We start from the raw sequence: 55,275 nt of genomic DNA on the forward strand, positions 1-55,275 counted from the left end.
GGATATCCATGGCAACCGGCAGGCTTTTGACGTGTGCCTGAAGGCGGCGCGCGAGCGCGGTGCGGAGCGCTTCATCCTGCTTGGCGATTTCGTCGGCTATGGCGCCGATCCGGAATGGGTTGTCGATACCGCGATGGAACTGGTGGCTCACGGCGCCGTCGCTGTCCGCGGCAATCACGACCAGGCGGTCCAATCGTCGGCCGAGACCATGAACGCCGAGGCGCAGATCGCGATCGAATGGACTCGCGGCCGGCTCGATGCCGCGCAGCGGCGCTTCCTCGCGGAGCTGCCGATGTTCGTCGAGGATGACGACCGCCTCTATGTGCATTCGGAAGCCTCGCACCCGACGCGATGGCACTATGTCCGCTCGACGACGGACGCCGCAAAAAGCCTGATCGCGACGCCGTGCCACGTCACTTTCTGCGGCCACGTCCATCGCCCGGCGCTTTATTCGATGTCGGTGACCGCGAAGATGACGAGCTTCGTACCCAAGACCGACGTTCCCGTGCAGCTCTTGCGCGGCCGGCAATGGCTCGCGGTGATGGGCTCGGTCGGCCAGCCGCGCGACGCCGATCCCTCCGCCTGCTTTACGCTGTTCGACACCGAGAGCTGTCAGATCACCTATTGCCGGGCACCCTATGACATCGAGGTGGCGGCGAGCCGGATCCGAGAGAACGGCCTGCCGCATTGGCTGGCCGACCGGTTGTCGCAGGGACGCTGAGCGATGCCAAAATCCCTGGTCAAGGTCGGAGCTGAGATCGACGGCTTCACCGTCGGTGAATGCGTGCATGCCGGCGGCATGGCGACGCTGTGGGCGGTCACCCATCCCGGCATCGACGCGCCGCTTCTGATGAAAGTTCCGCGGGTGTCCGAGGGCGAGGACCCGGCCGCCATCGTCTCCTTCGAGATGGAGCAGATGATCCTGCCGCGGCTCTCCGGCCCGCACGTGCCACACTGCTTCGGCACCGGCGATTTCGCGCGCCAGGCCTATGTCGTGATCGAGCAGCTTCCCGGCACCACGCTCTATCCGCGGCTGCCCGACCTGCCGTTGCCGTATGAGGAGGCGCGCGTGCTGGTCGCAAAGATCGCGACCGCGCTGGCCGATCTGCACCGGCAGAACGTGATCCACCACGACATCAAGCCGAGCAGCATCATGTTCCGGGCAAGCGGCGAGGCGGTGCTGATCGACTTTGGGCTGTCGCATCACGACCATCTGCCGGACTTGTTGCAGGAGGAGTTCCGGCTGCCCTACGGCACCGCGCCGTATATGGCACCGGAGCGGCTGTTGGGCCTGCGCGACGATCCGCGCAGCGATCTGTTTTCGCTGGGCGTGCTGCTCTATTTCTTCACTACGGGCGAGCGTCCCTTCGGCGAGGGCGAGACACTGCGCGCAATGCGACGCCGGCTGTGGCGCGATCCGCATCCGCCGCGCAACTTGCGTCCCGATTATCCGCCCTGGCTTCAGGAAATCGTGCTTCGATGCCTGGAGATCGAGCCGGTCCGGCGCTATCCGACCGCCTCGCAGCTCGCCTTCGATCTCACCCATCCCGACAAGGTCAGGCTTACCGCGCGCTCGGAGCGACTGAAGCGCGATCCGCTCTCGGTCGCCTGGCGGCGGCGCTTCAATCAGGAGGTGACGCAGCCGCGGCCGAAATCGGATGTGGCGGCGCAGATTGCCTCGAGCCCGATCCTTGCAATCGCGCTCGACACCGCCGAGGGCGCGCCCGAATTGAACGAGGCGCTGCTCGTCACGACCGAACGGATCCTGGCTACGCTACCCTCGGCGCGGCTCGCCTGCGTCAACGTGCTGAAGCTGAACCGTCTCGTGATCGACCGGACGCTCGACGAAGACGGATCCAACAAGCATATCGACCGGATGGTCGCGCTCAGGCATTGGGCAACGCCGCTCAAGCTCGACGAGAGCCGGCTCACGGTTCATGTGCTGGAGGCGATCGATCCGGCCGCCGCGATCCTGGAATTCGCCGAGATCAACCAGGTCGACCACGTCATCATCGGCGCGCGGCAGAGCTCGTTCAGGCGCACGCTGCTCGGCAGCGTTTCATCGAAGGTCGCCTCCGAAGCAACCTGCACCGTCACCGTGGTGCGGCCGCCGAGGATGGCCGCGGATTCAGAAGAGGTGAGGGCGGACGAAGCCGCGGGCTAGCTGCGCATGATCCGGAAAAGTGTGTAGCGGTTTTCCGGCGCGACAAACGCGGAATGCGTTTACGCGGAGATCATGCGCAGACAAAAAGGTAGTGCGCAGTTCAGAGGGCGTGGGCAGCGTGACCATCGCGCTTGCGGCGGACGGGCAGCCAGAAGTCCGGGCCGGCGTTGCTGCGGTCGGGACCGACGCCGAAGAACTGGATGATCTCGCGGCAGGGTTCACAATTGAACAGATTGCCGGAGGAGGCTGCCTTCGACATCTCGTTCAGGCAGTTGGGGCAAAGCGGTTTCATCAGGCAATTCCAAAAAAAAATCAGTGCTGACGCGGTGACCCGAACTGGTCCAGGTCCACGATCTCGGACCCGGTGTCATCGTTGGCTTCGCACGCTGTACGCTCGTAGCGACCGAAGAAATAATCGAGGTCCGGATGCGGGCGCCGCGGGATGCGGCACCTGCGCTTCGGTTGACGTTTCGCGATCGCGACCTTCACGGGCGTTCAGCCCCGGTGGCGATTGAGGTGGATGATGCGGGCGGAACGAGATGCGACCTTCACCGGGGGCGCTACATGGACGCGGCGCGCCGCAGTCACGGCATTCAAGCCGAGCCACAACGCCACGCCAATCCAGACCAGGGTCGCCGTCATGAGGTACTCCCGTCGAAAAGGGGAGCGCTCTTGTGCATTGATTTGTACGAATCAGGGAAGCTGGGATGACTACGGGGTTTAAGGCAATCTTAAGTTTGTCGCGGTGCAACACCCGTAGAAACCCGCGAGGTATTTCGTCCGCGCGGGTTCAGATCGCTTCACCGCGCGCGTTTGCGGCCGCATCGCGGATCGCGGCGATGTTGGTCTTATAGGCCTCTTGCGTGCCGCCGCGGAACACCGCAGTGCCGGCGACGAATGCGTTCGCACCGGCCGCAGCAAGGGCACCCGCGACGTCGGGCCCGACGCCGCCATCGACCTCGATGTCGATCGGCCTGCCTGCGGTCATCGCGCGGATGTCGCGGATCTTGCCGAGCGCGGAGGGAATGAAGGCCTGGCCGCCGAAGCCGGGATTGACCGACATCACCAGCACGAGATCGATCAGGTCGACGACGTATTCAATCGCGCTGATCGGCGTGCCCGGGTTGAGTGAGACCCCGGCCTTCTTGCCGAGCGCGCGGATCGCCTGGAGCGAGCGGTGCAGGTGAGGACCTGCCTCCGCATGCACAGTGATGTGGTCGCAGCCGGCCTTGGCGAAGGCCTCCAGGTAGGGATCGCAGGGCGCGATCATCAGATGCGCATCGAAGATCTTCTTGGTGTGCGGACGCATCGCCATGATGACGTCGGGGCCATACGAGATGTTCGGAACAAAATGCCCGTCCATGACGTCGAGATGCATCCAGTCGGCGCCGGCGGCATCGACCGCGCGCACCTCTTCGCCGAGCCTGGAAAAATCCGACGCCAGGATCGACGGCGCGATCACCAGGGGGCGGAGTGCGAGGGCTTGGGTCATGGGCACAGTTTCCCGAAAAGTGTTGGGCCGTGTGACGATGGGCCTCGCCTAACATGGGCGATGCGGGGGGGGCAATGCAGGGGGAGGCGCTTCCTGTGGGCGGAAAATTCTGCCGTAACCGGCACGAATTGCCGGTGTTCCCTGGCGGCCCAAGGCGCGGCAAAGCCGGATTTGATTGAGGTTTTTGCGCTGGCACGACGCTTGCTGACTGGACTGGAGCATTGGCCGCGGCTTGCCGCATCGTCCGGAGTTGTCGAATGTTGTTCGCCCTTGGTGCCGTGTCGGGTGCGCTCGACGCGTTGCAGTCGTTGACGTCCTCGAAGACGTCCTCGACGCAGCAGACAGGCTCCACGCAAGGGGCGACCAACCCGTTCTCGATCGACAGCGGCAGCAGCACGACGAGTGGCGCGAGCTCGTCGGTCAACTCCGGCAACTGTCCGCAGATCTCGCCTGAGACGATGAGCGCGCTGATTGCGGCGCAAAGCCAGTCGTCGGTGAGCACGAGCAGCTCCTCCAGCTCGACCTCGTCGAGCTCCTCAACGAGCTCATCGTCGACGTCGATGAGTCCGCAGGACGCGCTGAAGGATCTGTTCTCGCAGATCGATGCTGATGGCGACGGCAGTATCACCAAATCGGAATTCGAAAACGCGCTGGGCGCGGGCGGCACCAATGTGGCGCAGGCCGACGACGTCTTCTCCAAGCTCGACACCAATGGCGACGGCAGCGTCAGCCTCGACGAGATGTCGAAGGCGCTGCAGGGTGGGCATCACGGTCACCACCATGCCGAAAGCGCCGGCAGCTCCAGCGGCTCCGGAGACGCCAGCTCCAGCGGCTCGGACGGCGGCTCCGATCCGTTGACCGGGGCGACCTCGACGTCCGTGACCAATAGCGACGGCTCGACCACGACCACCGTCACCTATGCCGACGGCTCGAAGGTCTCGATGACGACGCCGGCTGCATCGAGCTCATCGAGCTCCGGCTCCAACTCCAGCGGCTCGAACGCGGCGACCTCGTCCTACAACTGGATCGAGCAGATGATCCAGCGCGAGGCGCAGCAATTGTCGGCCACCGCGGCCTCGTCGCTGTCGGTGAGCGTCTGACGAGAGAGCGGACTGCTCCGGCCGAATTTCGGGTGTCGTGCCCCGGCTTGACCGGGGCACCCAGTACGCCGCGGCCTCTCCGTGTGCGTCATTGTCTCTGGAATACTGGACCGCCCGGTCGAGCCCGGGCGGTGACGAGTGTTGGACTAACCGAACCGATCCCTCCACGAAGGTAGCGCAGCGGCGAACGGCAACGCCGTGGCGCTGTACACGCCACGCGCAATCGCGCGCGCCACGACGTTGGCTGCGACCATGCCGACCTCGGTGAGGTCGACGATCGGATCGATCGCCTTCTCGCAGGTCGCTGCGGCAAACAGCACGTCGCCGTCGGTGGGTGCATGCACCGGATAGATCGCACGGGCAAAGCCGGTCTGCCCGATCATGGCGAGGCGCTTGGCTTGCGCCTTGGTCAGCGTTGCGTCGGTGACCACGAGACCGATCGTCGTGTTCTCGCGCGCACTGGCGGCCGGCCCGCCCTTGATGCGCATCTTGAGCATGTCATCCGTGAAGCTATCCGGCAGGCCGCGTCCGCCGAACTCGCCGCCCACCTCGAACGGCGCGGCCCAGAACCAGGGGCCGTCGCCCACGGTGACGCTGCCGACTGCGTTGACGGCGGCGATTGCCGCGACCTTGATGCCGTTGCTGGTCACGGCGGACGCCGAGCCGAGCCCGCCCTTGAAATTCGCCGTGGTGGCGCCGAGGCCCGCGCCGACGTTGCCGAGCGCGAAGTCCACGCCGGCCGAGGCTGCCGCGGCGTAGCCGAGGTCGCGGTAGGGCGGGAAGCGTCCCCAGGCCTTGTCGCCGCCATTGAGAAGATCGAACAGGATCGCGCCCGGTACGATCGGGATCAGCGCCTCGCGGACCCGGAATCCGCGGCCCTGCTCGGCGAGCCAGGCCTGTACGCCGCCGCCAGTCTCGAGCCCGAAGGCGGAGCCGCCCGACAGCGCGATCGCATCGACGCGCTCGACCGTGTTGGCAAGATCGAGCAGAGCGTCCTCGCGCGTGCCGGGCCCGCCGCCGCGCACGTCGATCGCCGCCACCGCCGGCTGGTCGAAGACGATTGCGGTCGCGCCCGAGGCGAGCTTTTCGTCATGGGCGTGCCCGACGCGGACACCGGCGATGTCGGTGAGGAGGTTTTTCAAGGCGGCACTCCCGGCGCTGCAAGCGGCAGTGCCTTCAGCGATAGCGTAGGCGGAGGCTGCGCTCAACTGGCGAGCGCGATGCGGAGCATTCTGGCGAGCTCGGACTTGCGGTAGGGTTTTGCGAGCAGCAGCACGCCGGTATCGAGCCGGCCGTGATGGACGATGGCGTTTTCGGTATAGCCTGACGTGAACAGTGTCTTCAGCGCCGGGCGACGCCTCGCCGCTTCGTCGGCGAGCTGGCGGCCGTTCATGGCGCCGGGCATGATCACGTCGGTGAAGAGCAGGTCGATGTCGGCATTGCCGTCGATGAGCGTCAGCGCTTCCGCCGCATTCGCCGCTTCCAGCGCGTTGTAGCCGAGGCTCCTGATCTGGGTCACGACATATTGGCGTACCAGCGCGTCGTCCTCGACGATCAGGATCTTTTCGTCGCCGCCCTCGATCGGAACGTTCCGCATCGCCTCGAGCGGGGTCTCCTGCACGCCGGTCGAGCGCGGCAAATAGATCTTCACGCTCGTGCCGTGACCTTCCTCGCTGTAGATCTTGACGTGCCCGCCGGACTGCTTGACGAAGCCGAACACCATGCTCAGCCCAAGTCCGGTGCCCTTGCCGACCTCTTTCGTCGTGAAGAAGGGGTCGAACACCCGCTCGATCAGCTCAGCCGGAATGCCGGTGCCGGTGTCGCTCACCGCGATCATCACGTAGTTGCCGGCGATGATGTCGACGTTCATGCTCGCATAGCCCTCGTCGAGGAAGACGTTGCGGGTCTCCAGGACCAGCGTGCCGCCGTCGGGCATGGCGTCGCGCGCGTTCAAGGCGAGGTTCAGGATCGCGGTGGTGAGCTGGCTCGGATCGACCAGTGCCGGCCAGGCGTCCTCGGTCAGTTGCGGCGAGATGGTGACCTGCTCGCCGAGCGTCGGATGCAGCAGCTTGGCGGCTTCCACGACCAGCGCGTTGGGATCGACCTCGCGCGGCTGCAGCGGCTGCTTGCGGGCAAAGGCGAGGAGGTGCCTGGTCAATTGCGCGCCGCGTTCAGCCGCATCATCGATCAGCCTGGTGATCGCCGCCAGATCGGGCCGGTCGCCGACGGCGTCTGACAGGATCCCGATCGTGCCCGTGATGACCGTGAGCACATTGTTGAAATCATGGGCGACGCCGCCGGTGAGCTGGCCGATGGCGTCCATCTTCTGCGCCTGCCTGAACTGGGCCTCGGCCGCTTTCTTTTCGGTGAGGTCGCGTCCGATGAAGAAATGGCGCTTCACCGGGTCGGACCAGGTGCCCATCCAGTTCAACGTGACGTCATGCCCGTCCCTGTGGGGGTAGCGCGCCTCGAAGCTGCGCTTGGTCAGGCCGCGCCGCGCGGCGCGCATTTCCTCGCGCGTTCCCTCGAGATCATCGGGATGGATGAACTCCGTCGCGTTGTGTCCGATCATGTCCTCCGGGCTGAAACCGAGGATATCCTTCACGCTCGGGCTGACCTGAACGAAATTGCCGTAACCGTCGGTGACCAGGATCAGGTCCTGCGACGTCTCGAAGATGCGCTGGCGCTCCTCGACCTCGCGATTGAGCGCGGCCTGCGTTCGCTTCCGCTCGGTGATGTCGCGGGCGATCTTGGAGGCGCCGATGATCTTGCCGTCCGACGACCACAGCGGGAACTGGCTGAGCACGACGTCGAGCGGCTGCCCGCTCTTGTGCACGCGCACGGTTTCGTGCTGCTCGATGACCTCGCCATTTCGGGTGCGGGCGAGGATGTCCTCCAACTCCTCCCGGCGGCCCTCCGGCATGATGATGTCGATCGGTTTGCCGACGGCTTCCGTCGCGGAGAAGCCGAACAAGCGCTCGGCGGCGCGATTCCAAGCGGTGATGGTGCCATCGAGCGTCTTGGTGATGATGGCATCGTTGGAGGATTCCACAACCGAGCTGAACAGCCGCTCGCGCTCGCCGTGATGGTCGCGCTCCGAGGCCGATTGCCGTCGCAGCATGCCGAGCAAATCGATGGTCTGCGCCTGCAGGCGGACATTCTCGATCAACAGCACCGCGAGCACGAAGCTCGCGGCTAGTAGACCATAGATCCGCCCCGCGTAAAAACCGAGATCGAAGCGAGCGCCATTGAGGATTCCCGACAGGGCGATATCGAATAGCCAGGCGCACATGACAACCATGAGCCAGACGTCGATCACCGAATGCGGCCGCCGAAACCACAGCGTGACCAGGGCGGCGGCGCTCAAGGACCATACGAACGAGATCACACCGATCTGCGTTGGCGTAAAGTGGCCGTCGCGCAAAAGGTCCGGCAGCAGGTCGTGCTTGGCCGTGACGATCCAGACAAAGGCGATGACCGCCGCGGCCGGTCCCAGTATGCTGCAGAGGATCGCAGGGCGCACCGCCCCCCTTATTTTGACGCCACCGCCGGCGTCCTTCAGCCAGGCATAGGCGAGCACGAACAGCGGAAAGCCGCCGTGCCAGATCATATAGAGCCAGGCGGTGGTCTGTGGACCCGCGCCCAAAAGTCCTGTTGGCGCGAACAACTCGGGGAAGGTCAGGGCGTGGGCAATTGCTGCCGCCGCGGTGAAAAGGTAGCCGGTCGAGAGCATCAACAGCGCGCGGGTCCGCAGGACCGCAAATTGCGACAACAGGAGCACCGCAGTGACGATGTCGATGATCGCAAGCGCGGACTGGTAACTCGCGACGAAGGCCGGAACGCGCGCAAGCGGCACTCGGGCGAACGGAACAGCCAAAGCGAACAGAATCGACGAGACGCCAACGATCGCCAATGCTGCAGTGCGATCGCTCCGAGCGGCCGGCAAGGTCGATAGAAAGGTGCTTCGGTCGTTCGGTGCCAGCACGTTCACCTCTCTTACGGACCGCCATTGACGCTTCCAGACACTCCTTGGAGCATATCCTAGCCCGCTACCGCTCTGCGCGGTAGCGGGGTCTGGGCACGCGCTCTGATGGGAAGATACGCGACTCAACCGAAGGTTAGAGCTTACTTAATTTTTCCCAGAACGAGCAGCCGAGACCGGGTAAGCTGGTCTTTACCGACTGGGGAAATAATACCTCTACCGCTGTGGCGGGATCCCGTTCCGGGAGGCAGATTTCTTGACCGACACCATTTCGTGACGACGGGAGTTGTTCCATGCCCCGGATCCTCGTGATCGACGACCAGAAGGAGGTCCGGGCGATGGTATCCATCGTGCTCCGGGTCAATCGTTTCGAGGTCGTGGAGGCGGAGAGCGGCGCGGCCGGCCTCAAGGCATTTGGCGAAGTGGCGTTCGATGCGGCGATCGTGGACATTTTCCTGGCCGACGCCAGCGGCCTCGAGGTCATGACGGCGATCCGCGAGAGCTCCCCAAACTTCCCGATCGTCGCCGTCTCCGGCATGACGGCCCTCGACTTCATGGAGGAGGCACCGGGCCTTGCCAACGTCGTCTGCCTGCAGAAGCCGTTCCGGCCCAATGATCTCCTCCAGGCGCTCAAGACGGCGCAGTCGGGCAAGCTCCAGGCCGCGGTCTGACTGCCGGATGCGAAAACGCCCCGGCGAGCCGGGGCGTTTGGAAGGATGGCCTCAACGCCGAGGCGTTGCGAACTCTCGTTACGAGCCCTTGGCGCCGAGTTCGGCGTAGTTGCCCTTGGCGTCCCACTTGTAGACGACGTAGTCGATCTGCTTGAGGTCGCCCTTGGCGTCAATTTCGATCGGGCCGAGCACCGTATCCCACTTGCCGGCCTTGATGGTCTCCATGACCTTCTTCGGATCGGTTGTGCCGGCCTTCTTCACCGCCTGCGACCAGACCTGCAGCGCGGCGTAGGTGTAGAGGGTGTAGCCTTCCGGATCGATGCCCTTCGCCTTGAAAGCTTCGACGATCTTCTTCGCGCTCGGCTTGTTGCGCGGATCGGGTCCGAAGGTGAACAGCGTGCCTTCACCCGCCGGGCCGGTGATGGAGGCGTACTCCTTGTCGGCCAGCGCGTCGCCCGACATCAGCACCGTCTTCAGGCCCTGGTCGCGCATCTGACGCAGGATCAGACCGGCTTCCTGATGGTAGCCGCCGATATAGACGAGGTCGATGTTGTCCTTCTTCAGGCGCGAAACAATCGCGTTGAAGTCCTTGTCGCCCTTGTTATAGGATTCGTAGAGCTTCTCGGTGATGCCGGCCTTGTTGAGGGCCTTCTTCGTCTCGTCCGCAAGACCCTTGCCGTAGGTGGTCTTGTCGTTGAGGATCGCGATGTTCTTGCCCTTGAAGTTCTTGCCGATGTACTGCGCGGCGATCAGGCCCTGCTGGTCGTCGCGGCCGCAGGTGCGCGCCACGTTCCACAGCTTGCGCTCGGTGAAGAGCGGGTTGGTGGAGGCAGGCGTGATCTGGAGCACGTTGCCGTCGGCATAGGCTTCCGAAGCCGGGATCGAGGACGACGAGCAGAAATGCCCGGCGACGAACGGGATCTTGGCGCCGGCGATCTTTTCCGCCACCGAGCGGGCCTGCTTGGGATCGCAGGCGTCGTCTTCGGCGTCGAGCGCGAGCTTCTTGCCGTTGACGCCGCCGGCGGCGTTGATGTCGGCCACCGCCAGGTCGGCGCCGTTCTTCATCTGCCGGCCGAAGGCGGACTCGGTACCGGTCAACGGGCCCGCGACTGCGATGGTGATATCCTGCGCGAACGCTGCCGTCGACAGCGCTACGGACGCGCCAAATGCCAGACCGATGAGCTTCAGTGATTTCATGAGATACCTCGCGGGTGGTCGTTTGTTGGGAGTTGCCGGGTTGGTCCGGTTCAAACCGGCGCCATTCTTGAATGAATTTACGGAGAAGTCACCGGCAAAATACGGGCATTAGCAAAGATATCTAGCCGCTTTCTCGCGCAGGGCGGGCCTGGTCAGGCGTGCCGGCCACCTTCCAGATAGGCGGCGCGGATTTCGGGGCGCTGCAGCAATTCGGCGCCGCTGCCCGCGAGCGTGATCAGGCCGTTGACCATGACGTAGCCGCGATGCGCGAGCTTCAGGGCATGATTGGCGTTCTGCTCGACGATCAGCACGGTCAGGCCATCCTGCCGGTTCAGGGTGCGGATCGCGTCGAAAATCTGTCGCGCAATGAGCGGTGCGAGCCCCAGCGAGGGTTCGTCGAGCATAAGCAGGCGAGGGCGGCTCATCAAGGCGCGGCCGATCGCCAGCATCTGTTGCTCGCCGCCGGACAGGGTTCCACCGCGTTGGGCAAATCGTTCCTTCAGGCGGGGAAACAGCGCGAACACGCGCTCGAGCGTGCTCTCCCGTTCCGCCGGCGTGCTGTCGGTGACATCAGCCCCCATCTGGAGGTTCTCGGCGACACTCATCCGCGGGAAGATGCGGCGGCCTTCCGGCGACTGCGCGATGCGCAAATGCGCGATCTCGTGGGTCGGGACGGCGGTGATGTCCTTGCCCTCGTACAGGATCTGCCCGGCGCGGGCGCGCGGCTTGCCGAAGATCGTCATCATCAGCGTCGACTTGCCGGCGCCGTTGGCGCCGATCAGCGCGACGATCTCGCCGGAATTGATCTCGACGTCGACGCCCTTCAGCGCCTCGATCTTGCCGTAGGCCGCGCGCAGGCCCCGGATCGCGAGCAGGGGGGATGCCGCCGTCACGACCCGCTCTCCATGACCGCCATCGCCTCTTCCTCGTCGGCGCCGAGATAGGCGGCGATCACCTTGGGATCGTCGCGCACCTCGCGCGGCGTGCCTTGCGCGATCTTCACGCCGTGGTCCATCACCACGATGTGGTCGGAGATCTCCATCACCACCGACATGTCGTGCTCGATCAGGAGGATCGACGTTCCGAGGTCGTTGCGGATCGAAAGCAAGAGCTCGCTCAAGGCGGCGCTCTCGCGCGCGTTGAGGCCGGCAGCCGGCTCGTCGAGGCACAGGAGTGCAGGCTCGGTGCACATCGCGCGCGCGATCTCGAGGCGGCGCTGGTCGCCATAGGCGAGGTTGCCGGCCGCATCGTCGGCGCGATCCAGGAGGCTAACTCGCTTCAGCCAGTCGGTGGCGAGAGCGATCGCCTGCGCCTCCGCACTGCGGTAGTTCGGCGCACCGATCAGGCCGAGGAAGGTGAAACCGGAGGCGCGCATCAACATGTTGTGCTGCGCCACCATCAGGTTTTCCAGCACGGTCATCCCGGGAAACAGGCGGATGTTCTGGAAGGTGCGCGCGACCTTGGCCTGCTTGGCGATGCGGAAGTCGTTGAGTTGCTCGAGCGCGATTTCCTTGCCGTCATCGTGGGTGAGGCGGATGGTGCCGCCGGTCGGCTTATAGAAGCCGGTGATGCAGTTGAACACCGTCGTCTTGCCGGCGCCGTTCGGTCCGATCAGCGCCGTGATCTTGCGCCGGTCCGCCGCGAACGACAGGTCTTGCACGGCGACGATGCCGCCGAAGCGCATGGTGAGCTGATCGACGCTGAGGATACGCTCGCCGCTCATCCGTGGCCTTCCTTGACGAGGTCGGAGGAGATGGCCTGCGCCTTCTTCAGATACACGGTCGGCGCGCGATGGCCGATCAGGCCGCGCGGTCGCCAGATCATGATCAGCACCATCGCCCAGCCGAAAACCAGCATGCGGTAGATCTCAAGCCCGCGGAACAGCTCGAAGCCGCCGATCATGGCGAGAGCGGCGAGCGCCACGCCAAGCTGCGAGCCCATTCCGCCGAGCACCACGATGGCAAGCACCAGCGCGGATTCCTGGAAGGTGAAGGATTCCGGGCTGATGAAACCCTGGCGCGTTGCGAAGAAGGCGCCGGCGAAGCCGCCGAACAGCGCACCCGTCGCGAATGCCGTCAGTTTCGTGGTAGTGGTGTTGATGCCGAGCGCACGGCAGGCGACCTCGTCCTCGCGCAACGCTTCCCAGGCGCGGCCGATCGGCAGGCGCCGCAACCGGATCGTCACCCAGTTGGTGAGCAGCGCCAACGCCAGGATCAGGTAGAACAGGAAGACGATGCGGTGGGTCGGCGAATATTCGATGCCGAGCTTTGCGGCGAGCCCATCGTCGCTGTTGTCGAGCGGGATGCCGAACAGGGTGGGGCGCGGAATGCCGGTGACGCCGTTCGGGCCGCCGGTCAGGCTCTGCCAATTGATGATGACGAGCCGGATGATCTCGCCGAAAGCGAGCGTGACGATCGCGAGATAGTCGCCGCGCAGTCGTAACACCGGGAAGCCGAGCATAACGCCCCACATGGCTGCGAGGATTCCGGCGAGCGGTAGGCAGATCCAGAACGACAGGCCGAAATTGGTGGCGAGCAGCGCATAGGAATAGGCCCCCACCGCATAGAAAGCGACGTAGCCGAGATCGAGCAGGCCGGCGAGCCCGACCACCACGTTGAGGCCCCAGCCCAGCATCACATAGGTGAGCACAAGGATCGCGAGGTCGAGGATGTAGCGTTGGTTGTAAAAGATCGCCGGCACGAGGAGGGTGAAGATCAGAAGCGCCGGCGCCAGGTACCGGCCAAGGATCGACATGCCGCGATGCACGGCGGGCGGCACCAGCTTCTCGGCGCCGACAGGGCCGATCCATTGCCGCAGCAACTCGATGAGGATCGATCCTCCGAATACGATGCCGACGATGGAGGCGAGTTCGCCGAACCTCGTCCAGTAGGTCAGTTGCCCATCGGGACCGGCCTCGGTGCGGATGCCGATCATCAGCGAAAACAGCACCAGCGCGACGAGGGCGCTCAGGAAAGCCTTTTTCAGGATGAAGGGGATACCCGCTGCGGTGCGGGTTGCGGATACCGTTTCTTGCGAAAGAGCTGTCACGCGGGCGACCCGTCAGACTTTTTCGACTTCGGGACGGCCGAGAAGGCCGGTCGGCATGAAGATTAGCACGATGATCAGGATCGAGAACGCGGCGACGTCCTTGTACTCGACCGAAAAATAGGCCGACCAGAAGGTCTCGATCAGGCCGATCGCAAGCCCGCCCAGCACCGCGCCCGGCAGCGAGCCGATGCCGCCGAGCACGGCCGCCGTGAACGCCTTGATGCCGGCGACGAAGCCCATGTTGAAATCGACCTGGCCATAGTAGAGCAGGTACATCAGGCCCGCCACTGCCGCGAGCGCCGCGCCGATCACGAAGGTCATGGAGATGGTGCGGTCGACATTGACGCCGAGCAGCGCCGCCATGGTCTGGTCCTGCTCGCAGGCGCGCATGTCGCGCCCAAGCCGCGTGCGCAATACGAGCCGGTTGAAGATCAACAGCAGCACGATCGTGGTGACGACCACCACGATCTGGATGTTGGAGAGCTGGATCACGAAACCGTCCGCGCTCTCGTGCAACGTGTAGCCGCCGGTGATCAACGGCGGGATCGGCTTGACCCGGGCGCCCTGCGCCACCTGCGAGTAGTTCGTCAGAACGAAGGACATGCCGATCGCCGACAGCATCGGGGCGAGGCGGAAGGAGTGGCGCAGCGGCCGGTAGGCGATGCGCTCGACGGTCCAGCCATAGAGCGCGGTGATTGCCATCGAGACCAGGAGCACGACGAGCAGGATGATCGGGACCGCGGTCAGGCCGAACGAAACCAGGATCAGGAAGGTGATCAGGGCGATGAAGCCGCCGATCATGAAGATGTCGCCATGGGCGAAATTGATCATGCCGACGATGCCGTAGACCATCGTGTAGCCGATGGCGATCAGGCCATAGATCGAACCGAGGACGAGACCGTTGATGAGCTGCTGGGTGAAATAGTCCATGGGCTGCCGTTATCTGAACTTGGTGCGGCTCAAAGGGAGCTCTTGAGAGAGAGTTCTTGGGGCCCCGGCAGCCCTTGAGCATCCCTTTTGTTGTAACAGGAGGGAACTGGCCGCCGCAACTGGGCTTGGCCTTGGCATAAAGGCTTGTACAGAGTTCATTTCGCGTCCCGGGTTCCACCTCCGGAGAGGGAACCCGGTTCCCCGGCAACCAAAATAGACACCGGCCGTTATGCTCTTCTGGCGTCCAACAAGGGAGTTTCCCGCGATGACGAAGCAGCAAAATCAGAATCCGGGCCAGCAGAATCAGAAGCCCGGCCAGCGCCCCGATCAGCAGCAGCAGGGTGGTGGCCAGAAACCCGGACAGCAGCAACAGGATCCGATGCGCCAGGGCGACAAGCCGGGCCAGCATGGTCAGGACCAGCGTTGATCCCGAAGCACCTTGGAGTTGTGCAAGCGCCTTGGAGTTGCAAGCACTTTGGAGTTGTAAGAGTCCCGCCGAAAGGCGGGACTTTTTCCATTTGCCCGGCTGAGGCTTGTCCACGGCAGTTAAGGTAAACAAAGGGTTTAAATTGCCGCCTCAAGTCGAGGGGAGTTAGCTGCCGCAAAAGGCCCCGACCGGCTCGGGCCCAACGGAAATCATGCGGGAAGCGGCAATGCTGAAGAACTGGCGGATCAGCTCAATCAATGGCGTGGTGTTGGCCGCCTATTTCATCCCGGCCTGGACGTTGATTGCCTTTAATATCATGGTCGCCCCCGTGCACGGCCTCTACGAGCGGCCGAGCGTCGCGGTGGCGCTGTTCATCAGCGACCAGCTTCAGATGTCGGGCATGAGCACGGTCCGCGCGGCGTGGCTGCTGGCGCTCGGCCGCCTCACCGTGGTGGCCTTCTTTGCCATTTTCCTGGCGCTGCTCTCGCTCCCCAGGGTCCGCAAGGCCGGCGGCTCCGACGAGGCGCTCGCCATTGCACTTGTCATCGGCAGCCTGATGTCGTTTGCGAGCATGGTGATGGCCTCGAAGGTCGGCGAGATGGCTGCCCTCAGGCTGCACGCGACCGAGCTCTTGCTGCTGCTCGGCGCGACAATCGTGCTGGTGATCGAGCGGCCGGCCCAGCCGCGCGTCGAATCGACAGCGTCGCTAGGGCTTGAGCAGGCCGAGCTCCTGCACAATCGCTGAGGCTTCCTTGACCGCGTGGTTGGCCGCCGGCACGCCGCAATAGATCGCCTGCTGCAGAAGGATTTCCTTGATATCGTCGGGGGTGAAGCCGCCCTCGGCGAGCGCTGCGCGCACGTGCAGGCGAAATTCGTCCCATTGCCCGAGCGCGACCATGGTGCCGATGACGAGCACGCGACGGGTCCGCTCGTCGAAATGCGGCCGCGTCCAGATCTCGCCCCAGGCGTAGCGGGTGATCAGGTCCTGGAAATCGGTGTTGAACGCATTGCGGTTGGCGATCGACTTGTCGACCCAGGCGTTGCCGAGCACCTTGCGGCGCACCTTCATGCCGGCATCGCGGCGCTTCTCGTCGTCCATGGACTTCTCCTCTTGGGCGGTTCTTCACCTCGCCCCATCGGGGAGAGGTCGATTTGCGCAGCAAATCGGGTGAGGGCGCTCAGGTGCTCATGAGGGACCATAACCCCTCACCCGGCGCTTTGCGCCGACCTCTCCCGATGGGAGAGGTGTTCGAACGTGCGGCACTATCGTTGCGTCAAGAAGCCGACCACCGCGTCAGTGAAGGCGTGCGGCTGCTCGACATTTGAGATGTGGGCGGCATCGATGATGGTCATGCTGGCGCCGGGAATTTGGCTGCGGATCAATTCGCCCGCCGAAATTGGGGTTGCCATGTCGTGGCGGCCGGCGATCACCAGCGTCGGGCTCTTGATCTTCGGCAGCAGCGCGCGCTGGTCGAGCGTCGACAGCGCCTCGCAGCAAGCGAGATAGCCCTCGACCGGGGAGGCCACCAGCATCGCCTTCATCTTCGCGGTAATCTGCGGCTCGCGCTCGCGGAAGTCGGCCGTCAGCCAGCCGGCGATCACGGTATCGGCGACAGCGGCGATGCCGCCTTCCTTGACCGCCTTGATCCGGTTCAGCCAGTTGGTCGGATCGGGGTAGTAGCAGCTCGTGTTGGCGAGGATGATCTTGCCAAACCGCTCCGGCGCGTGGGCGCCCAGCCATTGCCCGACCATGCCGCCCATCGACAGGCCGCACCAATGCACCTTCTCGATGTTGAGGTCGTCAAGGATCGCCAGCACGTCGCGGCCGAAGCGCTCCATCGAATAGGGACCGGGGGCCACGGTGGACTTGCCATGGCCGCGGCGGTCGTAGCGGATGACGCGGAACACCTGCGTCAGCGCCTTCATCTGCGGCTCCCACATCTGCAGCGTGCAGCCGAGCGAGTTGGAGAGCATCAGGGTTGGCCCGCCGTCGCGGCCCTCGACGGAGACGTTGAGCAGGCACCCGTCGGCATCGATCATGGGCATATGGCGGGGTCTCCGTTTTGGAGCATGATCCGGAAAAGTGCGCAGCGGTTTTCCGAAAGGATCATGCTCAAACCATTAATCTTGGTCGAGGCTGTCGAGCAGCCGGTCGATCAGGGCCTGGGAAGCGCCTTGATAGGCCATCGGCTCGAACAATGCCGCAATTTTCTCCGGCGCAAGATGCGCGGTGACGTTCGAATCAGCCGTGAGCACGTCGCGCAAATGCTTCTTCTCGGCGACCGCCTTCTTGCTGGCGGACTCGATCAGGTGATGCGCCTCGCTCTTGCCGATTGTTTCGGCGAGCGCGAAGGTGACGGCTTCCGCCATGATCAGGCCATGCGTCACGTCGAGATTGGCGCGCATGCGCGCGACGTCGACGTCGAGTCCTTCGGCGATATCGACGATGGCAGCAAGCGCGCCGGAAGCGACCAGCATCAACTGCGGCAGCGTCGGCCATTCCGCGTGCCACGGGCCGGCGCTGCGCTCGTGATCCTGGACCTGGGCCGCGAAGATCGTCGCGGCCAATTGCGGCGCCATCGTAGCAGCCCCAAGCGCGCTTGCCGCTGCGACCGGATTGCGCTTGTGCGGCATGGTCGAGGAGCCGCCGCGGCCTTCGCCGGCGGGCTCAAAAGCTTCGGCGACGTCGGTCTGCATCATCAGCGAGACGTCGCGGGCGATCTTGCCGCAACTGCCGGCAAGAATCGCAAGGCTTGATGCCGCCTCGGCGATTCGGTCGCGATGGGTATGCCAGGGCGCTTCGGGCAATTGCAGGTTCAACTCCTGCGCAAGCCGCTCGGCGACGACAAGCCCCTTGTCGCCAAGCGCTGCGAGCGTGCCGGCGGCGCCGCCGAATTGCAGCGCGAGGCCTTCGCGGCGGAGCCGCCGCAGCCGGCAGCGTGCGCGGGCAAGGCTTGCGGCATATTCGGCAGCCTTCAATCCGAACGGCTTCGGCAGCGCGTGCTGGAGCCAGGTGCGCGCGACCATGGCGGTGTTGCGGTAGGTGCGCGCCAGTGCAGCGAGCCCTTTGATGGCGCGGCTGAGGTCGGCGTCCAGCGCGTCGATCCCGGCGCGAAGCATCAGCATGGTCGCAGTGTCGATGACGTCCTGGCTGGTCGCGCCCCAGTGCACGTAGCGCGCCGCCTCTGCATCGGCCCTGGCGACGCCGGCGGTCAGCGCCTTGACGAGGGGGATCGCCAGATTGCCCGACCTGGTCGCGGCTTCGGCGAGCGCGGCAAGGTCGTACGCGGCCGCCTTGCAGGCGGCTTCGATCGGGCCGACCGCGCTTGCGGGAATCACGCCGGTGGCAGCTTCAGCCCGGGCCAGCGCTGCCTCAAATTCGAGCATGTTTTGCAGATAAGCCCGATCATCGCAGATCGCGCGCATGGCGGCGCTCGACAGCATCGGCGCAAGCAGGGGGGAGAGGGATGTGCTCATGTTGCGCGGGACCTAACCACCATGGGCCGCGTCTGCCAATCCCCAACCGTTCACGCAAGCTTTTTGCAGTTGCGAATATGCATTGCATGTGATCGTCGGTCGCCCTTTCCTTTGCGGCTGCCCTGCGTTACTTGAGCAGCGTTACGTCAGTGATCACGGGAGGCAGCCTATGGCCATGACAATGAACGGCGAAGTTCAGCTTGCGGCGTCGCGCGAATCCGTATGGACCAAGCTCAACGATCCCGAGGTGCTGAAGGCCTGCATCCCCGGCTGCGAGGAACTGGAGAAGACCGAAGACGGCGGTTTTCGCGCGGTCGCCAAGATGAAGGTCGGCCCGGTGTCGGCGCGCTTCAAGGGCAAGGTCATGCTCAGCGATCTCGACCCGCCGAACGGCTACAAGATAACAGGCGAAGGCGAGGGCGGTGTGGCCGGCTTTGCCAAGGGCGGCGCGGCGGTGAAGCTGTCTGAGAAGGATGGCGGCACGCTGCTCTCCTATGATGTCGAGGCGCAGATCGGCGGCAAGTTGGCGCAGCTCGGCCAGCGCCTGATCAACGGCGCTGCCAAAAAGCTGGCCGACGAATTTTTTGCGAATTTCGCCAAGGCGGTACAGGGTTAGCTCTGCGCCTAAAGGCATAACTGCCTGCATTTCGGGCGATGTTGCCCGAAGGTGCAATGGCCCATATGATGGGTTGGAATAACTATAAGAACCGCTTCGCCTGACAGGGCGGGGTGCTGACCAGAGAGTCCTGATGGCCAAAATCTCCCTTATCGTGAATGGCAATCCCGTCAATGCCAATATCGACCCCCGCACCCTGCTGGTGCAGTTCCTGCGCGAGCATCTGCGGTTGACCGGGACCCATGTCGGCTGCGACACCTCGCAGTGCGGCGCCTGCGTCGTGCATCTCGACGGCAAGGCCGTGAAATCCTGCACCACGCTCGCGGTGATGGCCGACGGCCACGAGGTCAAGACCATCGAGGGGCTGGCCGCCGACGGCGCGCCGCTGCATCCGATGCAGGAGGCCTTCCGCGAGCATCACGGCTTGCAGTGCGGCTTCTGCACGCCCGGCATGATCATGACCGCGATCGACATCGTGCATCGCAAGGGGCACGAGCTCGACGACCACACGATTCGCGAAGAGCTCGAAGGCAATCTCTGCCGCTGCACCGGCTACCAGAACATCGTCGCCTCGATCGCCGCCGGCGCGAAGGCGATGGCGAAATCCGATCTCGCGTAAACCGACATTCGCGCGCATCTCGCGATCAGGAAGTCCATTATGTACGAATTCAAGTATCATCGCCCTGGGACCGTGCGGCAGGCGGCCAATCTCCTGGTGAAGAACGAGGACGCCAAGGTGATCGCCGGCGGCCATACGCTGATCCCCGTGATGAAGCAGCGCCTCGCAAGCCCGCCGCATCTCGTCGATCTCTCGCATATCGAAGGTCTCGACACGATCGAGATGAAGGGCCGTTCGCTGGTGATCGGCGCCACGGCGAAGCACGCCGATGTCGCGACGTCGGCCATCGTGGGTGAAGCGATCCCGGCGCTCGCGAGCCTTGCCGGCGGAATCGGCGATCCGGCGGTCCGTCACAAGGGCACGATCGGCGGCTCGCTCGCCAACAACGACCCGACCGCGGACTATCCGGCGGCGGTGCTGGCGCTCGGCGCCACCATCGTCACCAACAAGCGCCGTCTGAAGGCGGAAGAGTATTTCCAGGGCCTGTTCACGACCGCGCTCGAGGCGGATGAGATCATCACGAAGGTGATGTTCCCGCTGCCGAAGAAGGCGGCCTACGTCAAATTCCGCAACCAGGCCTCGCGCTATGCGCTGGTTGGCGTGTTCGTGGCGCGGCGTCCGTCGGATGTGCGCGTCGCCATCACCGGCGCCGGCTCGGACGGCGTGTTCCGCGTCACTGCGTTCGAGGAAGCCTTGAAGAAGCGCTTCTCCTCGAAGGTGTTCGACGGCATCGACGTGCCGGCCGAAGGCCTCAACAGCGATATCCACGGCAGCGCGGAGTATCGTGCGCACCTGATCGGGGTGCTGACGCGGCGCGCCGTCGACGCTGCCAACGCCAAAGAGTAGCGCACGATCCGGAAAAGTGTGCAGCGGTTTTCCGACAAGATCATGCGCAAATAAAAGTTGCCCGGACCGGGCGTAGCGAGACTGGCTCTTTCATGACTGCAGCGGCACTGCCGGCATCGGTCGATGCGATGCTCGAACTCCTCACTTCGCGCGGCTATCTTGCGGAGCGGTCGCTGGCGACGGTGACGTATCTGTCGCTGCGCATGGGGCGCCCGCTGTTTCTGGAAGGCGAGGCTGGCGTCGGCAAGACCGAGATCGCAAAAGTGCTGTCGACCGCGCTGGGACGGAAGCTGATCCGCCTGCAATGCTATGAGGGCCTCGACGTCTCTTCCGCGGTCTATGAGTGGAACAGCGCCGCACAGATGATCGCGATCCGGATGGCGGAGGCCGCCGGCGACACCGATCGCGAGCAGCTCTCGTCCGACATCTTCGCCGATCGTTATCTGATCAAGCGGCCGCTGCTCCAGGCGCTGGAGCCGGACGTTGCCGGCCCGCCGGTGCTGCTGATCGACGAGCTCGATCGCGCCGATGAGGCGTTCGAGGCGTATCTGCTCGAAATCCTCAGTGACTTCCAGGTGACCATCCCCGAATTCGGCACCGTGAAGGCGCCGCATCCGCCGATCGTCATCATTACCTCCAACCGCACCCGTGAGATCCACGACGCGCTGAAGCGGCGCTGTCTCTATCACTGGGTTGACTATCCCTCCGCCGAGCGCGAGCTCGCGATCATCAAGACGCGCGTGCCTGGCATCTCGGCAAAGCTGTCGCAGCAGGTGGTGCGTTTCGTGCAGGCGCTGCGCAACCAGGATTTCTACAAGTCCCCGGGCGTCGCCGAGACCATCGATTGGGCGACGGCACTCTCCGAACTCGACGCCCGCTCGCTGACGGCGCAGGTCGTCGGCGACACGCTGGGCGCGCTGCTCAAGTATCAGGACGACATCGTCCGCATGCAGGGCGATGCCTTGCAAAAGGTGCTGAAGGACGCGACGAGCGAGTCGTAAGGTTTCGTCATTCGGGGCGCGGCAAAGCGCGAAACCGGAATCTCGCGCTGCAACCTCTGGATTTCGGGTTCACGCTTCGCGTGCCCCGGAATGACGGAGGAGGGGATAGACCATGGCCATCAATCACCTTGCGCCTGACAAGACCGAGCAGTTCGCCGACAACATCGTCGGTTTCGCCCGCGCGCTTCGTGCTGCCGGTCTTCCCGTCGGCCCCGGCGCGGTGATCGATGCCGTCAACGCGCTCCAGGTGATCGACATCGGCAGCCGCGCCGACGTCTTCACCACGCTAGAGGCGATCTTCGTCAAGCGCCACGAGCATGCGCTGATCTTCAGGCAGGCCTTCAATCTGTTCTTCAGGCCTTCCGAAGAGTGGAAGCACATGCTGGATTCGGTGCCGCTGCCTGATCATGCCAAGAAGAAGCCGCCGCCGGCCTCCCGCCGCGTCCAGGAGGCGCTGTCGCAGCCGCAGATGACGGAGACGCCGCAGCACCAGGAGCAGGATCTGCGCCTGTCGGTCTCCGACAAGGAAATCCTTCAGAAGAAAGACTTCGCGCAGATGAGCGCGGCGGAGATCAGCGAAGCGCTGCGCGCAATCGAGAAGATGAAGCTGCCGCAGGCCGAGCTCCTGACGCGCCGGCATCGGCCCGATCGGCGCGGGTTGCGCCTCGACCTGCGCCGAACCTTACGGGCCTCGCTGCACACCGGCGGCGACATCATCGACATCCACCGCCTCGGGCGGATCGAGAAGCCGGCGCCGATCGTGGCGCTCTTGGATATCTCGGGCTCGATGAGCGAATACACCCGCCTGTTCCTGCATTTCCTCCATGCCATCACCGACGCGCGCAAGCGCGTCTCCGTCTTCCTGTTCGGCACCCGCCTCACCAACGTCACCCGTGCGCTCCGCCAGCGCGATCCGGACGAGGCGCTGGCAAGCTGCTCGGCGGCGGTGGAGGACTGGGCCGGCGGCACGCGGATTGCGACCTCGCTGCACAACTTCAACAAATTGTGGGCGCGGCGCGTGCTGAGCCAGGGCGCCATCGTGCTCCTGATCTCCGACGGGCTGGAGCGCGAGGCGGACTCCAAGCTCGCCTTCGAGATGGACCGGCTGCACCGCTCCTGCCGCCGGCTGATCTGGCTGAACCCGCTGCTCAGGTTTGGCGGCTTCGAGGCCAAGGCCCAGGGCATCAAAATGATGCTGCCCCACGTTGACGAATTCCGCCCGGTGCATAATTTGAGTTCGATCCAGGAGCTGATCAAGACGCTCTCCCAGCCGCTGCCGCCGCATCACCGCAGCCTGATCCGTTCCGCAGCTTGAGAGGTAGGCCATGCTCGATCGCGACGAGGATATCCTGAAGGCGGCGGAGGACTGGCAGAAGGCCGGCCATGGCGTAGCGCTTGCAACGGTGGTCGAGACCTGGGGCTCGGCACCGCGGCCGGCGGGCTCGAGCCTCGTGATCAACGACGACGGCACGTTTTTGGGCTCGGTGTCCGGCGGCTGCGTCGAAGGCGCCGTGGTCACCGAGGCCATGGACGTGATCGAGACGGGCAAGCCGAAAATGCTGGAGTTCGGCGTGGCCGACGAGACCGCCTGGAACGTCGGGTTGTCCTGCGGCGGTACCATCCGTGTCTTCGTCGAGAAGGTTGGCTAGCCGTGAAGCTCGAAACCCTGCACGAACTCAATGCCGAGCGCGCCGCGCGGCGGCCGGTCATCCTTGTCACCGACACCGAGAGCGGCGAGCAGCGGCTGGTGAAGGCCAAGGACTTTGCCAAGGATCCCCTGCGTGTCGAGCTGGAGAAGCAGCTCCGCACGGGTAAGAGCGGCAATGTCGAGGCCGGCGACAAGAAGCTGTTTCTCAACGTCTATGCGCCGACCGCGAAGATGGTGATCGTCGGGGCCGTCCATATCAGCCAGGCGCTGGCGCCGATGGCGCGCTCGCTCGGCTATGACGTCACGGTCGTCGATCCCCGCACGGCCTTTGCGAGCGCCGAGCGATTCCCGGACGTGCCGCTGATCGCGGAATGGCCCGACGTCGCGCTGCCGCCGCTCAACATCGACCACTACACCGCCTTCGTGGCGCTGACCCACGATCCCAAGATCGACGATCCCGCGCTGCTGCATGCCTTCGAGCGCGACTGCTTCTATATCGGCGCGCTCGGCTCGCGGAAGACGCATGCCAAGCGCGGCGACCGGTTGCGGGCGCAGGGTGCGAAGGATAGCGACATCGCGCGCATCCATGCGCCGATCGGCCTTGCGATCGGTGCGGTCTCGCCGTCCGAGATCGCTGTGTCGATCATGGCCGAGATCACGGCGCAACTCCGCCTGCCTCCGAAAGAAAAAGAAGTAGCGGCATGAAATTCGGCCCGGCGAGTCCGAAGGATGCGATTGGAGGGGTGACGGTCCACACCCTGCGCCAGGGTCCGCTGGTGCTGAAGAAGGGCACGACGATCGGCCCTGGCGAGGTCGAGGCGCTGACACGCGCCGGCATCAAGGACATCGTCGTGGTACGCATGGAGCAGGGCGACGTCTCCGAGGACGTCGCGGCCGCCAGCATTGCCGATGCTGTTGGCGGCGAGGGCATCCATGTCGAGCGCGCTTTCACCGGCCGCGCCAATCTGTTCGCGGCGCGCCCCGGCGTGCTGGTGATCGACCGCGCGGCGGTCGATCGTATCAACAATGTCGATGAAGCCATTACCTTTGCGACGCTCTCCGCCTTCAAGCCGGTGGTCGAGGGCGAGATGGTCGGCACCGTGAAGATCATCCCGTTCGGCGTCGAGGGCGGTTTGCGTGATGCCGCGGTGAAGGCCGCTGGCCGCGACGTGCTGCGCGTTGCGCCTTACGTGATCAAGCGTGTCGGCGTGGTCTCGACGCTGCTGCCGGGCCTGTCCTCCAAGGTCGTCGACAAGACGCTGCGCGTCACTGCCGAGCGGCTGGCGCCTGCGGGGGCTAACATCATCGCCGAGCGGCGGGTGCCGCATGAGGAGACGGCGCTATCGGCGGCGATCAAGGAGCTGCTCGGACTTGGCGCCGAGCTCGTCATCGTGTTCGGCGCCTCCGCGATCGCCGATCGCCGCGACGTGATCCCGGCGGCTATCACCGAGATCGGCGGCGCGATCGAGCATTTCGGCATGCCGGTCGATCCCGGCAATCTGCTGCTGATCGGCCGCGCCGGCCAGGTGCCCGTGCTGGGCGCGCCGGGCTGTGCGCGCTCGCCGGTGGAAAACGGCTTTGACTGGGTGCTAATGCGGCTCCTCGCCGGCATCAAGGTGACGCGCGCCGAGCTGATGGGTATGGGTGTCGGCGGCCTGTTGATGGAGATCGTCACGCGGCCGCAGCCGCGCGCAAAACCCGAGACCGAAGGCAACAGCCACGTCGCTGCGATCGTGCTCGCCGCCGGGCGGTCGACCCGGATGGGCGGGCCAAACAAGCTGCTCGCCGAGCTCGAGGGCAAGAAGCTGGTGCGGATCGCGACCGAGCAGGTGCTGGCCTCAAAGGCGTCCGAGGTGATCGTCGTCACCGGCCATCAGGCCGAGCTGGTCGAGCAGGCGCTTAGGGGCTTGAAGGTGAAGTTCGTTCGCAATCCGGATTTTGCCGGCGGCATCGCAAGTTCGGTCAAGGCCGGCATCGCGGCCGTGCCGGAGACCTGCGATGGCGCGCTGGTCTGCCTTGGCGATATGCCGCTGATCGATGCCGGGCTGGTCGACCGCCTGATCGACAGTTTTGCACCCGACCGCGGCAATCTGATTGCCGTGCCCGTCAGCGAGGGCCGCCGCGGCAATCCTGTGCTGTGGTCGCGCCGCTTCTTCAGCGAATTGATGACGCTCGACGGCGACATCGGCGCGCGCCATCTGATCGCCAAGCATGCGGAAGTCGTGGCCGAAGTCCCCGTCGATGGCGAGAGCGCCTTCCTCGACATCGATACGCCGCAAGCGCTGGAAGCCGCGAGACGCGGATAGAGATGCCGTAGGGTGGGCAAAGCGAAGCGTGCCCACCACTTCTCCCGCCAATCGACGAAAGATGGTGGGCACGGCGCAAGAGCGCCTTTGCCTACCCTACAAATCGGGTCTGCTTGCCGCCTCCCAATCTCCCGATTTCAACCACTCGTTCACCATCTGGAAACGACCGGCCGATAAGGTCTCCTCCGCCTGCCTCGGGGGAGGGGAATTTCCATGGCTTCGAACGTCGTCGCGCGCCGTTGCGCGATGTTTTTCTTTGGGCTGAGCGTTGCTGTGGCAGGGGCCCGCTACGTCACGGATGCACACGCCGCCGGCGCCTTCGCGGTCGGCAAGTGCGGCGCCTATGGTCATGCCTATGACTTCCCCGGCGAAGCTGCGGCGCGCGCCGCCGCACAAAAGCAGTGCAAGGGCGAGTGCACGACCGTGACCATGAAGCGCGCCTGCGCCGCGATGTCAGTCGATCTCGCCAATCCCTGCGGCGCTTATGGCTACGCCGTGAAGCCGAAGATCTCGACGACGCTCAACGCCGCCACGCGCGAATGCTACAAATATGGCGGCAAGGAATGCGTCATCCGTGCCTGGGCCTGCGACGCGAAGGGTTGAAGCCCCGCACGCGGTCGTTGGTGATGGCTCGGCCGATCAGGCCTCTGTCTCGATCGACCAGGGGACCTTCGCTTTTACGAAATCCGACCACGCCTTCCTGAGACGCGGTTCGGTACCGACCATCGCGTGTGCCTGCCAGCCGGCGATCGCGGCTGCCGCAGTGCTGCCGTTTGCGGACTCCGTGCCGATATCCGCGAGCAGCGAAGCCGTTGTCGCCATGTCGTTATAGATGCCGAGCTCGTGCTGCAAATCGGCCAGTCTGTCCGAGAAGCGTTTTGCAGACTTGCGCTGCCCATAGAGCGGCAACAGGAAATCAGCGACATAGCGCAGCTTCTTCACGGCGAGCCTCACGCAGTGCAGCTCATCAGGGGTGAGCGACTTGAAGCGGCGGCCGCGCTTGAGCACCTTCGCATGCTGGGCCGACAGAATACGCCGTGCGAAATTCATGGCGAGCTCGGCCAGTTGGCCCAAACGTTCCGCAGCGACTTCGCTGCGCCAGCCGCGCGTTTCGATCCAGCCGCCAAGCCCGATCACGAACGACGCAGCCCGGCGGTCGCCCAGCACCAGGCGCGCCTTGTCGTAGGAGGACGTCCGGCGTTGTTCTACGGCTTGATCCAGTGCGTCGAAGCCGGCGATCGAGGGGCAGCCTTGCGCGACGGTGCGCAGAGTGTCGTTCTGGAAGACGTCCCACTCGCGCGCGGCGGAGAGATTTTGTCCCAGCCACCTGGCCTCTGCGCGCAGCAGGTCGAGCTTGCTCTCCGATAGGACCGATTGCATCAGGTGCATGGCGGATCGCAGGCGGCGCAGGGCGACGCGAAGCTGATGAATCCCTTCGGGATCGCGGCCGTCCTCGGCGGCGGGAAGCGACTGGAGAAGATGAAGGAGACAGGCGCGCAGGATCGCGGCAAAGGTCTCATCGAGGGAGGCCGATGGATCGAGGCGCAGCTTGCGCGGCCTTCTTGCCGCCGGCGGGGTGTCGGCGGCAAGGTCAAATCCGCGCGCCGATTTGCTGCGGATGGATGGTTTCACCGGTCCATGCTCGGCGAGCCGCAGCGCAAGCTCGTAGACTGCGGACACGCTACCGGACTTGAGCTCGAGCTCGATCTCGCTGACCGGCATCGATCGATCGCCGGATTTCAGGAAGCCCTGGTCGAAAGCGACCTCGACGGTGCCGGATGGCAGGTCAACGATGCGCTGATGCCGGTGGATGTCGGTGGTGAAGACCGCCTCGAGCGGACGACGATCGAGATCCGTGCGCAGCTTCTCCGGGATGAACGGCAGCGCCAGCGCGACATCGGCAGCAGCGGAGGGTACGCTTGCCTCCCATTCGCCACGCCTGAGCGGATCGTTCTCGGAGTCGGCCTTCACGGTCTGTGTGAACCGAGCGCCGCTCTGGCGCACCCTGAAGCTCAATCCATGACGACGAAGCGCACGCTTGGGCGTGTCGTAGTAGATGGCCTTGAGGTGCTTTCGTGTGCCCTTGTTGCGCGCGTTCGCCGTGATGATCGGTGCATTGTTGAAATCCGCCAGGCGATCAGCGTCCACAAGCAGCTTGAGTTCGAGTTCGGCGGCGCGTGGAGCAACGTCACCGGACGGGGAGACATCCTGTGCAGGCGTCTCACCACCAGACGGCCTGGCGTCAGCGCCAAGGCCTTCGGCGTCCGAGACGTCGCCGTGCGCGAGCGCATCGTCAATGCGAGGCTCTTGTTCCGTGCGGGACGCGACAGAGTTCTTGGTTTTCTTCCTGTCTTCTGTGCTTCTCGTCCTGTCCTCCGGGACGTGATGGCCGTTGGACCGAGGTACATTACGCACGGTTTCGAAGGCCGGCTTCATGGCGCCAGATTCGGACATAGGATTTGTGTGACAGTTTGATGACAGTGCCGTGATGTATAGCCGACTCGACTCGCGTGGGGAAGCGGTCCCCGGTTGCATCGAGTTTGAAATTTTCCCGCTGTGAACAAATAGGTCAACCTGAGTTACATTCATCCTCAGATAGCACTCACTCGAGGAATTTTATTTCTCGATGCGTGGCAAGCGTGGGGAAAATCATGCAATTCGACACCAAGATCGCCGTCGTGATCCGCACCGATCTCCAAGCGTGGCAGAAGCTCAACGTGGCCTCGTTCCTCACCAGTGGAATCGCCGCCAACTTTCCCGAATGCATAGGCGAGCCTTACGAGGACGCGTCCGGGACCAAGTATCTTTCCTTGATCGGTCAACCGATCCTGATCTACGGCGCCGATGGTCCTGCACTGTCCCGCGCGCTCGATCGCGCGCTGACGCGCAATGTCACGCCCGCGGTCTATACGGAGGACATGTTCTCGACCACGCATGATGCTGCCAATCGCGAGGCGGTGAGGGCGGTCAGCCGCGCCGATCTCAATCTCGTTGGCATCGCGATGCGCGCCGAGCGCAAGGTGATCGATAAAATTTGCGATGGTTTGAAGTTCCATCACTGACATGTTCGCTCGCGCGTAAACCACTGTCACCGGATGTGTCTTCGCATCGTGTGCGCAAACATTGTGCTGTTTGACGTCAATCAAGGGCGCGCCGCTCGCGGCCATTAGTCTGCTTCCCGCAAATGCAATGGACTTTGCACAAATGCAAAGGACTTTGCACGAATGCAAAGGAGCAGACCGATGCCGACCATGAAAGCTGCCGTCGTCACCAGTTTTGGCAAGCCGCTCGAGATCAAGGATGTACCACTGCCGCAGCCTGGTCCTGGCGAGGTCCTGGTCAAGGTGAAGGCTTGCGGGGTCTGCCACACTGATTTGCACGCAGCGTCCGGCGATTGGCCGGTTAAACCGGTTCCGCCCTTCATTCCGGGGCACGAGGTCGCCGGCTCCGTCGCTGCGTTGGGACCCGGCGTCACCGACCTCAGGGTGGGCGACGCTGTCGGCGTCGCGTGGCTGCACGATTCGTGCATGGCTTGCGAATATTGCGAGACCGGCTGGGAGACGCTGTGCGAGCATCAGCACAACACCGGCTACAGCGTGAATGGTGGCTTTGCCGAATACGTCATCGCCGCTGCCGCGTTCGCGGCGAAGCTGCCGGCCAATATCGATTTCGCCGGCGTCGCACCGATCCTCTGCGCCGGCGTGACGACCTACAAGGGATTGAAGGAGACCGAGGCACGGCCCGGCGAATGGGTAGTGATCTCGGGCGTCGGCGGTCTCGGCCATGTCGCGATCCAATATGCCAAGGCGATGGGGCTCAAGGTCGCCGCCATCGACATCGCCGAAGACAAGCTGGCGCTGGCGCGCACGACGGGCGCCGATCTCGCAGTCAACGCGCTGAATGCAGATGCCGTCGACAAGGTGCTGGCCGCGACCGGGGGAGGGGCGCATGGCGTGCTGGTGACCGCCGTCTCAACGGCTGCCTTCGCGCAGGCGCTGAAGATGGCGCGCCGGAAGGGCACCGTCAGTCTCGTCGGTCTGCCGCCCGGCGAATTCCCGACCCCGATCTTCGATGTCGTGCTGAAGCGCATCACCGTGCGCGGCTCAATCGTCGGCACGCGCAGGGATCTCGATGAGGCCATCGCTTTTGCGGCCGACGGGAAGGTGCATGCTGAGGTCACCAAGGTCCCGCTCGCCGAGATCAACACGGTGTTCGAAAAGATGAAGGCCGGCAAGATCGACGGCCGCATGGTGCTCGATTTTGCCTAGATTAATTTAGCGCCGGCGTCTCACGCCGGCGGCATGGTGTCGAACTTGGGCAGGCTCGGATCGAGGCGATCCCAGTCATGACCGCGCGCTGCATAAGTTATCACCTGCGGCTTGTAGCGGGCCGGCTCGTCGAGGCTCGCGGCGCGGACGGTGAAGATGTCGGGCTGTGCTGCGAAGGTCATGTAGACCGGCAAACCGCACACGGAGCAGAAGGCGCGCGTCTTCACGTTGCCGCTGTCGCCGACCATGTCCCATTGCTTGGCCTCGCCCGTCACCGTGACGCCAGGGCGCGCGAAGGTAAGGTACGAGCCGTGGCCGGTGCCGCTTTCACGTTGACAGTCCCGGCACTGGCAGTGGTTGGCGAAGAGGGGCTCACTGGCAATCGAATAGCGGATCGCGCCGCAGGCGCAGCCGCCGGTATAGGGCTTGTTCATCGCGGGATCTCCCACTCACTGTTCGCCGCTGATCTCGTCGAGCTGCCGGACGACCTTCTTCCAGCCTCCGCTCATGACCGCGTAGGCGGAGTCGTTTCTGGGCATGACGAAGCCCGCATGAACCAGACGGATCCGCGTTCCGGCGTCGACTGGGGTGAGGGACCAGGTCACGATCGTGTCGAGCGGCGCGCCGTAGCCGGTGTTGCGCTCGTCGCCGCCCTTCCAGGCATAGACGAGACGCTGGTTCGGGATGACCTCCAGAACCCGGCAATGAATCACTCCATCCCAGGCGCCTCCCGGCGTGGTTTGGAAGGTGAAGGTGTTGCCTTCGATCGCCTCGAAGCCGGTCGGCGGCATCAGCCAGCGCGCGATCAACTGCGCGCTGGTCAGCGCCTTCCAGACTGTCGCGGGTGTGTGAGGGAAGACCTCTTCAATGGCGATGTCCCGGATATTCGCTTGGGTCTCGGCTTTCAACTCGGCTGCACTCACGGATCGATCTCCTTCAAGAGGTCACGCAGGTTCTGGAAGCGCTCGCGCCAGAAGACGCCATAATGATCCATCCACTCGACCAGAGGCTCGAGTCCCTGCGGCGCGGCGCGGTAGTAGACGTTGCGCCCCTCGGCGCGTTCGGCGACGAGGCCCGCCTGTTTCAGCGACTTCAGGTGTTGCGAGATCGCGCCCTGGGTCACGCCGCTGCCGCGCGTCAGCTCCGCGACGCAGATCTCCTTGCTCTGGAAAACACGCTCGAACACGGCGCGGCGGGTTGGATCGGCGAGAGCGCGCATGACGGTGGTGACGGAGTTTGGAGCGGCTTCGAGCATGCCATTAAATTAGCGTACGCTAATGAATTAGTCAAGGCTAATTTGTCCGAGGTGGATGTTTTCAGGCGAATCCAATTGACGATGACTGACCAGTCAGTCATAAATTACAGATGTCAAAGAAGCCGACCAAACCCGTCATGTCATCCGCAGTCCGCGCCAAGAGCGATGCGCACGAAGCCGGCGAAGCTGCCGCTCCCGGATCAAACCGCGCCACGCGCGCGGCGGAGCGGCGTGCGGCGATCGTGGAGGCGGCTCTGGAAGAGTTCATCGCGCGCGGCTTTGCGGCGACGCGGCTCGACGACATCGCCAAGCGCGCGGGCGTGGCGAAGGGCACGATCTACCTGCACTTCAAGGACAAGGAATCCATGTTCGAGGAGCTGGTGCGCATCGTCATCGTGCCAGTGGTCGAGCGGCTCACCACGCTGCCGCCGCCGACCGGCTCGGTGCGCGATCTCGTCGAGGCCTTTGCGACCAATTTCCTGAAGGAGGTTGCGAACACCAGGCGCGGCGATCTCGTGCGCCTGATCGTGGCGGAGGGGCCGCGCTTTCCGGCCGTGGCCGACTTTTACTATCGCGAGGTGGTGTCGCGCGGGATGGCCGGCATGCGCGCGCTGATCGAACTCGGGATCGCCCGCGGTGAGATTCAGCAAAAGAACCTCGCGCGCTTTCCCCAGATCCTGGTCGCGCCGGCGCTGATCGCGGTGATCTGGCAGAGCCTGTTTGCGCGGCATTTCCCCCTCGACGCGCAGGAGATGCTGCGCGTCCATCTCGATTTGATTTTTGGCGAACGGAGGACGACATGAGGTCGTCGCAAACCATTTCTCACCTCATCCTGAGGAGCGCGGAACGCGCGTCTCGAAGGATGAAGGCCCGGTTGTTGCCCCTCGCCCTTCGAGACGCCGCTTCGCGGCTCCTCAGGGTGAGGGTTCGACAGAGGCATCTGCCGCCCCAGGCGATTCAGTTTTCGGTGCCTCTCGCGCGACTCTGTGCGATCGCGGCCCTGGTGCTTGCAACCGGGCTTGCCGCCTGCAAGGAGAGCCGCGATCCCGGCTTCCAGGGCTGGGTCGAGGCCGACATGATCTTCGTCAGCCCCGATGAGGCCGGCCGCGTCACCAAGCTCAACGTCCGCGAAGGCGACGAGGTGAAGGTCGGCGACGCCCTTTACTCGGTCGACGACGATCTCCAGCTTGCCGATCTCAATCAGACCAAGGCGACGCTGGCGAACGCGCAGCAGACCCATGATCGTGCGGAGTCGCTTAGAAAGACCGGCTCCGGTACGCAGGTGACGCTCGATTCTGCCGTCTCGGACCTGCGGGTCGCTGAGGCGCGCGTGGTGACCTCGGAGACGCGGCTGGCGCGGCGCAAGGGTTTTGCGCCGGTTGCCGGCACCATCCAGCAGATCTATTTCCGCGAGGGCGAGATGGTGGCGGCGCAGCGGCCAGTGCTGTCGATCATGCCGCCGGGCAACATGAAGCTGCGCTTCTTCGTGCCGGAGACCGAGCTGCCCAAGCTTGCGATCGGCGATCAGGTGCGGGTCGCCTGCGACAATTGTGCGGCCGATCTCACCGCGAAGATCTATTTCATCGCGACCACGGCCGAATACACCCCGCCGGTGATCTACAGCCTCGATGAGCGCAACAAGCTCGTGTACTTGATCCAGGCGCGGCCGTCGCGGCCCGATGCGCTGCGCGTGGGCCAGCCGATCAGCGTGTATCTCAATCCCAAAACTCCGGTAGCGGACAAGCGATGAGCGGGACAGCCGGCAACGGTATCGCGATCGACGTCAAAGGACTGACAAAGTCCTTTGGCGGCCGCGAGGTCGTGCACGATCTGTCGATGCAGGTGAAGCGCGGCTCGATCTACGGCTTTCTCGGTCCCAACGGAAGTGGCAAGACCACGACCATTCGCATGCTCTGCGGGCTTCTGACGCCCGACAGCGGCGAGGGCACCTGTCTCGGCTACGACATCAGGCGCGATGCCGATCGCATCAAGCGCCAGGTCGGCTACATGACCCAGCGCTTCAGCCTGTATCAGGACCTCTCGGTGCGCGAGAACCTGGAGTTCGTTGCGCGGCTCTACGGCATGCGCGATGCGCGCGGCGCGGCAGGCGAGATGATCAAGCGGCTCGGTCTGTCGGGCCGCGAGGAGCAGCTTGCGGGCGAGCTCTCCGGCGGCTGGAAGCAACGGCTGGCGCTGGGCGCTTGCACGCTGCCCAATCCGCAACTCCTGCTGCTGGACGAGCCGACCGCCGGCGTCGATCCCAAGGCGCGGCGCGACTTCTGGAACGAGATCCATGCGCTCGCCGCCGAAGGCCTCACCGTGCTGGTGTCAACTCATTACATGGACGAGGCCGAGCGCTGCCACGAGATCGCTTACATCGCCTACGGCCATCTCCTCACCCATGGCACGGTCGACGAGGTGATCGCGAAATCCGCGCTCACCACCTACACCGTCACTGGCGATGATTTGAACGGGCTCGCCGCCGAGCTCACCGGCAAGCCCGGCGTCGACATGGTGGCGCCGTTCGGCACCTCGCTGCACGTCTCGGGCCGCGACGTCGCGGCGCTGGAAGCCAGTATCGCGCCCTTGCGCGACCGGGATGGCATGCACTGGCAGAAATCGCATCCCTCGCTCGAAGACGTCTTCATCGAACTCATGAACCGCTCCAGGGACAATTTCCAATAAGGACAATTTCCAATGAGCGTTACAGACATATCGGATCACGGTCACGACATCCGCGAGCGCTTCGGCTTCTGGCGGCGCTCCTATGCGATGGTGGTGAAGGAGTTCATCCAGCTCCGCCGCGACCGCGTCTCCTTCGCCATGATCGTGATCATCCCGGTGATGCAGCTTCTGCTGTTCGGCTATGCCATCAACACCACGCCGCACAATCTGCCGAGCGCCGTCCTGCTCCAGGAGGATAGCGATCTCGCGCGCTCCGTGCTGAAGGCGCTGGAGAACACCGCCTATTTCCGTTTCACCCGCGAGGTGCACGACGTCGACGAGTTCGACAACCTGCTGAAGTCCGGTAAGGTGCTGTTCGGCGTCGAGATCCCGCGCGGCTTCGAGCGCGCGGTGCGGCGCGGCGACAAGCCGGCGCTGCTGGTCGCCGCCGATGCGACCGATCCGGTCGCGGCAAGCGCAGCGCTCGGCTCGCTCGGCATGATCGTGCAGACCGCGCTCCAGCACGATCTCTACATCGGCGATCCCCCGGAGATGCCGTTCGAGATCCGTGCGCACGCCCGCTACAATCCGGCCGCGTCCTCGCGGCTGAACATCGTGCCGGGCCTCGTCGGCACCATCCTGACCATGACCATGCTGATCTTCACCGCGCTGTCCGTCACGCGCGAGGTCGAGCGCGGCACCATGGAAAGCCTGCTCTCGATGCCGATACGGCCGGTCGAGGTGATGTTCGGGAAGATCATCCCTTACGTGCTGGTCGGCTTCATTCAGGCCTTCCTGATCCTCTCGATCGGCGTGTTGCTGTTCGGCGTGCCCGTGCTCGGCAGCCTCACCTTGCTGGCGCTGCTTTCGACGCTGTTCATCACCACCAATCTCGCAATCGGCTACACGTTCTCGACCATCGTGCAGAACCAGCTCCAGGCCATGCAGATGTCGATGATGTTCTTCCTGCCGAGCATCTTGCTGTCCGGCTTCATGTTCCCGTTCGCTGGCATGCCGGTCTGGGCACAATATCTCGGCGAGGGCCTGCCGCTGACGCATTATGTGCGTATCGTCCGCGCCATCATGCTCAAAGGCGCAACCGTCCAGAACCTGCAATATGACACTTTGGCGCTGGCAGCCCTCATGCTGGTCGCCATGGTCATCGCCGTGACGCGCTTCCGCCGCACGCTCGATTGAGGCAAAATGCCCCGCAACGACGAGGGGCGAGATGGTCAGTTTTGCGAGCAGGACCGGCGGGCAGAAGGCCGCGATATCGGCGGATTTCGAGCACGAGCTGGCGCGCGAGGTACTGCGGACCGAGCTGTTGCGCGTGAAGGCGCTGATCGTGACGGGATGCGTCATGATCCTGTTCATCACTGCGATGTACCTGATCGCCCCGAGCGTCGTGGACCGGGTCTGGCACGGGACGTCCGGGCTGATCCAGGTCTATAGCCTGCTGATCGGATTTGTCCTGTTCGAGGTCTGGGTTCAGTCCCAGATCAGGCGAAATCTCAGGCTCGATCGGGACGTGCCGGTGGTCAGGCGGTACATCGGGACGCTGATCGAGACCTCGCTGCCGACGGTCATCCTGGTCCTGGAGATCCGCAGTATGGGGGCAATCCCTGCACTCGGTTTTGCCGTGCCCCTGGTCTATTTCATCTTCATCATTCTCTCGACGCTGCGCCTCGATTTCTGGTTGTCGGCCTTCACCGGATTCGTGGCGGCTGCCCAGCTCCTCGCCGTCGCACTCTATTTCGATCCCGTCAGCGGCGCCGGCGAGCCTCAGGCCTATTTCCATGCGGTGCGCAGCTGCATCATCCTGGTCTGCGGCGTGCTCGCAGGCGCCGTCGGCGCGCAGCTTCGCCGCCAGTTCGCGGCAAGCATCACGGCAGCTACCGCGCGCGACCGCGTCACAAACCTGTTCGGCCAGCACGTCTCGCCGCAGGTCGTCGAGCGGCTGATGGCGGAGGGGACCAGCGCGGGCGGCGACATCAGGCGTGTCGCGGTGATGTTCGTCGACTTCCGCGGCTTCACCGCCGGCGCACGCTCGCGCTCGCCGCAGGACGTGGTCGATCGGCTCGACGGCGCCTTCGCCGTGCTGGTCGACATCCTCGATCGCCATGGCGGCATCGTGAACAAGTTCTTGGGCGACGGTTTTCTCGCACTGTTTGGGGCACCGCTCGCCGCATCCGACGCCGCGCACCGGGCCGTCGCTGCCGGCCGCGAGATGCTCAGCGCGATGGACCACATCAACGCGCAATCGAGCTGGCCGCTGCGGATCGGCATCGGCATCCATTTCGGCGAGGTCGTCGCCGGCAATATCGGCTCACCCCGGCGCAAGGAGTATACGGTGATCGGCGACACCGTGAACTTTGCCTCAAGGCTGGAGGCGCTGAACAAGGATTTCGGCTCGCAGCTCCTGATTTCGTCCGCGGTGCGCGATGTCCTCGGTGACGATGGCGACGATGCCGTCGCGCTCGGAGAGGTCGAGGTGCGCGGCTACGAGCGGCCGATGGCGGTTTTTCAGTTGGGGTAGTGGACTCCGATGCCCGTCATTCCGGGGCGCCCTAAGGGCGAACCCGGAATCTCGAGATTCCGGGTTCGGCTCTTCGAGCTGCCCCGGAATGACGACCACCAGGCTTTAGGAGGGTGAAGGTATTTCAGTAGTTCTTGACTCATTTCTCATCTAGTCATCTATATGACTATATGAATTCAGCCCCGCTCGACGACCGCCTGCCACGCTACCAGCGCCTGCGCGACGATCTCGCCGCGCGGATCAACCGCAATGAATGGAGGCCGGGCGAGCCGATTCCGTCCGAAGCCGAGCTCGCCGCGCATTACGGCGTCGCGATCGGCACCGTGCGGAAGGCGATCGATCAGCTCGTCAGCGACACCGTGCTTGAGCGCCAGCAGGGCCGCGGCACCTTCGTCCGCCGCGCGCGCTTCAACTCCTCGCTGTTCCGCTTCTTCCGCTTCCAGTCCGAGAGCGGCGAGCGCCGCGTGCCGCAAAGCCGCATCCTCAGGCGGAAATGCGTGCCGGCAACCTCTGCCGTCGCATCCGCGCTGCGTATCTCCGTCGGCGAGCCCGTGATCAGTCTGTCGCGCCTGCGCCTGATTGACGACGTGCCGCTGCTTGCCGAAGAGATCTGGCTGCAAAAGTCGCGCTTCGCGGCGATCCTCGACATCGACCCGTCCGAGTTCGGCGACCTGCTTTATCCGCTCTACGAGGAGCGCTGCGGCGAGGTCGTGGTGTCGGCGGAGGAAATCCTGACCGTCGAGACTGCGAGCGAGATGCAGGCTCGCCTGTTGCGGCTCGAGGCCCGCGCGCCGCTGATCGTCATCGAGCGTCTCGCGCTCGATCTCGAGCGGCGCCCGATCGAATGGCGCCGCTCGCGCGGGCCGGCCAACCGCTTCCGCTACCACGCCGAGATCCGGTGAGCGCGAGCGAAAACGACATCAAGCAATAACCAATTTTCAGGGAAGAGACGATGGCAAACTGGTACAGCGAAAGCTCGCCGCTCGAGCGGCGCACCTTCTGGGCAAGCTTCGGCGGATGGGCGCTGGATGCGCTCGACGTCCAGATGTTCGGCCTTGCGATCCCCGCGCTGATCGCGGCCTTTGGCATCAGCAAGGCCGATGCCGGCCTGCTTGGCTCGGTCACCCTGTTCTTCGGCGCTTTCGGCGGCTGGCTTGGCGGCGCGCTCGGTGACCGCTTCGGGCGCGTCAAGGCGTTGCAGATCACGGTCGCTGCCTTCGCGCTTGCGACCTTTGCCAGCGCTTTTGCGATGAGCTTTGCGCAACTCCTGGTCCTGAAGGCCATCCAGGGCCTCGGCTTCGGCGCCGAATGGGCCTGCGGCGCGGTGCTGATGGCCGAGATCATCCGTCCCGAGCATCGCGGCAAGGCGCTCGGCTCGGTGCAGAGCGCCTGGGCGGTGGGGTGGGGCGCAGCCGTGCTGCTGTCGGCGCTGGTCTTCACTTATGCGCCGGCGGATATCGCGTGGCGGATCCTGTTCGCGGTCGGACTGTTGCCCGCGCTCCTCATCATCTTCATCCGCCGCGGCCTGAAGGAGCCGCAGCGCGTGGCACCGAGCGCAGCTCAGCCGCCGTTCTTTGCCACACTCGCCGGCATCTTCCATCGCGACGTGCTGCGCGCGACGCTGATCGGCGGTCTCTTCGGTACTGGTGCCCATGGCGGCTATGCCGCGCTGACCACGTTCCTGCCGACATACCTGCGCGAGGTGCGGCATCTGTCGGTGCTGGGCTCGAGCGGCTATCTCGCCGTCATCATCGTCGCCTTCTTCTGCGGCTGCGTGACGAGCGGCATCATCAGCGACCGCATCGGCCGCAGAGCCAACGTCGCGTTCTTCGCCACCACCTGCATCGTCACCGTGCTTATCTACATCTTCGCGCCGCTGACCAATTCGCAGATGCTGGTGCTGGGTTTTCCCCTCGGCTTCTTCTCCGCGGGCATTCCGGCGAGCATGGCCGCGCTGTTCAGCGAGCTCTATCCGGCAGGCGTGCGCGGCACCGGCGTCGGCTTCTGCTACAATTTCGGCCGCGTCGTCTCCGCCGCGTTTCCGTTTCTCGTCGGCTATCTCAGCGACCATATCGGGCTTGGGCCGGCGATCGGGATCGACGCGGCGTTTGCCTATTCGCTGGTGCTGATCGCGGTGCTGCTGCTGCCCGAGACCCGGGGCAAGGTGTTCGAGCAGGCCGTAGCCGGCACACGAGCCTGAGCTGCGAATGTGGAGTAACGAGCATGACGACAGGCGAATGCGGCCTCACGCGCCGTCAATTCGGCGCGGGCGCCGTTGCCCTTGCCTCGGTGATCGCCAGTACGGGCAAGGCGGTGAGTGAGGTGACGATGCCTGCGATCGACACCCACGCGCACGTCTTTCACCGTGGCCTGAAGCTTGCGCCCGGCCGGCGTTACGCGCCGGACTATGACGCGCTGCTCGATCTCTATCTTGAGCAGCTCGATCGCAACGGCATGACCAACGGCGTGCTGGTGCAGCCGAGCTTTCTCGGCACCGACAATTCCTATCTCGTCGAATGTCTGAAGGCGGCCGGCGGTCGGCTGCGCGGCATCGCCGTCGTCGATCCCGCGATTCCTGCCGAGGAGCTTGCCGCGCTCGACCGCGCCGGCATCGTCGGCATCCGTCTCAATCTCGTCGGCCAGCCCTTGCCGGATCTCACTGCGCCCGAATGGAAGGCGCTGCTGGCATCGGTCAAATCGCTGGGCTGGCAGGTCGAGATCCAGCGCAACGCCTCCGGTCTCGCAACGCTCGCGCCGCAGCTTCTCGACCGCGGTGTCGCCGTCGTGCTCGATCATTTCGCTCTGCCGGATCCAAAGCTCGGCGTCACCGACCCGGGCTTCCTAGCGGCGCTGAAGCTGGGCGCGACCAGAAATGTCTGGGTCAAGGTCTCCGCGCCGTACCGCAATGGTCCGGCCGGCGAGAGTTTTGCGAAGGAAGCCTATCCGCTGCTGCGCGCCGCTTACGGTCTCGACCGCCTTTTGTGGGGCAGCGACTGGCCGCACACGCAGTTCGAGGCGATGCAAAGTTACGAGAAGAACCGACGCTTTCTCGACGAGCTCGTCACGGACAAGGACGAGCGCGCGCAAGTGCTGGCATCGCCGTATCAGCTTTTCCGCTTCTAATTTCTTTCGCGCGATTGCACCGAGTGCTCCGAGTTTTGGGGCATGACGGTTGCTACCATCGGCCTGTAACATGCAGGCCGATGCAGCCGGTCGAGGCTGTACATTGCGTGAGGGAAGAAGGATGCAACGCCGCTACATCACCGTCGACGTATTCACCAACCGCGCCTTCGGCGGCAACCAGCTCGCCGTCGTGCTCGATGCCGGCGGGCTGTCGACGCAGCAGATGCAGGCGATCGCGACCGAGTTCAACTATTCCGAGACCACGTTCGTGCTGCCGCCGCGCGACAAGGCGAACGATGCGGAGGTGCGCATCTTCACGCCCGTCAGGGAGCTTCCCTTTGCCGGACATCCCAACGTCGGCACGGCGTTCGTGCTCGCGACGCTTGCCAAGGAGCCGAAACAGCGACTGCTGTTCGAGGAGAAGGCCGGCCTCGTGCCGGTGGACATTCAGCGGGAGCAGGGCCGGGTGGTCAACGCCGAGCTCACCGCGCCGCAGCCGCTGAGCCGCCTCTCGCAGCTTTCCGCAAGCGACGTTGCAGCGTGTCTTTCGCTGAGTGCGGAAGACATCGGGCTGGATCGGCATGCGCCGCAGATTGTCGGTGTGGGAACGCCGTTCGTGGTGGCGGAAGTGCGCTCGCGCGATGCGGTGAAGCGGGCGAAGCCCGACGCCGCGGCGTTCGGCCGGGTGTTGCCGCGTGACGGCGCCTTCGCAGTTTATTTCTACACGCGGGACGTGCCTGCAGCGGAAGCGCCTAGCGATCTCCAGGCGCGGATGTTCTTCCCCGGCGCAAGCGGCCTGATCGAGGACCCCGCCACCGGCAGCGCTACGGTCGCGGCCGCTGCCCTGTTTGCCGATCTCGATCCCCGGCACGAGGGCGAGTTGAAGCTCACCATCGGCCAGGGATTTGACATGGGCAGGCCGAGCATCCTGCTGACGCGCGTGCGCAAGCAGAACGGCGGGCTTCTGTCCTCCCATGTCGGCGGCCAGTGCGTGCAGATGATGGAAGGGACGTTCCGTCTGACGGGCGAGGCGTAGGCTCTCTCCGGTCGTCATTCCGGACTCGCGCTTCGCGCGCCCGGAATGACGGCACCTACACCTGCCGCCCTGCCAAATTCTCCACCTTCACCCCGTCGCGCTCCTCGATGATCTCCGCGATCATCTGACGGTGGCAGTGGGTGTGGTCGCGCTCGTAGCAGAGCAGGCAGACGGGGCCGGCCTTCTTCACCAGCGCCGACAATTCGTCGAGCTCTTCCTTCGCTTGCGGCGTCTTCAGGTGCTTTGAGTAGATCTTCTCGAGCACCGCATACTCGCCGCTGCGCGCGGCAAGCCGCCCCTCCTTGGGCGTGCCGAGGGCCGCGAGGTGGACGTAGGCGATGCCACGCTCGTCGAGCCCCGCCGCGAGCTGCTTCTTGGAAAAGCCCGGCCGGCGCGACGACGTCACCGCGCGCACGTCGACGAGCAGCTTGACGCCGGCCTGCTCCAACTCGTCCAGCACGGCCTTGGGCGGCGTCTGCTCGTAGCCGATGGTGAACAGCTTCTTCGCTTTGGCCATGCCGGACCTCAGGCGACCCGCGCGATCAGTTCCATGGCGCCGGCCGGCGCGCGCACCTTGCCCTCGTGGATGACATAGGCGAACACGTCGCGCGGCTCCTTTTTTGGCTTTGCCTTGTCAACTTTCGGCAGGTCATCCGGTTCACTGCCTGAGGCCCAGGCCTGAAACCGCTTGCCCCAGGCATCGAGATCCCTGGGCGGATAGCAGGACTTCAGTTCGTCATTGCCCTTCTGAAGCCGTGCATAGACGAAATCGCTGACGACGTCGGCGATCGCCGGATATTTGCCGTGCTCGGCGAACACGACCGGCGTCTCGAACTCGCGCAGCAGCGCGACGAAGTCGGGCGTGCAGAAGCTGTCGTGACGGACCTCGACGACATGGCGTAGCGCGCGTCCGTCGAGCTTGCGCGGCAACAGCTCGAGGAACTTGCCGAAGTCTGCGCCGTCGAACTTCTTGGTCGGCGCGAACTGCCAGAGCACGGGCCCGAGGCGATCGCGCAGCTCCAGCACACCGGAATCATAGAACCGCTTGATGGAATCGCCGGCCTCCGCCAGCACCCGCCGGTTGGTGGCAAAGCGCGGCCCCTTGACCGAGAAGACGAATCCATCCGGCACTTCGGAGGCCCATTTACGAAAGCTCTCCGGCTTCTGTGAGCCGTAATAGGTGCCGTTGATCTCGATCGAGGTCAGCTTCGATGCGGCATAGGACAGCTCCTTCGCCTGGGTGAGCTTTTCCGGATAGAACACGCCGCGCCAGGGCTCGAAGGTCCAGCCGCCGACACCGATGAAGATGTTGCCCGATTTTTGCGACGCGGTTTTTGCTTTGGCCACGGGAGGATCTCGCGCGGATGGGGGGAGGACTTGCATCCTAAAGCATGATCCGGAAAAGTGTGAAGCGGTTTTCCGAAAAGATCATGCTCAAGCAATAACCTAAAGCGCGATCTTATCGCGCTTTAGTCGCGAGATGTGATTGGCCAGTTGCGGCGTCCCGTCTAAGGTCGCTCTCCGGGATCTGCGATAAAGGGAGAACAAGATGCGGATGCTGATCGCGCTGGCGCTGGTCATGATGACGTCTGCTGCCATTGCCGATGATGACGATGCGGGAGGGGCGCACAAGCTGGCGATTCAGGGCCGCGACGACTATTGGCACTGCCTGGCGCGGGAATATTCACGCGACAGCAATCAGGGCCTCTCGGAACAGGATTTTTCGCGCTCGGTCGCGGGCGCCTGTCCTTCCGAGCGGCAGTATTATCGGGTCGCGTTGCTCGACTATCTGACGACGCAATATCCCAACATCGATGCCGGCGCTCATCTCGCGACCGCGAACAGGGCGGTCGAATCGGCGCAGAAGGATATCGTGACGGCCTTCGCGAAGCACAGGGCGCCTCAGCGCTAGCTGTTCATGCATTAACCGTCGGAACCCGGCCCCCTTCCGGCGGCTGGCGCTTCCATGATATTGTTTCAATACATTGCAACAGGAATGGGCAGGCATGACGTCTGAGTCGATCGGAGGCATTTTTGGCGCGATCGTCGCAGCTGTCGTGCTGGCGGTTGCCGTCGTGTTCGGGCCGATCGGCCAATACGGCAAGCCGCAGAAACCGAGGGCGGCCGCCCAGCCTGAGGCCGCAGCACCCGCGGCTCCGGCCGCGCCTGCCCCGCGCGGACCGGTCATCCGCGAAGTGCCAAACCAATAGGCCGGCCCTCTTGCGGAGGGCCAGTGTCGTTCCTATCTAGCCCATAAGGGCGACGTCGCAGCTTATCGCTCCGGCGCCGGGACGACCTTGGAATAGCTTGGCTGCGCCGGATGTACGCGTGGCTCGTTATTCTGGGGTCGTTGGCATTTTCGTACCCCCTTTGGGGGCTTTCCCCTTAAAACCCCGGCTTGGCATTGCGGGACGCGGCGGATATACGCTCCCCGTCATGAACGAAGCTATCAGGCCGGCCCCCGATTCCCCGCCGCAGGCCCCGCAATCGGGTCCACGGTCGCCAGAGCTTTCCGTTGTCGTTCCCACCTTCAACGAGCGCGACAATGTCACGGTCCTGTACCGGCGGCTGGAGGCGACTCTGGCCGGCATCGCCTGGGAGGTCGTGTTCGTCGACGACAATTCGCCCGACGGAACCTGGGACGTGGTGCGCGCGCTCGCCAGGCGCGACAGTCGCGTTCGCTGCATCCGCCGCATCGGCCGCCGCGGCCTGTCGGGCGCCTGCATCGAAGGCATTTTGGCCTCGAGCGCACCCTATGCGGCCGTGATCGACGCCGATCTCCAGCATGACGAGACGCAACTGCCGAAGATGCTCTCGCTGCTCGCGAGCGGAGAGGCCGAACTCGTCGTCGGCAGCCGCTATATCGAGGGCTACAAGAGCGAAGGCTTCAACAAGCAGCGCGCCGGCGCCAGCGCGCTTGCGACCGAAGTCGCCAAGCAGGTACTGCAGGTCGAGATCGCCGACCCCATGAGCGGCTTCTTCATGATCCGCACCGACCGTTTCGAACAACTGGCGCCGAAACTCTCGGTGCACGGCTTCAAGATCCTGCTCGATATCGTCGCGACCGCGCAAGGCAGCTTACGCGCCGTCGAAATTCCCTACACCTTCGGCGCGCGCCAGCACGGCGAGAGCAAGCTCGATTCCATGGTCGCGCTCGACTTCCTGGGCCTGGTGCTGGCGAAGCTTACCAACGACGCGGTGTCGCTGCGCTTCCTCCTGTTCGCGATGGTCGGCGGCATCGGCCTCGTCGTGCATCTCATGACGCTGTTCATCGGGCTCGAGATCTTCAAGGCGCCGTTCGCGGAGGCGCAGGCCTCAGGCGCTCTCGTCGCCATGACCAGCAACTTCGTCCTCAACAATTTCCTCACCTATCGCGACCAGCGACTGAAGGGCTTTGCGATCCTGCGCGGCCTGATCGCCTTCTACATCGTCTGTAGCGTCGGCCTGTTCGCCAATGTCGGCGTCGCCTTCTCGGTCTACGATCAGGAGCCGATCTGGTGGCTTGCCGGCATGGCCGGTGCGCTGATGGGCGTGGTGTGGAACTACGCGATGTCCGGGCTGTTCGTCTGGCGCAAGAAATAGCGCATCATGGGCGGAGTTGACGCGCGGATCGTCCGCAACACCGCGCTCATTGTCGCTGCGCTGGTCGTGCTGCGGCTGGTCGCCGCCGCCTTCACGCCGATCACCTTCGACGAAGCCTATTACTGGATGTGGTCGAAGAGTCTGGCGGGCGGCTACTACGACCACCCGCCGATGGTCGCCTACGTCATCCGCGCCGGCACGATGATCGCTGGTGACACCGAGCTCGGCGTGCGGCTGGTCTCGATCCTGCTCGCGCTGCCGATGAGCTATGCGGTGTATCGCGCCGCCGAGATCCTGTTCGGCGGCGCGCGCGTTGCCGCAACCAGCGCGATCCTGCTCAACGTGACGCTGCTGGCCGCGGTCGGCACGCTGATCATCACGCCCGATGCGCCGCTGCTGGTCGCCTCCAGCTTCGTGCTGTTCTTCCTCGCAAAGGTGCTGGAGACCGGCCGCGGCATGTGGTGGCTTGCGGTGGGCGCTGCGGTCGGCGCCGCGCTGCTGTCGAAATACACCGCATTGTTCTTCGGTGTCGCGATCCTGATCTGGCTCGCCGCGGTGCCGAAGCTGCGGCGCTGGTTCATCTCGCCCTGGCCCTATCTCGGCGGCATCGTGGCGTTTGCTATCTTCTCGCCGGTGGTCTTCTGGAATGCCGATCATCAATGGGTGTCGTTCCTCAAGCAGCTCGGCCGCGCGCGGATCGAGGATTTCCGCCCCGTCTTCATCGCCGAGCTCGTTCCGACGCAATTCGCATTCGCAACTCCGCTTGTCTTCATCCTCGGTGCGATGGGGCTTCATGCGCTGACATGGCGGCGGATCGGAGCGTCGGCCTCGCGCATCCTGGTCGAGGCGATGTTCTGGACCATCGTCGTCTATTTCGTCTGGCATTCGCTGCACGCCCGCGTCGAGGCCAACTGGTTCGCGCCGGTCTATCCCGCCTTCGCGGTCGCAGCCGCGGTGGCCGCGCACATCGCGCAATGGAAGCCACGGCAGCAGGAGCTCGTCGCCTTCTGCCTGAAATGGGCGGCGCCCGCCGGCATCGTGATGTTTGCAGCCCTGATCGTGCAGGCCAACACCGGCTGGCTATCCGGCTATCGCCGCGACGCCACCGTGCGCAGCGTCGGCGTCGGCTGGCGCGCGCTCGCATCCGAGATCGAGGCGGTTCGCGCGAAGACCGGCGCCAGCTGCATCCTCGCGCCGGACTATGGCACCACGGCCTGGCTCGCCTTCTATCTGCCGCGTGGCGCCTGCGTGGTCCAGCGGGACCAGCGAATCCGTTGGGTCAACATGGGCGAGCCTGATCCGACACTCCTGGCCGGCAAGCTGCTCTATGTCGACGAGCTGCGCGCGGACGGTCATCCCTTCCTCAACGATATCTTCTCGCAGGTGACGCGCGTTGCGGAATTGCAGCGCAAGCGGGGGCCGCTTGTCGTCGAGACCTACGGGATCGATTTGCTGGAAGGCGCCAAGGGCGAGGTTCTCGACCGGTCGCCGCCGCCGGAAGCCCGGTAACGGACGTCGAGCTCTCAGCCCGCGACGTTGGCCTCAGCCGCGGCTTGTCCCGGCTGCCGCTCTTCGTGCCAGAACCAGACGGTAACCGCACGGGTGCGGCCGCGAACCTGCGTCTGCAACGGTCCCGTCAGAATGCCATAGGGATCACCGTGGAAGTCGGCCGCGTCCAGCAGCGTATCGCTGAACGCGAGCCGCGCATCGTGCTGGGCGGCGACCTCCATCAACCGGTTCGCCACGTTGACGTTGTCGCCCGTCGCGGTGATGTGCTGGTGGCTTCCGCCGAGACGCGAGGCGACTATGGGGCCGAAATGCGCGCCGATCTTAAAGCCGAGCTGATCCCTGTATGGTGCCGGCAGCGATGCCCTCCAGCTTTCCACAACGCGGTGCAGGTCGATCGAGCATTTCACGGCACGGGCTGCGTCGTCGGGCGCTGCGCGCGGCAGGCCGAACAGGATCATGGCGCCGTCGCCGAGAAATCCGGTGATCATTCCACCGGATGAGACCGCCGTCTTGTCGACCAGCGCATGAAACGACTTGAGCAGGTCGCGAAGTGTGTCCGGGTCGAGCCGTTCGCTGAGCGCGGTGAAGCCGGAGAGGTCGATGAAGACGACGGCGGCATTCTGATGGACCGGCTCGCTCAGGAAATCGGGATCGCGCGCCAGCCACTCCTGCACGGCGGGCGCCTGGAATTGTGCCAGCGATCTGCTTCTTGCCGTCAGGTACTGCGTTCTGCGGCTCCCCGCCCATAATTGCACGCCGGCAAAGATTGCAACCGGCGGCACCGCGGCCGCGAGCGTAGTTGCGGCGTTGAGCCAAATGCCGTGCGTGAACGCGAACAGGTTGAGAGCGGCCCACACCATCACCACCACGGCGGCCGCAATGAGGCCGATCGCACTTCGCCGCCAGGCAAGCAGGCCCACCAGGACCATCGGCAGCAGGATCGCGGCGAATGCGTCGGCGACATGAACCTTGCGGTCGCGCTCGATGCCGTCGCCGGCGACGAGATGCGTGATCGCGGTCGAGACGACCTCGACGCCGGGCATCAGGGTATCGAACGGCGTCGGGAAGAAATCGCCGCCGCCGGCGACCGATGCGCCGATCACGACGATCCGGTTCTCGATTGTATCGCGATCGAGCGTGCCGTCGAAAACGTTCTGCGCGCTGAGGGTGCGGATCGTGCGGCGCGGGCCGTAATAGGTGATCGGTAGCGAAAAGTCGGTGTCGGTCGGGATCGTACGATCGCCGAGCATGAGATGATCAGGGGCAATCGTCAGCGGCTGGCCGAGCGCGCGACTCGCCACACGCAGCGGAAACGACAGCTCTACCTTGTCGCCCGTCCGGAACAGCATCGGGACCGAGAGCGGGGAGCCTGACTGCCCCGTCGCAACGTTGACGATGCCGACCTCGGCGTGATCGGCGAAGGCCGGTAGCGGCAGCAGGAAACGCTCGGCCTGGGGCAGGGCGGCGAGCGGCCCTTCGCTGCTCGTTGCCACGGTATCGCTGGCGGTTGGAAAGATTGCCGCGGCGGCCAGGACGGTGGACGCGGCGGCGAGCGAACGCGCCAGCATGGCATCGCCGAGTCTGGCGCCGGGATCGACCAGCAGGAGGTCGACGGCGATGACCTTCGGCTTGAACTGCGCGATGGCATCGACGACGCGCGCGAGGTCGGCGCGGGGAAGCGGATAGCGGCCGCCGCGCTTCACGACGGTGTCGTCGATCGCAATGATGGTGACGAGATCGGGGGGAGATTGCGGGCCGCGCGCCAGCGTTCGCAAGTCCGTGAGCGTTGCCTCGAGACGATCGAGAAACCGCAGATGGCCGTTCGCGTGAGCGACGTAAATAGCGCCGCCCCACAGCGCGGTGAGGACGAGCGCAAGGAGGATTTGAACGCGTCGGCTACTCATACCCGTCGTTCTGCTGTCACCTATCGTCCGAGCCTCTATCGTCCGAGCCTCTATTGTCCGAGCCTCTATCGTCCGAGTCTTGCCATCAAGGCGTCGATGCGCGGCTGGCCCCAACGCTTGACCTCCGCCATGCTGGTTGCATCGACGTCGACGCCTTCGCCCGGTCCGAGCACGACGGCCCGCCCGCGCGCCCTGCGGCTGACGCCGACACGTCCGTCGGCGACGAACACGGCCGTCTTGCTGCCGTCGGCGGCATCGACGGCCCATCTCGTGCCGCGCACCGCGGCGATCGCCTGTGGCGTCAGCACCTTGAAGGGATTGCCGCCGGGCTTCTTGGGAACCTCGACCAGCAGCGCCTTGCTGCTCAACTCGACCGAGTCGATATGTCCGTCGCGGTTGGCGTCCTTAAGTTCAAATCTGGCGCCATTTTCCGCAACGATCGTGATGCCGTTGTCGCAGCGCCAGGTCTGCGTTCCCGCGGCCGACGGCGTTGACGTGCAGCCCGCACCGGCAGGCTGCGCGACAGCCTGTCCGATCAACAAGAACGACGACGCCAGAGCCAAAAATCCGGCGTGTGCGACCCTTCTCATGCCAGCCTCCATTGGCGTGCTCGGCACATTTCAAGGCGATGTTGATACGGTACCGTATCACTCGCAGAGGCTGCTGAAAAGTGCCGCGGTTGGACCTATTTTGCCGCGGGGCTCTTTTCCAGGCGAGGCGTGATCAACTCTCGGTCAGCGCGCGGTGTCGCGTGAGCGCCCGGGGGCGCGATGTGAATGGTGTCGGCTGGCGCATCGCGTCTTGCACCGAAGGAGTCCGCCAGCCTCGCGCAACGCTCCGTTGCTATGATCCGCCGGCGTTCGAGATCACGAAAAGGCCGTGGTTGGATGCGTCATGAGGTGCGGCCGGAGGCGGCAGGTCATCGCGCCAAACCGGTCGACAAACATGGTTAACAATTTCGACTAAGTCCGTAATTCTGCGGGCTTTTTCCCGAAACGGGACAACCTTTTAAAGGTTGCCCCACATCTGCCCGAACTTAATCCGCATTTAACTAAAAGTCGCCTTAATGACGCTCCGACCCTCTGCGAGATGCAGCTTTCGGACCGTGACCAGCAGCGGCACTTCGAAGGGGGACTGAGTGACACCGTCCTGGACGCAAGGCGAATGAGTACGAGTATCGCTGCGCAAAGTAACGCGGCACGGAAGTCCAAGAAGAATTCTCGGAAGTCTTCCCGGAAAGTGACCACCCAGACGATCGTCGGCGCCGCCGCGATCGGCTGCCTCGTGCTGGGCGCCGGCTGGACCGTCTACAACAACGTCTTCGGTGCGAACGTCTATCCGACCGTTGGCACCGCCGGCTACGACGAGCCCGTGATCAAGCGCGCGCCGAAGGTCGCGCTGCGCGAGGCTGGCGAAGCGGTGAAGGAAGTTTTTGCGATGCTGCCCGATCGCGGGCAGGTGGTCACGCCGATCACGCGCGAAATGTTCAACGAGCGTTTTGCCGCCGCAGCCCCGCAGGGCGTGGAGTCGAATGCGGCGAGCGCCGTACCGCAGGCTCCCGCGACGAAAATTGCCGACGCCAAGGAGGCTGCGAAGCCTGTCGCGCCTGTGAAGGTTGCGGAAGCGCCGAAGGCGCAAGGCCCCGCCAAGATCGCAGACGCCGCGAAGGCCAAGCGCGGCGCAGATGTGCCGGTGCAGGTTGCCTCGGCCGAGCCGGCCGAGACCGCCCGCGTGCCAGAGGCAAAGCCCACGAAATCTTTCGCCGATCGCGCGAAGGCGGCGGTGATGGCGATCACCGGACCGCGGCAGTCGATGGTCGAGAAGCTCTGGGGCAAGCGCGAGCCGTCGGGCGGCTTGCTGGCTTACGCTTCAGCCGATGCCAGCGTGACCGCGAGCATCGCGCCGAAAGAGCAGAACCCGATGCTGGGCGGTGCGCCACCCTATGACCGCGACACTGCGGTCTACGACATCACCGCGAAGACGGTGTATCTGCCCGACGGCACCAAGCTCGAGGCGCATTCCGGCCTCGGCTCCAATCTCGACGACCCGCGCTCCTCACGGGTCCGCATGCGCGGCGTGACACCGCCGCACATCTACAACCTGAAGCCGCGCGAGGCGCTGTTCCACGGCGTGCCCGCGTTGCGGCTGACGCCGATCGGCGGCGAAAACGCGATCTACGGCCGCGACGGCCTGCTCGCGCACACCTTCATGCTCGGACCGAACGGCGATTCCAACGGCTGCGTGTCGTTCCGCGACTACTCCGCCTTCCTCGACGCCTACCGCAACAAGGGCATCCGCAAGCTCGCCGTGCTCGCGCGAGTGGAGTGACGCGACGCGTTAAGCCGCTGCCGTCTTGCGCAGCGCCATTTCCATCGCAATCGCGTCCCGCACGGCGGGCCGCGCCTGCATGCGGGCGAGATAGTCGGCCAGCGAGGGCCATTGCGCAATGTCGACGCCTGCAGGACGGAGCAGCAGCAAGGCCCAGGTGAAATGCGCATCCGCAACGGTGAAGCGGTCGCCGACGAGGAATTCGCGCTCGGCGAGATGCGTGGCGGGCACCGCTAGTGTCTGTCCGATTCTCGCACGCGGCTTCGCAAGCGACGCGTCGTCCTTGTACCAGAAGGTCGGAAACAGGAATGCCTTGTGGATCTCTGCGCCGATGAAGCTGAGCCACTCCTGCAGGCGATAGCGATTGGGATCACCGGGCCGCGGCGCAAGGTCGAGCTCAGGCTTCAAATCGGCGATATATTGCAGCACCGCCGCGCTCTCGGTCAGTCGTTCGCCGTTCTCCAGGACCAGGACCGGCACGGCGCCTTTCGGCGAAACGCTGTGGAAGTCGCTGCCGTCGTCCACGACCTTCTTGGTCCCGAGATCGACGAGGTGATAGCGCGCCTCGATGCCGGCCTCCATCAGCGCAATACGGCTGGCGAGCGAGCAGGCCATTGGCCGGAAGTAGAGCTGCAGCATGGGCTGATATGCTCCGTGTTCGGATTTGATCAGATCAGCGCATCGCCGCGCGCGATGACGGCAAAGCGGTCGGACAGTTCGGCGAGTGCAACGTCATGAACGGTTGCGGCGGCGATCGCGCCACCGCGGCCGTCAGGCAGGTCGCGCGTCGCGCAGGCATCCGATGCGATCGTGGTGCGCAGACCGAGATCGAGCGCGGCGCGCGCAGTCGAACTGACGCACATATGGGTCATGAAGCCCGCGAGGACGATGTTCTTGCGCCCGGTCGCGGCAAGCCGCGCTTGCAGGTCAGTGCCGGCAAACGCATTCGGCAGCGCCTTTTCGATCACCGGCTCGGTTGCGAGCGGTGCGAGAGTCGCAATGATCGCGCCGCGCTCGGCCTCGCGGTCGAACAGGCCGCCCGATCGGCCCTTGTGCGCGATGTGGAAGATCGCCGCACCGCTCTGCCGCGCGCGGGCCAACAGGTGAGCCGCGCGCGCGATGGCCGCCTCCGCATCGGACAGCGCCAGCGGGCCTGCGCGATATTCGTTCTGGAGATCGATCAGGACGAGACAGCTCTCGCCGAGCCGGGGCGGGCTCACATCAGCGCCGGCGAGTTGGAGCAGGGTCTTGGGAGCGGTCATGGTGAGGCTGCCTTTCGGTGACGTCAGCTCGACGAAACCTAGCGTAGCTCTGGCCTGCCATTGTGCAGGAATATTGCAGCAGATGGCTGCAAATTTGCAGGCGCGGCACCGTGCGTGCTACTAAATGGCTGCATGAACTGGGACGATCTGCGCATCATTGCGGCCGTGCGGGACGAGGGCACCTATGCCGGAGCCAGCGCACGGCTGCGCATCGATGAGACCACGGTCGGGCGCAGGCTCGCCCGCATCCAGCGCGACCTCGGCGTGCCCCTGTTCGAGGCGGTCGACGGATTGCGCCGGCCGACCCGCCACTGCGAAGCGGTGCTCGAGCACGTCAAGGCCATGGCGGCGCATATCGCCGCAATCGATCGCATCGGCGAGAGCGAGCCCGGCGCCGTCGGCCGTTTGCGCATCGCTTCCACCAATACCGTCGCCGAGGAACTGCTGGCGCCGCGCGCGCAAGGCTTTCTGCGCGACAATCCGGGGCTGACGCTGCAATTCCTCACCTCGAGCGAGAACGTGAAGTTCTCGCGCTGGCAAGCGGATCTCGCCATTCGCCTGCGCAAGCCAGACAAAGGTGATTTCACGATCTCGAAGCTCGCGGACGTGCGCCTGTACTTCTTTGAGCCTGCAAGGCGCAGCGACGGTGATCCGATCGTGTGCGCCTATCCGGACGAGCTCGATGCCATCCCCGAGGCGCAATTCCTGCGCGCGAAGCGGCTGAAGAATGCGCGCTGCGTCACCGACAACATCCGCGTCATGCGCACCCTGATCCAGTCGCATCAGGCGATCGGCGTGCTCCCCGAATATGGCTGCGAGGCGTTGCTCGCCGATCGCAGCCTGCGCACCACTTTGCTCGCAAGGCGCCGCGACGTCTGGCTGCTGGTGCAAAACCATCTCAAGCGCGATCCCGCAACGCGCCTGACGATCGAGTGGGTACGCTCCTGCTTCAGGGATTTCGCGCGGGAATGATTGATCAGCGCTTGACGAAGGTGAAGTTGCAGGGCCGCAGCTCGTTGCGTTTGCCGGTGCCGCGGGTGCGTTCGAATTGCGCGTCGATCGTGTACGCGTAGGCCGAGCCGGGAGCGGCATTGTTGACGGTATAGGCGCTCGGGCCCGTCGTGCCCCGCGCACTCAGCGTGGCCTTTCCATCCGCTGGAATTTGCCCCTCGATGGCCAGCCAGTTCACCTTTCCCTGGTCTGCATCCTCGGCGTGGAACGCTCCGTTCGCGATCGTGGCCGTGAGGCTCCTGGTATAGCCGAGCGCCTTGCCCGCATTCGCACAGCTGACGCTGACGTCCCATTTGCCGTCGAATTCCTTGCTCGCGACAAGCTTCGCGTCGGCTGTCGGGGCGAGCGCGGCTTTCGGTTTCAGGCCGTCGAGGCGCGCCCTCGCGAGATCGGCGAAGCTGCAGCTTGGAAACCGCGCGAGATGGTCTTCGAAGGCTGCGATGGTGCCGATCGCCTCGGCCGCCTTCCAGTGTGCCTCGGCGGTGGCACACGGATCAGGTCGCGGCGCAGCTTGAGGGGCCGCTGGGGCAATCGTCACCGACACCGGTCCGTTCAGGTAGAACTTTCCGATGATCGACAGTGAGAGCTCCGGGAGCTGGGTCTTGCCGCTCGTTTCGTAGACGTCGCCGCTGATGTCGCGAAAGATATCGCCGATCTCGTGCGGCTCCTCGATATGCTTCAGGAACGCGGACGTGTAGGGGCTGTTGCGGCCGCTTCCGTCCGCGGCCGTCTGGCCGGATTGGGTCGAGAACGACACGATCGTGCCGAGCGGCGCTTCGACTTTCGAAAGCCCGCGTCCGATCGATGCGGCGCGCGTCGCGCCGGCGGAACGCTTCAAGGTTTCGGCCAGCGGATTGTCGCGACAGGAGTCGAGCACCAGGATGCGCAGGTTCCTGGCCTGTTGCAGATCGTTCAGGATGTCATCGACGCGCACGAAGCGCTTCAGGTCTGCTTCGTCGGCGAGCACGGCGTCGATCGGCATCAGGTAGTTGACGCCGTTGTACTGCATCGCATGTCCACTGTAGTAGAACATGGCGACGTCGGCCCTGCCTGCGGCGCGCGCAAAGCGGATGGACAGATCCTGCATGTCGGCCTGGCGCAGGTCGATGCCTTTGATGACCTCGAAGCCGCTGCGCGTGAGCGCGGTCGCAACGTCTTCCGCATCGTGCGATGGATTGGCGAGCTGTGCCGTGTTGGCATAGGCGCCATTGCCGATGACCAGCGCCACCCGTGTCTCCGCCGATGCGGGACCCAGGCCAAGCCAGCAGGCGAGGAGGACGAAGTAAAACCTGCAAAGAGCACTCATGAATGCCCTCGGGGAAAACATCGAAAAATATCTTCCAGATTAACGCATGCTGGGCCGACATCAATGCCGACTCTGTGAAGCCGATCACAGTCGCCCGAGATTTGCGCGGGCAAGGACCGCCGACCAGTTGCTGGATGGCTGAGATCGGCCGCATCGACTCCATACATGGGAGGCCGTGCGTGACTGGTGAAATGGATTCCGGGCTCGCGTCGAGCGCCCCGGAATGACAACCCCAAACAAAAACCCCGGCATCGCTGCCGGGGTTTCGCATTTCGTGGTTTGCCTGAAACGGCTGGATCAGAAGTCCATGCCGCCCATGCCGCCGCCCGGGGGCATGGCGGGGCCGGCCGCGGCCTTCTTCGGCAGCTCGGCGACCATGGCCTCTGTGGTGATCAGCAGCGCCGCCACGGAGGAGGCGTTCTGGATCGCGGTGCGCACGACCTTGGTCGGGTCGATGATGCCCTTGGTGACGAGGTTGCCGTACTCGCCGGTCTGCGAGTCGAAGCCGTAGGCGTACTGATCCTTCTCGAGGATCTTGCCGACGATCACCGAGCCGTCTTCACCGGCGTTGATCGCGATCTGGCGAGCGGGCCAGGACAGCGCCTTGCGCACGATCTCGACGCCGGTCTTCTGGTCGTCGTTCTTGGTGCGAAGGTTCTTGAGCTGCTCGGTGGCACGGAGCAGGGCGACGCCGCCGCCCGGAACGATGCCTTCCTCGACCGCCGCGCGGGTCGCATGCATCGCGTCATCAACGCGATCCTTGCGCTCCTTGACCTCGACCTCGGTCGCGCCGCCGACGCGGATCACCGCGACGCCGCCCGCGAGCTTGGCGAGACGCTCCTGGAGTTTCTCGCGGTCGTAGTCCGAGGTGGTCTCCTCGATCTGCGCCTTGATCTGGGCCACGCGCGCCTCGATGTCGGCCTTCTTGCCGGCGCCGTTGACGATCGTGGTGTTCTCCTTGTCGATCATCACCTTCTTGGCGCGACCGAGCATGTTGAGCGTGACGTTCTCGAGCTTGATGCCGAGATCTTCCGAGATCGCCTGGCCGCCGGTCAGGATCGCGATGTCCTGCAGCATGGCCTTGCGGCGATCGCCGAAGCCCGGAGCCTTGACGGCCGCGACCTTCAGGCCGCCGCGCAGACGGTTCACGACGAGCGTGGCGAGCGCCTCGCCCTCGACGTCCTCGGCGACGATGATCAGCGGCTTGCCGGTCTGCACCACGGCCTCGAGCAGCGGCAGCAGCTCGTTCAGCGAGGAGAGCTTCTTCTCGTTGATGAGGATGTAGGCGTCGTCCATTTCAACGCGCATCTTGTCGGCGTTGGTGACGAAGTAGGGCGAGATGTAGCCGCGGTCGAATTGCATGCCCTCGACGACGTCGAGCTCGGTCTCGAGCGACTTCGCTTCCTCGACGGTGATGACACCCTCGTTGCCGACCTTCTTCATGGCGTCGGCGAGGAACTTGCCGATCTCCGCGTCGCCGTTGGCCGAAATCGTGCCGACCTGGGCGATCTCTTCGTTGGAGGTGACCTTCTTGGAGTTCTTCTGGAGGTCCGCGACAACGGCGTCGACGGCGAGGTCGATACCGCGCTTGAGGTCCATCGGGTTCATGCCGGCGGCAACCGCCTTGGCGCCTTCACGGACGATCGCAGCCGCGAGCACGGTCGCGGTGGTGGTGCCGTCACCGGCCGCATCAGCGGACTTGGAGGCGACTTCGCGCACCATCTGGGCGCCCATGTTCTCGAACTTGTCGTCGAGCTCGATCTCCTTGGCGACGGTGACGCCGTCCTTGGTGATGCGGGGGGCGCCGAACGACTTGTCGAGGACGACGTTGCGGCCCTTCGGGCCGAGCGTGACCTTCACGGCGTTGGCGAGGATGTCGACGCCGCGCAGCATGCGGTCGCGGGCGTCAACGCCGAATTTCACTTCTTTGGCTGACATATTGGTTTCCCTGAGTTGTCTTGGTCTCA

At 64.6% G+C, this 55,275-nt stretch carries 57 protein-coding genes; 32 read left to right on the top strand and 25 right to left on the bottom strand.

Features of this window, described 5'->3' with window-relative positions; translation table 11 throughout:
* Both SO140_RS24310 and SO140_RS24315 read left to right on the top strand, forming a co-directional pair.
* The coding region (locus SO140_RS24310; protein WP_498543308.1) for a metallophosphoesterase family protein at window positions 1-721 on the top strand (721 nt) is incomplete at its 5' end.
* 3 nt (window positions 722-724) lie between these two features.
* Window positions 725-2,164: a serine/threonine protein kinase gene (locus SO140_RS24315; protein ID WP_449377192.1), complete on the top strand. Its 1,440-nt coding sequence runs from the start codon at window positions 725-727 to the stop codon at window positions 2,162-2,164.
* A 100-nt stretch (window positions 2,165-2,264) separates the two neighbouring features.
* On the opposite strand, the gene SO140_RS24320 is transcribed toward SO140_RS24315, so the two are convergent.
* The 3 genes from SO140_RS24320 to rpe form a co-directional block, all read right to left on the bottom strand.
* Window positions 2,265-2,456 (bottom strand): hypothetical protein, encoded by a 192-nt coding sequence (locus SO140_RS24320; protein WP_449377193.1) that lies wholly within the window; start codon window positions 2,454-2,456, stop codon window positions 2,265-2,267.
* Between the two features lie 203 nt (window positions 2,457-2,659).
* Complete coding sequence (locus tag SO140_RS24325; protein ID WP_449377194.1) at window positions 2,660-2,806, bottom strand: hypothetical protein; 147 nt, start codon at window positions 2,804-2,806, stop codon at window positions 2,660-2,662.
* A gap of 148 nt (window positions 2,807-2,954) precedes the next feature.
* Complete coding sequence (rpe, locus tag SO140_RS24330) at window positions 2,955-3,656, bottom strand: ribulose-phosphate 3-epimerase (RefSeq protein WP_449377195.1); 702 nt, start codon at window positions 3,654-3,656, stop codon at window positions 2,955-2,957.
* Between the two features lie 257 nt (window positions 3,657-3,913).
* Here rpe and SO140_RS24335 point away from each other — a divergent pair, with 257 nt between their 5' ends.
* The gene (locus SO140_RS24335; protein WP_449377196.1) at window positions 3,914-4,756 is read left to right on the top strand and encodes an EF-hand domain-containing protein; all 843 of its coding nucleotides are present in this window, start codon (window positions 3,914-3,916) and stop codon (window positions 4,754-4,756) included.
* A 146-nt stretch (window positions 4,757-4,902) separates the two neighbouring features.
* On the opposite strand, the gene SO140_RS24340 is transcribed toward SO140_RS24335, so the two are convergent.
* Window positions 4,903-5,898 carry a P1 family peptidase gene (locus SO140_RS24340; RefSeq protein WP_449377197.1) on the bottom strand — a complete coding sequence of 332 codons (996 nt, stop codon included), beginning with the start codon at window positions 5,896-5,898 and terminating at the stop codon, window positions 4,903-4,905.
* A gap of 62 nt (window positions 5,899-5,960) precedes the next feature.
* Window positions 5,961-8,741, bottom strand: a complete 2,781-nt coding sequence (locus tag SO140_RS24345) for a PAS domain S-box protein (RefSeq protein ID WP_474798532.1) — start codon at window positions 8,739-8,741, stop codon at window positions 5,961-5,963.
* 290 nt (window positions 8,742-9,031) lie between these two features.
* On the opposite strand from SO140_RS24345, the gene SO140_RS24350 reads away from it, so the two are divergent.
* Window positions 9,032-9,409: a response regulator gene (locus SO140_RS24350; protein ID WP_449377199.1), complete on the top strand. Its 378-nt coding sequence runs from the start codon at window positions 9,032-9,034 to the stop codon at window positions 9,407-9,409.
* A 78-nt stretch (window positions 9,410-9,487) separates the two neighbouring features.
* Here SO140_RS24350 and SO140_RS24355 read toward each other — a convergent pair whose 3' ends face one another.
* The 5 genes from SO140_RS24355 to SO140_RS24375 all read right to left on the bottom strand — a co-directional run bounded on the left by SO140_RS24355 (window position 9,488) and on the right by SO140_RS24375 (window position 14,584).
* Window positions 9,488-10,606, bottom strand: a complete 1,119-nt coding sequence (locus tag SO140_RS24355; protein ID WP_449377200.1) for a branched-chain amino acid ABC transporter substrate-binding protein — start codon at window positions 10,604-10,606, stop codon at window positions 9,488-9,490.
* A gap of 152 nt (window positions 10,607-10,758) precedes the next feature.
* Complete coding sequence (locus SO140_RS24360; RefSeq protein ID WP_027525334.1) at window positions 10,759-11,499, bottom strand: ABC transporter ATP-binding protein; 741 nt, start codon at window positions 11,497-11,499, stop codon at window positions 10,759-10,761.
* Window positions 11,496-12,329 (bottom strand): ABC transporter ATP-binding protein, encoded by an 834-nt coding sequence (locus tag SO140_RS24365; protein WP_449377201.1) that lies wholly within the window; start codon window positions 12,327-12,329, stop codon window positions 11,496-11,498. Before SO140_RS24365 ends, SO140_RS24360 begins: the two co-directional genes overlap by 4 nt.
* Complete coding sequence (gene livM, locus SO140_RS24370; protein WP_449377202.1) at window positions 12,326-13,654, bottom strand: high-affinity branched-chain amino acid ABC transporter permease LivM; 1,329 nt, start codon at window positions 13,652-13,654, stop codon at window positions 12,326-12,328. The genes SO140_RS24365 and livM overlap by 4 nt, the downstream gene beginning before the upstream one ends.
* A gap of 12 nt (window positions 13,655-13,666) precedes the next feature.
* Window positions 13,667-14,584, bottom strand: a complete 918-nt coding sequence (locus SO140_RS24375; RefSeq protein WP_449377203.1) for an ABC transporter permease subunit — start codon at window positions 14,582-14,584, stop codon at window positions 13,667-13,669.
* 265 nt (window positions 14,585-14,849) lie between these two features.
* On the opposite strand from SO140_RS24375, the gene SO140_RS24380 reads away from it, so the two are divergent.
* Together SO140_RS24380 and SO140_RS24385 are read left to right on the top strand one after the other, a co-directional pair.
* On the top strand, window positions 14,850-15,011 hold the full coding sequence (locus SO140_RS24380) for a hypothetical protein (RefSeq protein WP_254111720.1): 162 nt from the start codon (window positions 14,850-14,852) through the stop codon (window positions 15,009-15,011).
* A 226-nt stretch (window positions 15,012-15,237) separates the two neighbouring features.
* Window positions 15,238-15,756 carry a hypothetical protein gene (locus SO140_RS24385; protein ID WP_449377204.1) on the top strand — a complete coding sequence of 173 codons (519 nt, stop codon included), beginning with the start codon at window positions 15,238-15,240 and terminating at the stop codon, window positions 15,754-15,756.
* Here the strand turns inward: SO140_RS24385 and SO140_RS24390 are convergent.
* From SO140_RS24390 to SO140_RS24400, 3 genes are all read right to left on the bottom strand, one after another.
* Entirely contained in the window at window positions 15,718-16,110 is a 393-nt protein-coding gene (locus SO140_RS24390) for a carboxymuconolactone decarboxylase family protein (RefSeq protein WP_449377205.1), read from the bottom strand. The genes SO140_RS24385 and SO140_RS24390 overlap by 39 nt on opposite strands.
* A 164-nt stretch (window positions 16,111-16,274) precedes the next feature.
* A complete protein-coding gene (gene pcaD / locus SO140_RS24395) occupies window positions 16,275-17,057 on the bottom strand; it encodes a 3-oxoadipate enol-lactonase (protein ID WP_449377206.1) in 783 nt (260 codons plus the stop codon).
* 75 nt (window positions 17,058-17,132) lie between these two features.
* Window positions 17,133-18,488 (bottom strand): 3-carboxy-cis,cis-muconate cycloisomerase, encoded by a 1,356-nt coding sequence (locus SO140_RS24400; RefSeq protein ID WP_449377207.1) that lies wholly within the window; start codon window positions 18,486-18,488, stop codon window positions 17,133-17,135.
* Window positions 18,489-18,657: 169 nt separating this feature from the next.
* On the opposite strand from SO140_RS24400, the gene SO140_RS24405 reads away from it, so the two are divergent.
* From SO140_RS24405 to SO140_RS24445, 9 genes are all read left to right on the top strand, one after another.
* Window positions 18,658-19,104, top strand: coding sequence for an SRPBCC family protein (locus SO140_RS24405; protein ID WP_449377208.1), 447 nt, complete (start codon window positions 18,658-18,660; stop codon window positions 19,102-19,104).
* Between the two features lie 133 nt (window positions 19,105-19,237).
* Entirely contained in the window at window positions 19,238-19,723 is a 486-nt protein-coding gene (locus SO140_RS24410; protein WP_449377209.1) for a (2Fe-2S)-binding protein, read from the top strand.
* 39 nt (window positions 19,724-19,762) lie between these two features.
* A complete protein-coding gene (locus SO140_RS24415) occupies window positions 19,763-20,569 on the top strand; it encodes an FAD binding domain-containing protein (protein WP_449377210.1) in 807 nt (268 codons plus the stop codon).
* Between the two features lie 92 nt (window positions 20,570-20,661).
* Entirely contained in the window at window positions 20,662-21,570 is a 909-nt protein-coding gene (locus SO140_RS24420) for an AAA family ATPase (protein WP_449377211.1), read from the top strand.
* Between the two features lie 112 nt (window positions 21,571-21,682).
* On the top strand, window positions 21,683-22,885 hold the full coding sequence (locus tag SO140_RS24425) for a vWA domain-containing protein (RefSeq protein WP_449377212.1): 1,203 nt from the start codon (window positions 21,683-21,685) through the stop codon (window positions 22,883-22,885).
* A gap of 10 nt (window positions 22,886-22,895) precedes the next feature.
* Window positions 22,896-23,219 carry an XdhC family protein gene (locus tag SO140_RS24430; RefSeq protein ID WP_027525321.1) on the top strand — a complete coding sequence of 108 codons (324 nt, stop codon included), beginning with the start codon at window positions 22,896-22,898 and terminating at the stop codon, window positions 23,217-23,219.
* Window positions 23,220-23,221: 2 nt separating this feature from the next.
* Window positions 23,222-23,923, top strand: a complete 702-nt coding sequence (locus SO140_RS24435; protein WP_449377213.1) for an XdhC family protein — start codon at window positions 23,222-23,224, stop codon at window positions 23,921-23,923.
* The gene (locus SO140_RS24440; RefSeq protein ID WP_449377214.1) at window positions 23,920-25,524 is read left to right on the top strand and encodes an NTP transferase domain-containing protein; all 1,605 of its coding nucleotides are present in this window, start codon (window positions 23,920-23,922) and stop codon (window positions 25,522-25,524) included. Before SO140_RS24435 ends, SO140_RS24440 begins: the two co-directional genes overlap by 4 nt.
* A 213-nt stretch (window positions 25,525-25,737) precedes the next feature.
* Window positions 25,738-26,127 carry a DUF4189 domain-containing protein gene (locus SO140_RS24445; RefSeq protein ID WP_449377215.1) on the top strand — a complete coding sequence of 130 codons (390 nt, stop codon included), beginning with the start codon at window positions 25,738-25,740 and terminating at the stop codon, window positions 26,125-26,127.
* 36 nt (window positions 26,128-26,163) lie between these two features.
* Here the strand turns inward: SO140_RS24445 and SO140_RS24450 are convergent, their stop codons facing one another.
* Window positions 26,164-27,960 carry a CYTH and CHAD domain-containing protein gene (locus SO140_RS24450; RefSeq protein ID WP_449377216.1) on the bottom strand — a complete coding sequence of 599 codons (1,797 nt, stop codon included), beginning with the start codon at window positions 27,958-27,960 and terminating at the stop codon, window positions 26,164-26,166.
* Window positions 27,961-28,175: 215 nt separating this feature from the next.
* On the opposite strand from SO140_RS24450, the gene SO140_RS24455 reads away from it, so the two are divergent.
* Window positions 28,176-28,586 (top strand): DUF2000 family protein, encoded by a 411-nt coding sequence (locus SO140_RS24455; RefSeq protein WP_449377217.1) that lies wholly within the window; start codon window positions 28,176-28,178, stop codon window positions 28,584-28,586.
* A gap of 180 nt (window positions 28,587-28,766) precedes the next feature.
* Window positions 28,767-29,792, top strand: a complete 1,026-nt coding sequence (gene adhP, locus SO140_RS24460) for an alcohol dehydrogenase AdhP (protein ID WP_449377218.1) — start codon at window positions 28,767-28,769, stop codon at window positions 29,790-29,792.
* A gap of 20 nt (window positions 29,793-29,812) precedes the next feature.
* Here adhP and SO140_RS24465 read toward each other — a convergent pair whose 3' ends face one another.
* The 3 genes from SO140_RS24465 to SO140_RS24475 are packed head-to-tail and all read right to left on the bottom strand — an operon-like array spanning window position 29,813 to window position 31,047.
* Window positions 29,813-30,226 carry a GFA family protein gene (locus SO140_RS24465; RefSeq protein WP_449377219.1) on the bottom strand — a complete coding sequence of 138 codons (414 nt, stop codon included), beginning with the start codon at window positions 30,224-30,226 and terminating at the stop codon, window positions 29,813-29,815.
* A 15-nt stretch (window positions 30,227-30,241) separates the two neighbouring features.
* On the bottom strand, window positions 30,242-30,715 hold the full coding sequence (locus SO140_RS24470) for an SRPBCC family protein (RefSeq protein WP_449377220.1): 474 nt from the start codon (window positions 30,713-30,715) through the stop codon (window positions 30,242-30,244).
* Window positions 30,712-31,047: an ArsR/SmtB family transcription factor gene (locus tag SO140_RS24475; RefSeq protein WP_449377221.1), complete on the bottom strand. Its 336-nt coding sequence runs from the start codon at window positions 31,045-31,047 to the stop codon at window positions 30,712-30,714. The genes SO140_RS24470 and SO140_RS24475 overlap by 4 nt, the downstream gene beginning before the upstream one ends.
* Window positions 31,048-31,157: 110 nt before the next feature.
* Between SO140_RS24475 and SO140_RS24480 the strand changes: the two genes are divergently transcribed.
* From SO140_RS24480 to SO140_RS24520, 9 genes are all read left to right on the top strand, one after another.
* Complete coding sequence (locus SO140_RS24480) at window positions 31,158-31,850, top strand: TetR/AcrR family transcriptional regulator (protein ID WP_449377222.1); 693 nt, start codon at window positions 31,158-31,160, stop codon at window positions 31,848-31,850.
* Window positions 31,847-32,797, top strand: a complete 951-nt coding sequence (locus SO140_RS24485; RefSeq protein ID WP_449377223.1) for an HlyD family secretion protein — start codon at window positions 31,847-31,849, stop codon at window positions 32,795-32,797. Before SO140_RS24480 ends, SO140_RS24485 begins: the two co-directional genes overlap by 4 nt.
* Window positions 32,794-33,732 (top strand): ABC transporter ATP-binding protein, encoded by a 939-nt coding sequence (locus tag SO140_RS24490; RefSeq protein WP_449377224.1) that lies wholly within the window; start codon window positions 32,794-32,796, stop codon window positions 33,730-33,732. The genes SO140_RS24485 and SO140_RS24490 overlap by 4 nt, the downstream gene beginning before the upstream one ends.
* 12 nt (window positions 33,733-33,744) lie before the next feature.
* Window positions 33,745-34,908, top strand: a complete 1,164-nt coding sequence (locus tag SO140_RS24495) for an ABC transporter permease (RefSeq protein WP_449377225.1) — start codon at window positions 33,745-33,747, stop codon at window positions 34,906-34,908.
* A 31-nt stretch (window positions 34,909-34,939) separates the two neighbouring features.
* Entirely contained in the window at window positions 34,940-36,247 is a 1,308-nt protein-coding gene (locus tag SO140_RS24500) for an adenylate/guanylate cyclase domain-containing protein (RefSeq protein ID WP_449377226.1), read from the top strand.
* A gap of 170 nt (window positions 36,248-36,417) precedes the next feature.
* Window positions 36,418-37,149, top strand: a complete 732-nt coding sequence (locus SO140_RS24505; protein WP_449377227.1) for a GntR family transcriptional regulator — start codon at window positions 36,418-36,420, stop codon at window positions 37,147-37,149.
* 50 nt (window positions 37,150-37,199) lie between these two features.
* The gene (locus SO140_RS24510) at window positions 37,200-38,447 is read left to right on the top strand and encodes an MFS transporter (protein ID WP_449377228.1); all 1,248 of its coding nucleotides are present in this window, start codon (window positions 37,200-37,202) and stop codon (window positions 38,445-38,447) included.
* A gap of 23 nt (window positions 38,448-38,470) precedes the next feature.
* Window positions 38,471-39,370 carry an amidohydrolase family protein gene (locus SO140_RS24515; RefSeq protein ID WP_449377229.1) on the top strand — a complete coding sequence of 300 codons (900 nt, stop codon included), beginning with the start codon at window positions 38,471-38,473 and terminating at the stop codon, window positions 39,368-39,370.
* A 121-nt stretch (window positions 39,371-39,491) separates the two neighbouring features.
* Window positions 39,492-40,406, top strand: coding sequence for a PhzF family phenazine biosynthesis protein (locus SO140_RS24520; RefSeq protein ID WP_449377230.1), 915 nt, complete (start codon window positions 39,492-39,494; stop codon window positions 40,404-40,406).
* 55 nt (window positions 40,407-40,461) lie between these two features.
* Here the strand turns inward: SO140_RS24520 and SO140_RS24525 are convergent, their stop codons facing one another.
* Both SO140_RS24525 and SO140_RS24530 read right to left on the bottom strand, forming a co-directional pair.
* Complete coding sequence (locus tag SO140_RS24525) at window positions 40,462-40,923, bottom strand: DUF488 domain-containing protein (RefSeq protein ID WP_449377231.1); 462 nt, start codon at window positions 40,921-40,923, stop codon at window positions 40,462-40,464.
* An 8-nt stretch (window positions 40,924-40,931) separates the two neighbouring features.
* Window positions 40,932-41,789, bottom strand: a complete 858-nt coding sequence (locus SO140_RS24530) for a DUF72 domain-containing protein (RefSeq protein WP_449377232.1) — start codon at window positions 41,787-41,789, stop codon at window positions 40,932-40,934.
* A 166-nt stretch (window positions 41,790-41,955) separates the two neighbouring features.
* On the opposite strand from SO140_RS24530, the gene SO140_RS24535 reads away from it, so the two are divergent.
* The 4 genes from SO140_RS24535 to SO140_RS24550 all read left to right on the top strand — a co-directional run bounded on the left by SO140_RS24535 (window position 41,956) and on the right by SO140_RS24550 (window position 45,497).
* The gene (locus SO140_RS24535; protein ID WP_449377233.1) at window positions 41,956-42,318 is read left to right on the top strand and encodes a hypothetical protein; all 363 of its coding nucleotides are present in this window, start codon (window positions 41,956-41,958) and stop codon (window positions 42,316-42,318) included.
* A 94-nt stretch (window positions 42,319-42,412) separates the two neighbouring features.
* The gene (locus SO140_RS24540; RefSeq protein WP_449377234.1) at window positions 42,413-42,616 is read left to right on the top strand and encodes a hypothetical protein; all 204 of its coding nucleotides are present in this window, start codon (window positions 42,413-42,415) and stop codon (window positions 42,614-42,616) included.
* 226 nt (window positions 42,617-42,842) lie between these two features.
* Entirely contained in the window at window positions 42,843-43,988 is a 1,146-nt protein-coding gene (locus SO140_RS24545) for a glycosyltransferase family 2 protein (RefSeq protein WP_449377235.1), read from the top strand.
* A gap of 6 nt (window positions 43,989-43,994) precedes the next feature.
* Entirely contained in the window at window positions 43,995-45,497 is a 1,503-nt protein-coding gene (locus SO140_RS24550; protein ID WP_449377236.1) for a glycosyltransferase family 39 protein, read from the top strand.
* A 14-nt stretch (window positions 45,498-45,511) separates the two neighbouring features.
* Here SO140_RS24550 and SO140_RS24555 read toward each other — a convergent pair whose 3' ends face one another.
* On the bottom strand, window positions 45,512-47,401 hold the full coding sequence (locus SO140_RS24555) for a CHASE2 domain-containing protein (protein WP_449377237.1): 1,890 nt from the start codon (window positions 47,399-47,401) through the stop codon (window positions 45,512-45,514).
* Window positions 47,402-47,466: 65 nt separating this feature from the next.
* A complete protein-coding gene (locus SO140_RS24560) occupies window positions 47,467-47,991 on the bottom strand; it encodes a FecR domain-containing protein (RefSeq protein ID WP_449377238.1) in 525 nt (174 codons plus the stop codon).
* A 574-nt stretch (window positions 47,992-48,565) separates the two neighbouring features.
* Here SO140_RS24560 and SO140_RS24565 point away from each other — a divergent pair.
* A complete protein-coding gene (locus SO140_RS24565; protein WP_449377239.1) occupies window positions 48,566-49,729 on the top strand; it encodes a DUF2778 domain-containing protein in 1,164 nt (387 codons plus the stop codon).
* Between the two features lie 9 nt (window positions 49,730-49,738).
* Here SO140_RS24565 and SO140_RS24570 read toward each other — a convergent pair whose 3' ends face one another.
* Together SO140_RS24570 and SO140_RS24575 are read right to left on the bottom strand one after the other, a co-directional pair.
* Window positions 49,739-50,368: a glutathione binding-like protein gene (locus tag SO140_RS24570; protein ID WP_449377240.1), complete on the bottom strand. Its 630-nt coding sequence runs from the start codon at window positions 50,366-50,368 to the stop codon at window positions 49,739-49,741.
* Window positions 50,369-50,397: 29 nt separating this feature from the next.
* Window positions 50,398-50,991, bottom strand: a complete 594-nt coding sequence (locus tag SO140_RS24575; RefSeq protein ID WP_449377241.1) for a cysteine hydrolase family protein — start codon at window positions 50,989-50,991, stop codon at window positions 50,398-50,400.
* Between the two features lie 132 nt (window positions 50,992-51,123).
* Between SO140_RS24575 and SO140_RS24580 the strand changes: the two genes are divergently transcribed.
* Window positions 51,124-51,963, top strand: coding sequence for a LysR family transcriptional regulator (locus tag SO140_RS24580; protein ID WP_449377242.1), 840 nt, complete (start codon window positions 51,124-51,126; stop codon window positions 51,961-51,963).
* Window positions 51,964-51,967: 4 nt separating this feature from the next.
* Here SO140_RS24580 and SO140_RS24585 read toward each other — a convergent pair whose 3' ends face one another.
* Window positions 51,968-53,308: a caspase family protein gene (locus SO140_RS24585; protein WP_449377243.1), complete on the bottom strand. Its 1,341-nt coding sequence runs from the start codon at window positions 53,306-53,308 to the stop codon at window positions 51,968-51,970.
* Between the two features lie 297 nt (window positions 53,309-53,605).
* Complete coding sequence (gene groL / locus SO140_RS24590) at window positions 53,606-55,246, bottom strand: chaperonin GroEL (RefSeq protein WP_474798514.1); 1,641 nt, start codon at window positions 55,244-55,246, stop codon at window positions 53,606-53,608.
* Between the last annotated feature and the right edge of the window lie 29 nt (window positions 55,247-55,275).

The organism is Bradyrhizobium sp. UFLA05-108 (assembly GCF_059803455.1).

Excerpts from the sequence above, each read along its gene's own strand:
- SO140_RS24320 (WP_449377193.1), bottom strand. The coding sequence starts at position 2,456 with ATGAAACCGCTTTGCCCCAACTGCCTGAACGAGATGTCGAAGGCAGCC.
- SO140_RS24495 (WP_449377225.1), top strand. The coding sequence starts at position 33,745 with ATGAGCGTTACAGACATATCGGATCACGGTCACGACATCCGCGAGCGC.
- SO140_RS24545 (WP_449377235.1), top strand. The coding sequence starts at position 42,843 with ATGAACGAAGCTATCAGGCCGGCCCCCGATTCCCCGCCGCAGGCCCCG.
- SO140_RS24385 (WP_449377204.1), top strand. The coding sequence starts at position 15,238 with ATGCTGAAGAACTGGCGGATCAGCTCAATCAATGGCGTGGTGTTGGCC.
- SO140_RS24525 (WP_449377231.1), bottom strand. The coding sequence starts at position 40,923 with ATGGCCAAAGCGAAGAAGCTGTTCACCATCGGCTACGAGCAGACGCCG.
- SO140_RS24585 (WP_449377243.1), bottom strand. The coding sequence starts at position 53,308 with ATGAGTGCTCTTTGCAGGTTTTACTTCGTCCTCCTCGCCTGCTGGCTT.
- SO140_RS24315 (WP_449377192.1), top strand. The coding sequence starts at position 725 with ATGCCAAAATCCCTGGTCAAGGTCGGAGCTGAGATCGACGGCTTCACC.
- SO140_RS24480 (WP_449377222.1), top strand. The coding sequence starts at position 31,158 with ATGTCAAAGAAGCCGACCAAACCCGTCATGTCATCCGCAGTCCGCGCC.
- SO140_RS24390 (WP_449377205.1), bottom strand. The coding sequence starts at position 16,110 with ATGGACGACGAGAAGCGCCGCGATGCCGGCATGAAGGTGCGCCGCAAG.
- SO140_RS24325 (WP_449377194.1), bottom strand. The coding sequence starts at position 2,806 with ATGACGGCGACCCTGGTCTGGATTGGCGTGGCGTTGTGGCTCGGCTTG.
- SO140_RS24550 (WP_449377236.1), top strand. The coding sequence starts at position 43,995 with ATGGGCGGAGTTGACGCGCGGATCGTCCGCAACACCGCGCTCATTGTC.
- SO140_RS24335 (WP_449377196.1), top strand. The coding sequence starts at position 3,914 with ATGTTGTTCGCCCTTGGTGCCGTGTCGGGTGCGCTCGACGCGTTGCAG.
- SO140_RS24530 (WP_449377232.1), bottom strand. The coding sequence starts at position 41,789 with ATGCAAGTCCTCCCCCCATCCGCGCGAGATCCTCCCGTGGCCAAAGCA.
- SO140_RS24405 (WP_449377208.1), top strand. The coding sequence starts at position 18,658 with ATGGCCATGACAATGAACGGCGAAGTTCAGCTTGCGGCGTCGCGCGAA.
- SO140_RS24575 (WP_449377241.1), bottom strand. The coding sequence starts at position 50,991 with ATGACCGCTCCCAAGACCCTGCTCCAACTCGCCGGCGCTGATGTGAGC.
- SO140_RS24555 (WP_449377237.1), bottom strand. The coding sequence starts at position 47,401 with ATGAGTAGCCGACGCGTTCAAATCCTCCTTGCGCTCGTCCTCACCGCG.
- SO140_RS24375 (WP_449377203.1), bottom strand. The coding sequence starts at position 14,584 with ATGGACTATTTCACCCAGCAGCTCATCAACGGTCTCGTCCTCGGTTCG.
- SO140_RS24510 (WP_449377228.1), top strand. The coding sequence starts at position 37,200 with ATGGCAAACTGGTACAGCGAAAGCTCGCCGCTCGAGCGGCGCACCTTC.
- SO140_RS24565 (WP_449377239.1), top strand. The coding sequence starts at position 48,566 with ATGAGTACGAGTATCGCTGCGCAAAGTAACGCGGCACGGAAGTCCAAG.
- SO140_RS24520 (WP_449377230.1), top strand. The coding sequence starts at position 39,492 with ATGCAACGCCGCTACATCACCGTCGACGTATTCACCAACCGCGCCTTC.
- SO140_RS24380 (WP_254111720.1), top strand. The coding sequence starts at position 14,850 with ATGACGAAGCAGCAAAATCAGAATCCGGGCCAGCAGAATCAGAAGCCC.
- SO140_RS24505 (WP_449377227.1), top strand. The coding sequence starts at position 36,418 with ATGAATTCAGCCCCGCTCGACGACCGCCTGCCACGCTACCAGCGCCTG.
- SO140_RS24420 (WP_449377211.1), top strand. The coding sequence starts at position 20,662 with ATGACTGCAGCGGCACTGCCGGCATCGGTCGATGCGATGCTCGAACTC.
- SO140_RS24465 (WP_449377219.1), bottom strand. The coding sequence starts at position 30,226 with ATGAACAAGCCCTATACCGGCGGCTGCGCCTGCGGCGCGATCCGCTAT.
- SO140_RS24580 (WP_449377242.1), top strand. The coding sequence starts at position 51,124 with ATGAACTGGGACGATCTGCGCATCATTGCGGCCGTGCGGGACGAGGGC.
- SO140_RS24535 (WP_449377233.1), top strand. The coding sequence starts at position 41,956 with ATGCGGATGCTGATCGCGCTGGCGCTGGTCATGATGACGTCTGCTGCC.
- SO140_RS24350 (WP_449377199.1), top strand. The coding sequence starts at position 9,032 with ATGCCCCGGATCCTCGTGATCGACGACCAGAAGGAGGTCCGGGCGATG.
- SO140_RS24450 (WP_449377216.1), bottom strand. The coding sequence starts at position 27,960 with ATGAAGCCGGCCTTCGAAACCGTGCGTAATGTACCTCGGTCCAACGGC.
- pcaD (WP_449377206.1), bottom strand. The coding sequence starts at position 17,057 with ATGCCCATGATCGATGCCGACGGGTGCCTGCTCAACGTCTCCGTCGAG.
- groL (WP_474798514.1), bottom strand. The coding sequence starts at position 55,246 with ATGTCAGCCAAAGAAGTGAAATTCGGCGTTGACGCCCGCGACCGCATG.
- SO140_RS24415 (WP_449377210.1), top strand. The coding sequence starts at position 19,763 with ATGTACGAATTCAAGTATCATCGCCCTGGGACCGTGCGGCAGGCGGCC.
- SO140_RS24440 (WP_449377214.1), top strand. The coding sequence starts at position 23,920 with ATGAAATTCGGCCCGGCGAGTCCGAAGGATGCGATTGGAGGGGTGACG.
- SO140_RS24455 (WP_449377217.1), top strand. The coding sequence starts at position 28,176 with ATGCAATTCGACACCAAGATCGCCGTCGTGATCCGCACCGATCTCCAA.
- SO140_RS24400 (WP_449377207.1), bottom strand. The coding sequence starts at position 18,488 with ATGAGCACATCCCTCTCCCCCCTGCTTGCGCCGATGCTGTCGAGCGCC.
- rpe (WP_449377195.1), bottom strand. The coding sequence starts at position 3,656 with ATGACCCAAGCCCTCGCACTCCGCCCCCTGGTGATCGCGCCGTCGATC.
- SO140_RS24500 (WP_449377226.1), top strand. The coding sequence starts at position 34,940 with ATGGTCAGTTTTGCGAGCAGGACCGGCGGGCAGAAGGCCGCGATATCG.
- SO140_RS24365 (WP_449377201.1), bottom strand. The coding sequence starts at position 12,329 with ATGAGCGGCGAGCGTATCCTCAGCGTCGATCAGCTCACCATGCGCTTC.
- SO140_RS24560 (WP_449377238.1), bottom strand. The coding sequence starts at position 47,991 with ATGAGAAGGGTCGCACACGCCGGATTTTTGGCTCTGGCGTCGTCGTTC.
- SO140_RS24570 (WP_449377240.1), bottom strand. The coding sequence starts at position 50,368 with ATGCTGCAGCTCTACTTCCGGCCAATGGCCTGCTCGCTCGCCAGCCGT.
- SO140_RS24425 (WP_449377212.1), top strand. The coding sequence starts at position 21,683 with ATGGCCATCAATCACCTTGCGCCTGACAAGACCGAGCAGTTCGCCGAC.
- SO140_RS24485 (WP_449377223.1), top strand. The coding sequence starts at position 31,847 with ATGAGGTCGTCGCAAACCATTTCTCACCTCATCCTGAGGAGCGCGGAA.
- SO140_RS24445 (WP_449377215.1), top strand. The coding sequence starts at position 25,738 with ATGGCTTCGAACGTCGTCGCGCGCCGTTGCGCGATGTTTTTCTTTGGG.
- SO140_RS24355 (WP_449377200.1), bottom strand. The coding sequence starts at position 10,606 with ATGAAATCACTGAAGCTCATCGGTCTGGCATTTGGCGCGTCCGTAGCG.
- adhP (WP_449377218.1), top strand. The coding sequence starts at position 28,767 with ATGCCGACCATGAAAGCTGCCGTCGTCACCAGTTTTGGCAAGCCGCTC.
- SO140_RS24475 (WP_449377221.1), bottom strand. The coding sequence starts at position 31,047 with ATGCTCGAAGCCGCTCCAAACTCCGTCACCACCGTCATGCGCGCTCTC.
- SO140_RS24430 (WP_027525321.1), top strand. The coding sequence starts at position 22,896 with ATGCTCGATCGCGACGAGGATATCCTGAAGGCGGCGGAGGACTGGCAG.
- SO140_RS24410 (WP_449377209.1), top strand. The coding sequence starts at position 19,238 with ATGGCCAAAATCTCCCTTATCGTGAATGGCAATCCCGTCAATGCCAAT.
- SO140_RS24490 (WP_449377224.1), top strand. The coding sequence starts at position 32,794 with ATGAGCGGGACAGCCGGCAACGGTATCGCGATCGACGTCAAAGGACTG.
- SO140_RS24515 (WP_449377229.1), top strand. The coding sequence starts at position 38,471 with ATGACGACAGGCGAATGCGGCCTCACGCGCCGTCAATTCGGCGCGGGC.
- SO140_RS24540 (WP_449377234.1), top strand. The coding sequence starts at position 42,413 with ATGACGTCTGAGTCGATCGGAGGCATTTTTGGCGCGATCGTCGCAGCT.